Consider the following 56,280-nt stretch of genomic DNA (forward strand, 5'->3'; position numbering starts at 1 on the left):
CTACAAATGTCGAGCCAGGGGTAGCGACTGTCGCCTTCTCGTGCCGGTCTCGGACAAGAAAAAACCCCGGCAGAGAGGTAATTCCACGCCCAGAAGCCGGCGAAAGTCAGACGACGCGACCCGCGGCATTCGACATCTGTTCCCCAGAAACGCGATGCCGCCCCAAACCCGGGCATATCGTTTTTAGGCTGGCCGAGACCCCCTTCATCTCGCACAATCGCCCTGGACTACAAGGAAGTATCCCCAATGTCGCAAGTGAAACGCAGCACTCAACCCGTCGTGGGCGCACAGCCACACCTGGCCCGATCGCTGTCAAACCGACATATCCAGCTCATCGCCATTGGCGGCGCGATCGGAACAGGCCTGTTCATGGGCTCTGGGAAGACCATCTCACTTGCGGGGCCATCCGTGATCTTCGTGTACATGATCATCGGTTTCATGCTGTTCTTTGTGATGCGGGCCATGGGCGAACTGTTGCTGTCCAACCTCGAATACAAGTCGTTCAGCGACTTCGCCGGTGACTTGCTCGGGCCGTGGGCCGGATTCTTCACGAGCTGGACGTACTGGCTCTGCTGGATCGTCACGGCTACCGCTGAGCTGATCGCGATCGCGCTATACACGAGCTTTTGGTGGCCAGAGCTGCCGCTATGGATTCCGGCGCTCGTGGCCGTGCTGATTCTGCTGGGCCTCAACCTCGCCAGCGTCAAGGCGTTCGGTGAGACCGAATTCTGGTTCGCGCTGATCAAGATCATCGCCATTGTCACGCTTATTGTCGTGGGTCTCGTGATGGTGTTCACAAAGTTTCAGTCCCCCGGCGGCACCCCGGCGAGTTTCAGCAACCTGTGGAACGACGGCGGAATGTTTCCCACCGGTCCGATGGGGTTCATTGCCGGTTTCCAGATCGCCGTGTTCGCGTTCGTCGGGCTGGAGCTTGTGGGCACCACGGCCGCCGAAGCGCGGCACCCGGAGAAAAACCTGCCCAAGGCGATCAACTCCATCCCCATTCGCATCATGCTGTTCTACGTACTCGCACTGATCATGATCATGACGGTCACTCCGTGGCGTGAGGTCACCGTCGACACGAGCCCCTTCGTGGCGATGTTTGCCCTCGCGGGCCTCGGTGCGGCCGCGGCCGTGATCAACTTCGTCGTGCTCACCAGCGCGACGTCCTCGGCGAACTCGGGGCTGTATTCCACATCGAGAATGCTCTTCGGGCTGGCGGTCGAGGGCACGGCACCCGCACGCTTCGAACACCTGACCCGGCACAAGGTACCAGCCAGCGCGCTGGTGTTCTCGTGCAGCTTTCTGCTCATTTCTGCCGTGCTGTTGTATGCAAACCCATCAATCATCGCCGTCTTCACCGTCGTGACCACCATGTCGGCGGTGCTCTTCATCTTCGTGTGGACCATCATCCTGGTCAGCTACATCGTCTATCGCAAGCGCCGCCCGGCGCTGCACGCGGCCTCAAAGTTCAAGATGCCCGGCGGCGTGTACATGTGTTTCGTGGTGCTGTCGTTCTTCGGGTTTTTGATCTGGGCGCTCACCCAGAAGACCGACACCCTGCAGGCACTGCTCGTGACGCCACTGTGGTTCCTCGGCCTCACTGCGGCGTGGTTTATTATTCGGCGCCGCCCGGAACTGGCCGCGCATCAGGAACTGCACCGGGCGAACGTGCAGGCCGACAGGGTTGCCGCGCTCGCCTTTCGCCGCTGACGGCCAAGATAAACGTCGGTCGCACCGCTCAAGCCACCCGGCGGCGCGGCTGGCCGAGGCAGAATAGACGGATGAGCGATGCCGGCGATTTCGTGGACCGCACGTTGCAGTACGAAGCAACCTGGGAGCGGGCGGCTGAGGCGCAGGCCCGGTTTGGGAACGAGCTCGAGTTCTATGGCGCCTCGGTGGGCGCCGTGCGGGGAACCATCCGCGATTTGGCTCGCCGGTATACGAACATGAGCCACGACGAGGTGACCGCACTGAGCTCCGAGCTCTGGAATGTGCCGGTGTTCGAGCGGCGCCTCGCCGCAATCGTGCTGCTGCAATCGAACGTGAGCCGGCTCGACAACACCGACCTCACCCGCATCGAGGGGTTCCTGCGCGGCGCTGGGCTGCCAGAGCTCGTAGATCCACTCACGGTCGACGTTGTGCTGCCCCTGATGCAGGGACTGACCGGCGCGAATCGTGCCCGAGCGGATGCGTCCCTGCTTCGGTGGTCCGGCGACGACGACCCATGGCTGCGCCGCGCGGCCCATGCCGTCAACGCGAAAATCACTTGCGCGTAACTGCCAACATCACGGGGAACTCATCATCGGGAATGAGGTTTGCCGGGATCCGTGAGAAATTCTTGGAACAACAATGTCTGCATGATGCCAGGGGTTTTACTGAGGCGGGCGAATCGCGCTTAGCTGACGGGCACAGCGGGCGGCGTCTTTCGGGCGAGCACGAACGCGATATACCCGGCTACGATCTGCACCGCGCCGACGATGATCCACAACGTCGTCTGCGGTAGGGCCGCGTAGAGCAGGCCGAAGGCGAGCGGGCCGGCGCCGCTGCCGACATAGGTACCGATCTGCACGACGCCGGTCGCGCTCGGGGTGGCCGGACCCGCCACCCGGGACACCACGAAGTGCGTGAGCCCCGGCCAGCCCCAGCCGACACCGAGGGCCAGCAGCATGCCCGCCACGAACGTCCACTGGGTGTCCACCGCCATTAGCAATACTCCCGCACCGCCGATAAACATCATGGCGGCCACGGTGGCGAGCGCGAACGTGCTGTTGGCCCGGTCGGCGATTCGGCCGACGACAACGCGCACGACGACGCTGAGCAGCCCGGCGACGCTCAACAGAATCCCTGCCCCGGCCACCGGCAGCCCGCGCTCAATGCCCGTGATCACCGCATACGCAGTCACGGCACCGGTGGCAGCCGCCGAGAGCGTCGTGACGCTGGCCATCAGCAGCAGGTATTTCATCAGCGTCGGGGTCAGCGGAACATGGGATCCGCCGAGCCGGGGACGCGCGAGCTCCCCCCGTGGCACAGACCACCAGAACAGGCCCCCTACGGCGAGCGCGAACAGGCCGGCGAGGCCGAACCCCCAGTGCCAGCCCAAGGTGAGCGCGAGCGCCGGCACTGCCAGCCCGGCCAGGAACGCGGCAAACGGAATCGCCGACTGCTTGATGCCGAACGCGGTCGCGAGCATTCCCCGCCGCACCCGCAGGTTGATCAGCTGATTCGCGGCGGGATGGCTGATGCCGTTGCACACCCCGCCGACTGCGGCCCACACCAGCAGCCACGCCCACGACGGCACCAGAAAAGCTCCCCCGATCAGGCTCAGCGCGCCGACCGCCACCCCGAACAAGGTTGTGGAACGAATTCCCAACCAGGACACTACGCGCCCGGCGAGCACTGACATCATCGCGGCGGCGGCCCAGTAACTGGCCACGGCCGCGCCCAGCACCCACTGCGATGCGGGGACATCACCTTGAATCTGCACGAACAAAGCTCCGAGCAAGAACACCGGCAGGCCGCCCGTGATGGTTGAACCCATTGCGAGAACCACCGCGCGAGTGCCCGACTGGCGCCGGAGCATCACTTGCGCACGAGCGCCCGCATATTGGCGCTGCGAGAACGGATGCTCGTCCCCACTCGACTGTGCAGCGGGGTGCCATTCGCTGAATCGACCGCGTCGACGGGCACCACATCTAGCCACATGCTTCCATCGTAGGCCGGAGGACAGCATCGTCCGGGCCACATGACCGGCGAGGTCGGGGCATCCGATGAATGATCCATGCGCAGCCCTGGCACGGTGCGCGGGGCAGAATAAACGGATGAGCGACGCCGGCGACTTCGTGGATCGCACGCTGCCGTACGAGGCCACCTGGTCAAGAAGCATTAACGATTAGGGGGTCCGCACGAGCGCAGTGGCGCACTCGGCGGTCGGTATGCCCAGTTCCTGAGTTGCTCGCGCGTAGGCTGCGGGTATGCGCGCAATCATCGTGAACTCACCCGGCGGGCCAGAGGCCCTCACCCTGGCGACCCTGCCCGACCTGGAGGCCGGGGCCCACGACATTCGAGTGAAGGTCGCTGCGGCGGGGGTGAACCGGGCGGACGTTATGCAGCGACGGGGCCTATACCCGTCGCCCGCCGACGCACCACACTGGCCAGGGCTGGAGGTGTCTGGCGTAGTCACCGAGGTGGGCGACGACGTGACTCGTTTCGGCATCGGCGATCGCGTATGCGCCCTCCTCGCCGGCGGCGGCTACGCCACCGAAGCCGTGGTGCACGAAGACCTGGCGCTGCTCGTGCCACTATCGATGGACCTCATCGACGCCGCGGCTCTGCCGGAGGCCCTGGCTACCGTGTGGTCGAATGTGTTCATGGGCGCTGAGCTTCAGCCCGGAGAAACACTGCTTGTGCATGGCGGCGGAAGTGGAATCGGCACGACCGCTATTCAGCTCGCGCGACTGGCCGATGCCCGAGTGGCCGTGACGGCCGGATCAGCCGAGAAACTCGCCGTGTGTGAGGGCCTTGGGGCAGAAATTCTGATCAACTATCGCGAGCAGGACTTCGTCGCCGAAATCACCGCCGCCACCGACGGGCGGGGCGCCGACGTGATCCTTGACATCATGGGCGGCTCCTATGCGGCGCGCAACATCGAGGCGGTCGCGGTGAACGGGCGCATCATGGTGCTCGCGAACCAGAGTGGTGAACCGGCCACGTTCGACCCCTTTCGCCTCATGCAAAAGCGCGCCCGCTACTGGGGCACCACCCTGCGCGCCCGGTCGCACGCCGAAAAGGTCGCCATCATGCGTTCGCTCGAGTCGGCAGTCTGGCCGTGGATCGCTTCGGTCGAGTTTCGACCGGTGATCGACGAACGATTCTCGTTTGAGAGGGCAGCGGATGCGCACCGCCGGCTGGAAGCATCCACTCACGTCGGCAAGATCGTGCTGGTGCCCTGATCTGACCGTGTTTTTCACTCTACAGATGAGATTTCCTTCGTGAGACGCAGCGTGCCGCGAACGTAGTCTTAAGGCGAGGCTCATACCCGTGTCGCTTACGCGCCGACGTATGTCGGCTGCTCCAGGCACATGCGCGGAGCCTCATGCACTCCCGACCACAGCAGATTGGGGGGCAGGTTGTCCAATGGAGGAAAATCGTATGCGTAAAAGAAGACTGTCTCTTATCGCGGGCGCTGCGCTCGCCGGCCTCGCTTTGGCGGGCTGCTCACCGGCAGGCGGAAGCACCGACGACGGCAACGCCAATCAGGTCGAGGTCTTCACGTGGTGGGCCTCAGGATCGGAAAAGGTCGGGCTCGATGCCCTCGTCTCCGTTTTCGACGAACAGAACCCCGACGTGGACTTCACCAATGCTGCGGTGGCCGGCGGCGCTGGCTCGAACGCCAAGGCTGCCCTCGCGTCCCGACTCGAGGCGAACAACCCGCCCGACACGTTCCAAGCCCACGCAGGCGCTGAACTCACCGACTACATTGAGGCCGGCCAACTGCAGGATCTGAGCAGCTTCTACGAAGAGAATGGCCTCAACGAGGCCTTGCCGCCCACACTGCTCGACCAGCTCACCTCTGACGGCAAGATCTACTCGGTGCCGAGCAACATCCACCGCGCGAATGTCACCTGGGTGAACGTCGAGGTGCTTGAGAGCGCGGGCATCGACCCGAATGTCGCGCCAGCCGACATGGACGCCTGGATTGACGACCTCACCGAACTCAAGGACTCGGGCGTTGAAACGCCCCTGTCTCTGGGCACCGAGTGGACCCAGATGCAGCTGTTTGAAAACGTGCTCATCGCCGATCTCGGCGCCGAGGGGTACACCGGCCTGTGGGACGGCACCACTGCGTGGGATGGACCCGGCGTTGCAACAGCCGTCGACCACTACGATCAGTTGCTCGACTTCGTCAACAGTGACTATGCCGGACTCGATTGGGATGCCGCCACGCAGCTCGTGCTTGACGGTAACGCCGGCTACAACGTGATGGGCGACTGGGCCGAGGCTGCCTTCGTGCAGGCAGGTCAGACCTACGGCACCGAGTACACCACTTGGGCGACCCCGGGCACCGAGGGTGTCTTCGACTTCCTCGCCGACTCCTTCACCCTGCCAGTGGGCGCGCCACACGAGGCCGCCGCCATCGACTGGCTGACCACCGTCAGCTCCGCTGAGGGCCAGAAGGCGTTCAATATTGCCAAGGGTTCCATTCCGGCGAGAACGGATGCCGTCGTCTCCGATTACCCCGCCTACCAGCAGACCGCGCTGAAGTCCTTCGGCGAAGACACCGTCGTCAGCTCCCTCGCGCACGGTGCTGCAGCGGCGAGCTCCTGGTCGGCTGACCTCTCCTCAGCCATCGGCAAGTTCGGCGTCGACCGTGACGACGACGCTTTGATTGCTGCATTGGTCTCGGCTGCTTCGAGCGCACTGGGCTAATCTGCTCCACCTGCACGGGGAGGCGTCGCCCAGGCCTCACCTCCCCGTGCTCTAACGTTTTAACGCACGGAAAGGCGCATTGTGCGCAAGGGAGTACGCAACTGGGGACCCCCGCTTCTGCTGGTGTCCCCCACCATCCTCATCCTCGGCATCTTCGTGTACGGCCTCATCGCCGCCAACATTCAGGTGTCCACGACCAATCGACACAGCCTCTCGCCCCAATCCGAGTTCGTGGGACTCGAGAATTACCTCGCTCTTCTCAGCGAAGATCGTTTTCTGCACTCTTTGTTCAACCTCGTCGTGTTCACCGTCGTCTTCATCGCGGGCACGATGCTCTTCGGGTTCATCTGGGCCTGGATGCTCGACAAGGGCGTGAATGCCGAAGGCATGTTCCGCTCCGTCTTCCTCTTTCCGATGGCAATCTCGTTCGTCGCCTCCGGCGTCGTGTGGCGCTGGCTGCTCAACAGCGCGGAGGGCGATCGGGCGTCTGGTCTCAACCGCATTTTCGAGACCCTCGGGCTCGGCTTTCTGCAGAACGCCTGGTGGAACGAACCCATCTGGGGCATGGCGGCCATCGCCATGCCCGCCATCTGGCAGCTGTCCGGCTATGTCATGGCGCTATTCCTGGCTGGCTTCCGCGGTATCCCCCAGGAGTTGCGCGAGGCCGCGCGAATGGATGGCGCCTCTGAGTGGAAGCTCTACCGCTTCGTGGTGTTCCCGCAGCTGAGCCCGATCGCGCTGTCGGCGCTCATCATTGTGAGCCACATGTCACTCAAGGTCTTCGACCTGATCATGTCGGTCACCGGCTCGATCTACCAAACCGAGGTGCCCGCCACATACATGTGGGTCACGCTCACCTCGAACGACTACGCCAAGTCGGCCACGATCGCCACGATTTTGCTGCTGCTGGCGTCACTCTTCATCATTCCCTACCTCATTCAAACGTGGCGTTCAGAGAAGGCTGACCGATGACTATCACCGAAGAAGCGCCCCCGATCGCACCGCCCCGCGCTGAAACGGCCCCGCGCACGCCCAAGCCGGTGCATCGCGCCAGGATGGGTCGCACTCTCAAGTACGTGCTCCTGGTCATTTTCGTCTTCGTGGTACTCATCCCCGTCTACGTGCTCATCGTGACCAGTTTTAAACCACCCGCTGACGTCACGGCGTCCACGTCCTGGGGGCTGCCGGTGCGGTGGCCCTGGCAGAGCGCCACCCCGGGCGGACCGACCGGCTTCGACAATTGGACCGGGGCCTGGTCGGCCCTCGCCCCGTCGATCGGCCGCACGTTCCTCCTGGCCATTCCGGCAGCGCTAATATCATCGTTCGTCGGCGCAATGAACGGCTTCGTGCTGTCGCGCTGGCGGTTCCCGCACGCCGACATCGTCTTCACGTTCATCCTCTTCGGCATGTTCATTCCGTACCAGGCCATCATGACGCCGCTCGTGCAGATGAAGACGACCCTCGGCCTGCCGAGCGATATTTCGACTCTGCTCATGGTGCACGTCATCTACGGGCTGCCGATTTGCACGCTGATCTTTCGCAACTATTACGTGAGTATCCCCATGGAACTCATGGAGGCTTCGCGCATGGACGGCGCCGGAATGTTGCGCACCTTCGCCTCCATTGTGCTGCCCCTGTCGCTGCCGGGTTTCGTCGTCACGATCATTTGGCAGTTCACGAACGCGTGGAACGATTTCTTGTTCGCCATGTTCCTCTCGGACACCGGCGGCGGCCCGGTCTCCCTCGCGTTAAACAACCTCGCCCAGGGCGCACAACTGGCCAACTACGGCACGGCCATGGCCGGGGCGCTCATCGCATCATTGCCCACCCTGCTCGTGTACATCATCCTCGGCAAGTACTTCATTGGCGGGCTCATGAGCGGATCGGTCAAGTAAGCGCGCTCAGTCCCTCCTTTTTGGTGAGGCGTCAACCCTTGAGCGAGCGTTGTCGCCTGGCGACAACGCTCGCGGTGGCGAGCTAGGGAATCGCCACCGCAAGAGGTTGGGCCACCTGAACGCGGTCCCGCTCGCTGTGCTTGGCCTCGTAGTCGACGCCGTGCGTGCCGTTGCCGTCTGCGTCGTGACTCACACTGGTTCGGCAGGAACCAAAGGACAGGCGAAGCGGATGTCCCCCTCCGAGCGTTGCAATGACGGCCGCCGGGTAGCCGGAGTGCTCTGCGGGCCACACCCGCGTTCCATCGATGTCAACGGTGTACGGCAAACTCGAGTTGGGTTGTAGGCCATTAACCTGCACGAGGGCGTAATGGTGTGCATGCACGGCAAAGCTGCGCGCCGCCCACGACCGACCAGCGGCCGTCACCACAACCCGAGCGGCATCCCGAGTCTCGCACCAGATGCTCGCCGAGACATCGTCGACGTACCGCATCATCGGGCCGAGAATCAAGGGCGAACTCGTCATGAGTCAGTTGTACCGCTCCAAGCGCGGGTCGGCTATACCCTGGCGAGATACCGGCCCGTTTAGACTCGGCGACTGCCCCGCCTCGTTCTCGTTGAGCCGCTACGCCGCACGGTGCTCGCGACGCTCGACCTGCTCCCCGCCGACTGCGGTGACTGCGCCGAATGCACGCACCGTGCAGTGCCGACGGTGAACTTTCGGGCTGTCTCGGCGCCACTCCGGCGGCGAGTACGCTTAAACGGTGTTGTCTCGCGATCTAATTCGTCTATACCCCGAGCTCTACCATGTGGCCGCCGATGGAAGCTGGCCCGGTATCCAGAGGCACGGGCTGCTCAGCCCGGCCGGGCTCGTGACCCGGTGGGGCGTCAAACAGGGCGCCCCACAAGTTGCCATTCTCGGCAAGCGACGCGGCGAGTCGCGCGTGCTGGAACATGCCCAGTTCGGTACCGCGGTCATCCGTCATCAAAAGGCTATTCATGAGCCGTCGCTCGAAGACGCCCTCGAAGATATGACACTCACCGAGTGGTACGCGGCGCTGAACGACCGCGTGTTCTTTCACCTGCAGCCACGGCTGCTGAACGACCTGCTAAATGCCCGGTCATATCGCGACGATGCCCACACGGTGATCACCGTGAACACCAAGAGCCTGGTGGCCGCCCACGAAGACGAAATCGAGCTGAGCGCGATCAACTCCGGCTTCGCGCAGCGGCACAGCAAGGAGCCGCGCGGGCGGAACACCTTCGAATCGATCGAGGACTACCGGCACCCCACCCGTTCGCACGCGGTCACCAAGGGACAGGACATCGCCGAACTCGCCATCCCGCGCGGGGTGCGCGACCTGCGCGACCACGTCGTACGCGTCGAGCGGATGCGCGAGGGCACGGTACTCGAGCGCCTCGCCTGACCCGTTGGCTCAGCGCGCGGTGAGGTACTCAACGGCAGCGACGATGAGGGGCGAGGTCAGGGCGGCAAGTACAGTCGTGCCCGCGACGGCAGCGAGTACCGTGAACGTCGTACGCCGGATTCGGGCGGCCGCGACCTGCTGTTCGAGCGCCGTGAACCGCGCGTGCAGATGCGCCGGCGCGAGCGGGGCGGTAGCTGCGCGCCAGGTTGCCGGGGCGTCGATGAGCGCGGTGACCGCAGCCTGCTGCTCGGGGCTGAACGTTCGCGGGCGCGCCACGAGCCACCGGCGCAGTCGAGGTGAATCAATGACCGTGACGGCATTGGGTTTGCGGTTTAGCAGAATTTTGTGCGGGTTGACCAGCACAATCAGGGGTTCAACCACGGCTGCTGCTGGCATCACCGCCGCCAGCAACGCGGTGATCTGGGCCGATTCAAACCGAGCATCCCGCAGATACGGCATGGCGTGGTCGCCGATCGGAATCGAGCGCGGCGACCCGAGCAGGTCGCGGTCCCAGTGGGTTTTCGCGTTGATCGAGAAGATCCCTCCGGGACCCACAACGAGGTGGTCAACCCAGAACGCCGTATTGCGAATGGGCAGGGAATGATAGACGCTGTAGCCATCGGGCAGGCGGGTGAGAATGTCGCCGACAATCATCTCGGCCTGCGCAGCGCGCAGCCAGCTCAGCTCATTCGCGCCGAGCGGCGCGGCACCCAGGGTGCGTGCGAGCCGGGAACGCAACGGCCGGTTTTCGTGCTGGCGCAGCAGTTCCTCGACGACGGATTGACCGGCAAACCGACCGGGGGCGATGGATATCGGGGGCATGCCGGTCACCACGGAGGCGACAGGCTCGTGATCACGGGCCTGTATTCCAGCACCAAGAGTTGTCCTAGCCACGTTCACTTGCCTCACCACGGGTTCGTACCCCGCATTATCCCGTCGCCGACGCCTGCCGATTCCGTGTTAACAATCGACCGCGCTGCAGCTTTAGTTAGCAAATCGTAAGTAATACTCATTCACGCTCCGAGGACGCACGAGACTGGCGCGGAGCATCCGCTGCCAATCTAGAGCGGCGACCCTGCCGGGGCCTCCCCCACTAAGTAGGGCAACGTCAGCTAGCCTGAAACCACCCCACCGATTGGATTCACTCGTGAAGCACCTGACTTTCAACGTTTGCGCGATCGCGGGACTCGCCTTCAGCGGCCTGGCCGTGCTTCTGCTGCTGGCCAACCTGCTCTCGGGTAACCAGTTCGTCGACGTGATCCTGCCGGCTGCCGTGGTCTCGCTCGTCGTCGGTGGCGCGTTTTCGGTGCGCGCCCGACTGCTTTCAGGCAAGGGTCACGGCCCGGCCAAGCGTTAACAGGTCACGCCGCCAGCTGCGCCCGCAACGCTTCGACGACGAGGGCATGATCGTCGAGCTGCGGCAGTCCGGAGACGCCGACGACGCCCACCATCGATCCGCGTACGAACAACGGAAACGCTCCGCCGTGCGCCGCGAAACGCGTGGGGTCGAGGCGGGCATCAACATCGAAGTCGACGCCGCGGCTGCGACATTCCGTGCCGACGGCGAGCGAGGAATGCCCGTAGCGGCGCACGACGGCGAACTTGCGCTCCAGCCACCCGTCATTATCAGCGGATGCTCCCGCCAGGCCGGTATGGAACACCCGCTGGTCACCCAGCACGATCGAGATCGCTACCGGCAACGCCCGGGCGGCGGCGATTGTGCGGAGCCTGGTGCCGAGGGCCCAGGCATCGTCGTGGCTGAACGCGTCGAATTGCAGGGTACGTTCCTGTTCAAGCAGAGTCTGCAGCTGGGCGAGGGCGTCGGTGTGCATCGAGGGTCCAATCCTGGGGCGTCGTTGCCGTGCCACCGAAGTCGCTTGGGTGGCTAGTCCCCTACGCTACCGGGCCGGGGCAGGATTGTCGGACGACTACCCCAAGTGAGCGGGTTGTCGATCACGGCGGCGAGTTCCATGCGTTCGATCGGGCGCAACACCTGCGGGCGCGCTACCAGCCAGTCGCCGAGCGCGGCCGCGCCGACTACCGGCACGAGCGTTGTTTTGCCCGACACCCCACCCGAGCGGCCGGTGACCCCCAGCAATCGAGCACCCAGAAGCACGAGCGCCGGCTGCACCGCGGTGCGCAGCGGCAGCCGCCCGCGAATCAGCATGGTGAGCTGATTCGCGCCGGCCGCGGCGACCGCGAGATTCGGCGAGCGCTGCCCGGCGACGAACACGCGTTGGCGATGCACCCAGGCGATCTGGCCGTCGCAGAGCTGCGCGTGCAGGGCGAGAACCCCGCCAGGGCCGACCAGCAGACGCATCGCGCTCGGCCCAGCACCGCCGAGTGTGGGCAATGTGAATGCGGCCCAGTGTTGCGGCAACGTCGCGAGCAGCGTGTCGACGGCGCATTCACTGCGCGCGCGGGCCAGCGCCAGGTCGGTCGGCGTAGCCGCAGTGCGGTGCGCACGGCCGAGTAGCCAGGTCGGGCCGGTTGAGGGTCGAGGCGCTCCGGTGCGATTCGATTCGGGTAGTTCCGGAGGCGTCGTCAGACACCGCCGCGTGGAGAGTATATGAGTCATCGTGCTCCTCGCCGGGTTTTATATCTTGCCAGTGCCGACCCGGTCGCAGGACCCCCAGAATGGGTGACTTTTTACCAAGCGTGTGCCGCCACGTTTCACGGCAACCGGGTAGCACCACGTATATTCGAGGGGTCGTGCCGTGCGGCCAGAAGGAGCGCCATGACCGTCCGACGCAAGACCCGATCGTTTCTGTTGATTGGGCTGATCGTAGGCGTGCTCGGGGCGATCCTGATAGGAACGTCGGTGGCGCAGTCATCCGTTTCGTCGAATCTGGCCGAACCGACGAGCGGCGCAACGCCGACGACGACCGTCGAACCCACGCCAGCGCCAGCGCCGACGGCAACAACCACGCCGACGATCGATACGGCGGCCCTCGCCGTGCTGGCGACTCTGCCAGTGAAGGGACGCGCGCCCCAGACCGGCTACGACCGGGAGGGAAGCTTCGGATCGGCCTGGCTAGACGTTGACGAAAACGGATGCGACACCCGCAACGATATCCTCGCCCGCGACCTGACCATGCTCGTGGTAGACCCTGCCTGTGAGGTGCAGAGCGGCACCCTCCTCGGCCCGTACACCGGCCTAGCGATCGACTTCGTGCGCGGCCAGACGACATCGTCGCTCGTGCAGATCGACCACATCGTCGCTCTCTCGAACGCTTGGCAGACCGGCGCGCAGCAGCTGTCGGAGCAGCAGCGGGTGGCGCTGGCCAACGATCCGCTGAACCTGCTCGCCGTCGACGGCGTCACTAATTCGCGCAAGGGGGATGGCGATTCGGCAACCTGGTTACCGCCGCTGAAAAGCTATCGATGTGCCTATGTGGCCAGGCAGATTTCAGTGAAGGCGACGTACGCGCTGTGGGTAACGACGGCCGAGCACGAGGCCATGACACGCATCCTGTCGGACTGCCCCGACGAGCTCGCGACTGCCACCGACCCTGTCATCGCGCCGGCGCCGGAGTCGGCGCTGGTCGCCGACACCCCGAGCGACGTCTACTTTCAGAATTGCACCGCGGCCAGGGATGCCGGCGCGTCCCCGGTGCGTGCCGGCGAACCCGGGTACGGGCGCCACCTGGACCGCGACGGCGACGGTACCGGCTGCGAATAGACCCGAGCAGAAGCCGCTCGGCGCCACACAGCCGCACAGCCACACAGCCGCGTAGCCACACAGCCACGTAGCCACACAGCCACACAGTGCCGCGCGACTTCTGCAGGGCTCGGCAATGTGGTTTGGTCCGGTATGGCTACAGTCCGCTCACGATCTGCGGAAGCAGCAGCAGCAGTACGTGCAGGGCACCGAGTGTGCTGAGAACTATTCCGAGCATCATCCATCGAAAACGGGTCTGCCTGGCACGGGTCACTTCTGACTCCAGCTCGTCGAAGCGCTGCAGAATCTTGGCCGGCTCCAATGCTAGGAGTGCCTGCCAGAGTGCGGGGTTCTCGACGAATCGGGTAATTTCCAACCGGTCGAGGGCAGTCAGCGCAGGGGGAAGCCCCTGCAACCAGGCACACAGGTCGGCGGCTTCGACGATTTTTACCCGCGACGGCTGCGTCTTTACGGTCACACGCTTGGTATCGACGAGTACGACGACGCCCCGTACCGTCGCTGCGCGCGGCATCCGCTCGGAAAGCAGAGTGGTCAGGCTGACCGCTTCATACTCGGCCTCCCTTATATAGGGAATCTTTCGGGCGCCGACGAGCACACTGCGTCCGGCGACCAAAACAGATTTGCGCGCCTGGCGGTCGGAATGAAGGGCAAATACGCCGCCAGGTCCGATCACGAGGTGGTCGACGTCGGCGCCACTGTCGCCCACCGGCAGGGAGTGAAAGACGATCCATTCCCGAGGCAGCTCGGCCAGCGCAAGCCCCACGGCGATTTCTGCGCGGGCAGCGTCGAAGCAGCGCACGCTGTCGGCGCCGAGCGGCGATCGACCGAACAGGCGCTCCAGCAGCCCGCGGGGGGCGATCAGGCGTTGCTCCAGCAGGAGCACTTCTATGATCGACTGCGCGGGGCACCGCAGTCGCATTATGGGCGCATCGATTGTCACGGTTCTCCTGTTCGGGTGCTTGAATCTAGCCCCCTGCAGCCAGCCGGAGCAGCCCCCAATGGGGAGGTTGCGCGAGGGTCAGGTGCCTGATTCATCGTATTCAGCGGGCTTCGTCCACCCCAATACGGGGGAAGCATCGGCCCGGTTGGCATATCACCCCACGGATTGTGCAACGATAAAATGGCCCGGTTGTTCGACAGCAACCCCACGGCACGACCAGCAAGGTATGTTGCCGTTGGTCGTAAAAATGTCCGGGGGAAGTCCATGATCGATAATGATCTGTCGCGCGCTGTCACAAACACTCAGGCTGCAGCCACGGCCGCAGTGGCGGCATTCAATGCGAGCACGTCACGGGAATTTTCGGAGGGCCAGCAATCCTCGTTCACGACGAACGCCCGAGCGACCGCTGCTGCTTCGGCGACGTCTTACGCCACCCAGCAAGGAGTCAGCGAGCAGCGTCACATCAACTATCGGCTCTGGGTACAGTCGTTCGATGGTCAGAAGTACTGCGATTGGGCCCCGCGAGCCTCCCTGCTGAGCCAAGCCATCGCCGCTCGCAATGAAGCAATCGTCGCCGCCTGGCGGTTCGATGCCAGCCAAATCATCTCGTCGGCACATCGCGAAGCCTTCACCACTAGTCAGTTGGGCACGACTGCGTCTCGATCACAGCGTTCACGATCCATTCGTCGAGGCGGTATCGCTCTCATTTTGCTGTCCCCGGTAGTCTGGGTCTTCGCTTACTTTTTTGTGCTGGTCACCGGCGGTGAAGTCAGCATGCAGGCGATCCTTCCCATCGCCTGGCTGCTGCTCGGCACCGGAGTGGTCTTCGCCGGGGTGCGCATGGCTCGCCCGCTGCCCGATGACGGCTCAGACGCAACAACAGCATCCGTCACGCGCATAGCCCTGCTCGGGTTCGATCCGCTCAGCGAGCCGGCCCGACTTCCGCGGACGTGGACCGAGGATTCCAAGCTGGGCGAGCGCCTCGACCAATTCATGCGCGACGCGTACACGAATTTTCCGACGCCGAGCGAGCTTCCGGTCCTGCGCATCCCGAACGTGCGTTCTGGGCGCACCGAGGCATCCATTCAGGTGCGGGCCGTGCTCGAACAGTTTGCTGCAACGGATGCGTTGAATCGCGTCTGAGCGCGGGTTGCCAGTGTTGTGATGATCTACCCGGGAATTTACTGAGGCTTGTACCGGCACATTAGGGGCGTACATTTCTTCGCTTATGCTGAACCCAGCAACTTGGGCACGGCCGTTCGGTCTCTGGCTTCTGGGGGCACCGACGTAAGGCACTGCACCATGAACAAGAAGAATATCCTCATCGCTACCGCCGCAGGCGTAGTTCTCGCTCTCGCTGGCGCTGGCATTGCCCTCGCCGTGAGTGACAACGACAATGACGGCCCACTCACCGGCGAAACCCTCGACCGTGCGAGCAACGCAGCCGTGGCCGAGGTCGGCCCCGGTACCGTGACCAAGGCCGAACGCAATGACGACGGCGGAAGCGCCTATGACCTTGAGGTGCGTCTCGACGACGGCACGACCGTCGACGTTGAGCTCAACGATGCATTCGACGTGGTGTGGGTTAGCGAATTCGACACTGACGACTCCAACAATTCCAGCAACAGCGGCAATTCATCCGCGCCGAGCGTCACCCCCAGCGCCCAAGCCGACTCGAGTGCCGTCGACCAGGCCGCCAGCGAGCGTGCCAGCGCGGAGGCCGCAGCCCTCGCTGCGATCGGCAGCGGTCGGGTGACCGACTTCGACCGGGACACCGACTGGGACCACCTCTACGAGGTTGAGATCACCCTCGATGACGGCAGCGACCGCGACGTCGACCTCGACGCCAACTTCGTCGTCGTCAGCATCGACGACGTGCAGCAGTAAGTCCCGTTTTCGCGTGAGGCGTTGAGCGAATTCGCTCAACGCCTCACGCGTTTAACGTTGTTAGCGCTCGACCAGAATGCCGTCTTCGTCGCAGTAGACGGTGCGCCCGGGAGTGAAGACGACGCCAGCGATCTCAACGACGGTATCCGCTGTGCCGGCCCCGGTCTTGGAACTCTTGCGCGGGTTGCTGCCGAGGGCTTTCACCCCAAGGTCAAGGGCGCCGATCGCGATGCGGTCACGCACAGCACCGTTGATGATCGCGCCGGACCAGCCGTTCGCTATGGCGAGGTCGGCGATCATGTCGCCCATCAGTGCCGAGTTGAGTGAGCCGCCGCCGTCGATGACGAGCACTGCCCCATGACCCGGCGTGGACAGGATCGACTTGAGCAGCGCGTTATCTTCAAAGCAGGTGACGGTGCGGATCGGGCCGCTGAACTGGGCTCGTCCGCCGATCGTCTGAAACTGCAGGGGTACGGATTGCAGCTCGTCGCCACGCTCGTCGTACAGCTCAGCGGTCAATACGGTCATTGTTCCTCCAGGATTTCGTTGCCTCCAGAGTAGGCCCCGCCACGCTGCACTGGATCGGACTGCCGCCGACCTTCCAAAAAGTGCCTCTCGTTGCTCGAATGCGTCTTCGCATGAAAATCCCAATACATCGGAGAATATTTCGACTTTTATCTTTGATATTGGTACACTTATTCTATGAGCCAAAGCGGCGACACTCCCCAGCAGCACGGTGTGAGTGATCGTTTTCTGGCGATGCTGACCGATAGCGAGTTCGAACGGTGGGCGTTCTCCGACGAAGACCACGTGTGGATTGATGCCTTCCGGGAGGAATGTCGCACGGCCTGGGAGGCTGAAGAAGCAGCCGACGCAGAAGAAGCTAACGCACGAACGGCCGCTGGTCAGGGTCAGCTGTTCGTTGACGGCCCGACCATCCCGGCCGGCCTCGATCTTTCCGAGGTATTCGCCGCGGTACCGCCCGAGCACCTGTTCGACGAGGACTTCCGCGAGGAGTTCCTCTATACCGACTACCTCGCGGCCAATTTCCTCCCGGCCGATTACCTCGCGGCCGATTATCTCCAGACCGACGGCAGCCCCGCCGCCGAGGACCCGGCTGCGGGCTTGAGCCCGTTTCAGCGGCGCCAGGCGCAGTTCGTCGACCGCGTCCTCTACTTCGAAAAGATCATTGCCTGGGCGCAGGCCAGCAAAGCCGAAGCCCTCACCGAGGCCTGGGATTACACCACCAACACCGCCGAGACCGGCCGCCCGCAGGCCGGACCCAACCACGAGCACGACTGGGACGCCACCTTCGCCGCCCAACAAGGGCTGGTCGCGGAGATGGCGTGTGCGCTGCGCATCCCCGCCGGAACCGCCTCCGGCCTCCTGCACGAGAGTCGAGTGCTGGTCGAATCCCGCCCCCGCACCCTCGACGCTCTTCGCACCGGGCAGATCTCCCTCCGGCACGCCCGCCAACTACTCGACCAACTCGACTCCGTCCCCCAGCCCGCGCAGACCGACCTGGAAGCAGTGCTGCTGCCGCACGCTCGCCAGCTCACTGCGGCGCAGTTCGACGGCAAAGCCCGCAAACTGCGGGAACGGTTCCACCCCGACAGCATCACCGTTCGCCGGACGAAATGCCTAGCCGACCGCAACGTCATGTTCTACCCGGATAAAGACGGCATGGCCACGCTCTGGTTGCGTGCCGCCGGCGAGGACCTGCAGGGTATCTACACCCGCGTCACCGACACCGCCCTCAGCCTGCAAGGCCCCGATGAACCCCGCACCCTCAGCCAGTTGCGAGCGGATGTCGCCGTCGACCTCCTCCAGCAGGGCGTCACCGGCAGCGGACTTGGTGCCGGACTCACCGCGAACGTCAACGTGACCGTGCCGGTGCTCACCCTGATGGGTCACAGTGACGAACCCGGCGAGCTGGAAGGGTACGGGCCGATCGACCCGGAGACCGCCCGCAAGCTGGCCGGCACCGCGACCAGTTTTCTGCGCATCCTCACCCACCCGCACACCGGCATCGTCCTCGACGTCAGCAGCACACCGTTCCGGGTACCGACGGCCTTGAAGAAATACCTCCGGCTACGGGATGGAACCTGCCGGTTCCCCGGCTGCAACCGCTCCGCCGGCCACAGCGACCTCGACCACACCGTCGATAAACAATTCGGTGGACCGACCACCGCGACCAACCTGCATTTTCTCTGCCCGGCCAACCACAACCTGAAGCACTTCAGCGACTGGAAAGCAATCCCCGATCCCGACGGCACCCTCCACTGGATTAGCCCCGCCGGCAAACACTACGCCACCGACCCCGTCACGCGCATCAGCCCCCACCTGCAACAAACCGAAACGCCACCGCGGGCGCCAGTCCCGCCCACCCCACCAGACGAACCCCTGAACAACCCGTGTAACACCGCCTGGAACACCGCCTGGAACACCGACGACCCCAACCCGCAACCGTTCTAACCTGCTACTCCTTGCGGTCGAGCATCAGCGTCGGCGTCGGTCGGCGTCGGTCGGCGAAAGTCGGCGAAAGTCGCGCGTGAGCACGATCAGCGTGAGCACGATCAGAGAGACGAATCCGGCCGCGAGCCAGCTCAGGCTGACCACGAGGGCCCGCGGCGACAAGCTCGTCCACGGTTAGAACGTGAGCACGACGCCCAACTCGAGACTCGCGCTGCGGCACCACTCGGCGCACAATGGTGGAGTGATTCGCAAACGAGTGCTCGCCCGCGGTGAGGTGCAGGGCGTGGGATTTCGGTTTCACGCTCGAGCCGAGGCCCAGCAGCTTGGGCTCGGCGGTTACGCTCGCAATCGGCCGGACGGGTCGGTGGAACTCGAAATCGAGGGGCGGGAGGCATCCGTTTCGCGCATGTTGCACTGGCTTGAATGTGGACCGCGCTACGCCGTCGTGACCGCGCTTGAGGTGAGTGACGTTGCCGCGATCGGCGAAAATGACTTTCAGATCACCGACTAAGGTCGGGGGCCGTCCGGGGCTGGCGTAGCGTTGCATCATGACCGCGCGCGACAGCCCCGCCTGGGGACGGGAATGACGACGCGCACTGCGTTTGCTGTGGCGCGCCTCGGCCTGGCGGCGGCCGGATTATGCGGTCTCATCGGGTATTTCTATTACACTCTCGGCGTGGCATCGTTTGCGATGGCGAATTTCTTCAGCTACTTCACCGTGCAGAGCGCCATCGCCTCCGTCGCGGTGATCCTGACGGCAGCTATCGTCGCCCTGCGGCGACCGATCGACCCGGCCTGGCTCGACATGTTGCGTGCCATGGTGACGACCTACATTCTGGTGTCGGGCGTGGTCTACGGCATTATCGTCTGGCAGTCCTCGAGCGCCAATTACTCAATCGAGGTGCCATGGTCGAGCCAGCTACTGCACTTCATCATCCCGGCCTGCGCTCTGATCGATTGGATGATCGACCCGTTCAAGGCACACCTGCCGTGGAAATACCTGGGCTGGGCCATCGTTTTTCCAGTGTTCTGGCTGGTCTTCACGCTCATTCGGGGACCGATCGTCGGCTGGTACCCGTACTTTTTTCTCGACGCCCGGCAGGTCAGCGGCCCCGGAGAGACGGTGTTCTATTGCCTGATCATCGTTGCCATAATTACCGGCATCGCGGCGCTGCTCACCGGAATCACCCGCCTCAAGCGGATGCCCAAACACCTGCTGCCGCCGTGGCAACCGCGCTCTGAACCCTAGCCGGCGTCTGCAACAGCGAGGAACGGCTCGAGCGCGGCCAATGCCGCGGACAGGAATTCGTCATCCTGGAGCTCGGACAGCCGGGCCGCGTTTTCGGCAGCGATCATGCCCATGAGAATGGGTTCCCCGGTGAGTGGCATCATGTTTACCCACACTGGAAAGTCGGCGTCTTCGCCGACGATGGTCCACAGTCGGGCGGCAGTGTCCCAGAACGGCTCGTCGAACTGCAACCAGATTTTGTCGACCACCCCCATGCCGAGGGCAGCAATCGCCCCGCGATGCGTAAACGGCAGTGCCGGCGAAAATTCGATCGCCGCATTCTTGAGCACACCGAGTGGCACCGTGACGATGACGCGATCCGCCGAGAGCGACTCCCCGGTGCCGAGACGCAAACTCACACCCCGGTCGTCGTGGGCCACACGGTTGACCACACTGGAGAGCAACACCTCGAGGCCTTCAGCGTCGCTGGTGAGCAGGGTCGAGTACCCGCCGATCACGATGTGATCGTCGTCAGTACTCGCGATGTCGGTCGTATACCAGGCCGATTGCTGGCTCGGGGTAGCCCCGGATTCGATCTTGAGTTTCGTGGCGATTTCGTACTCGAGCCAATCAGCATCCGAGAGGCCTTCGGCGTTCGGGGTCTTCGACAGGCTGGCTTCGCCCGAATCAATCAGGGCGCGTTCGACCGAGACATCCTGCTGCTGATTTGCCGCCCAGCCGAGGGCACCGGCGACGGCCTGGGGCCCGAGCGGCGATACCTCGACGACAGCCCCGGCCCGGGTGCGGACCTCCGGCGTGCGCGGGAACGGCAAGAGCCGCACCCCGAGGGCGGTCAGTTCGTCGTCCAGAAAATTCTCCGCAGTGCCGTGTACGAACGAGGGGCCCCGTTCGATCGGGAACGGCCAGTCGCCGCTGACGGTGTCGATACGACCGCCGATACGGTCGCGCGCCTCGATGACGACCACGTTGAAGCCGTCGTCGACGAGTTGGCGAGCCGCCGTGATACCGGCGATTCCAGCACCAACGATGGTGATGCGTTCCCCCGGAGCCGCGACGTCCTGCACCTGGCTGGCCGCCAGCAGGCCGGAGGCGCGCGCGCCCTGCACGGTTCCGGGCTCGTCGGCCGCGGTGGCTTCACCGGCGAAGAACACGCGGGCATCGACGGCCTGAGCGAGAGCCGCCCGATGCTCGGGAGTGGCTCCCACGGCGGCATAGCTGAAGGATCCGCGGGAGAAAGGGTCGGTCGACCAGTTGGTGCGGGAGACCGCGAGCGGCTGGGGCACCAGCGACGGTGTCAGCGTGGATGGTGCAACGGATGGCGACGGCACCGGCTGCGGCGTCACGCACGCTGCGAGCGCCAAGACTGAAAAACCCGACGCCGTGCCGAGCAGAAAAGTGCGCCGCTTCATAATCTGCCCCGCCCAGAACGGCTAATCAGTCGGGCACCAGTCATGACACCAAACTACCGCAGACCGCCACCGCGACGAAGTTATTGACATTTGCGACTCAAGGTAGTTAGTTAGTTACATGACCAACTAACCAGTGAACCGGCTGGTGGTCAGGGGGGCAGCATCCACTCAATGAAAGCAGGCAGTCCTTGATCGAAGCGGGCAAGCCGATCTTCGTGCAGATCGCCGAGCAGATCGAGAACGACATCATCGATGGAATCATCGAAGAAGAAACACCTGTGCCATCGACCAACGAATTCGCGGCTTTCCACCGTATTAACCCGGCCACCGCCGGCAAAGGCGTCAACCGCCTGGTGGAAGACGGCATTCTCTACAAGAGGCGAGGAATAGGAATGTTTGTAGCAACGGGAGCCCGGCAGCGACTCGTCGGAGTTCGCACCGAGCAGTTTCGGGCCAACTTCGTCGGTCCGCTGCTGAGCGAGGCCGCCAAGCTCGGCATCACCCCCGAGCAGGTAGCCGGAATGATCAGCGAATCCGAGAGAAAGGGCAGCAATTCATGACTGACACCGCCGTACGCGTCTCCGGCCTCACCAAGAAGTTTGGCGCCTTCACCGCCATCGACGATGTGAGTTTCACGGTCGAACGCAACAAGATCTACGGCCTGCTCGGCCGCAACGGCGCCGGCAAAACCACCCTGATGCAGCTTCTCACCGGGCAGCAGTTCGCCACGAGCGGCACCCTCGAAGTATTCGGTGCCTCCCCCGTCGAAAATGCGCGGGTGTTGCAGTCCCTGTGCTTCATCAAAGAGAGCCAGAAGTATCCGGACAGCTTCCGGCCGGAACACGTGTTGACGAGCGCGCCGTGGTTCTTCGCCAACTGGGACGCCGCCTTGGCGGCCCGCCTGGTCGACGACTTTCGCTTGCCGCTGATGCGCCCGATCAAGAAGCTCTCCCGCGGGCAGCTCTCAGCCATCGGCGTGATCGTGGGGCTCGCTTCGCGCGCCCCACTCACCTTCTTTGATGAGCCCTACCTCGGGCTCGATGCGGTCGCACGGCAGATCTTTTACGATCGCCTGCTCGAGGACTACGTCGAGCATCCGCGCACCATTATTCTGTCGACGCACCTCATCGATGAGGTCAGCAACCTGCTCGAGCATGTTCTCGTCATCGACGAAGGCCGCATTCTCATGGACCAGGACGCCGAGCTGCTGCGCGGCTCCGCGAGTACCGTCGTGGGCAAGAGAACGGATGTCGATGCTTTCGTCGCCGGCCGCGACATCATTTCTCGAGATGGTATCGGCGGGCTGGCTTCGGTGACCGTCACGGGCCTCAGCCAGGCCGAACGCGCCGCCGCCCGCGCCGCCGGGCTCGAACTCTCCCCCGTATCGCTGCAACAGCTGATAGTGCAGCGCACAACGAGTATCACCCAAGAAGCCGAGACCAAAACCGACGCCTGGAGTGCACGCGCATGACTGCCACCCATTTCTTGACCGGCACCGCGCCATCCGTGCACCCTCGAAGCGCCCCGGAGCGCATCTGGAATGTGGTGCGGCTACACCTGGTCGACCGCCGCACCTACATCGGCATTCCCTGGCTGATCGTCGGTATGGCCTTCGTGGTCACCATTTTCATCGCGCAGATCGTCGGTTTTACGACCGGCGGCCTCGGCACCCCCGACGCGATCGAGGGCCAGCGGTACAGCTGGGCCGCACTGTCGCCGCAGTGGTATCTGGTGATCGTGGGCGTGCAGGCGATCTCGTTCGGGTTTCCGCTCGCCCTTGGATTCGGCGTGACCCGCCGGGACTTCTACCTCGGCACCGCGCTACTGTTCGTGCTGATCTCGGCCGGCAACGCACTGGCCTTCGCCGTGCTGACGCAGCTCGAACAGGTGACGGAAGGCTGGTGGATTGACACCTACATGTTTAACGCGCTCTGGCTCGGGCTCGATGGGTTCTGGGTCGACCTGTTCTCATTCTTCGTCATGCAACTGCTCGTGTTCTTCATCGGCGCGTCGATTGCGACCATCTACATGCGCTGGCGCATGCCCGGCATGCTCGTGTTCTGGAGCGCGCTGGCCGTCGGCCTGGTCGGCACCGTCACGATCATCACATTCACGAGCAACTGGCCGGCGGTCGGCCAGTGGTATGGCGCGCAAGGCATCGCGGGGATCTTCGCCTGGCTGCTGGTCCCGGCCGCTGTCGCCGGCTTCGGCGGTTTCCTGGCCCTGCGCCGGGCCACCCCCAAGAACTAGCGGTCACGACGTTCCTCGGCCACGGAGTTTCCGCCATCGACGACGAGCACCTGCCCGGTGACATAGGCCGCTCCGGGCGAGGCGAGAAACGCGATGACGGATGCGACCTCTCCCGGCGTACCGCTACGACCAGCCGGTACGAGCGCACCTTCCAGGGCCTCGCTCGTAAGTTGGGATCCCGTCGCGATCCAGCCGGGGGCAACGGCGTTGGAGGTGATGCCCAACTCAGCCTCATCGACGGCGAGGGCCCGGGTCAGCCCGACCAAGCCGGCCTTGGCCGCGGCGTAGGCAACGTCACCGCGGCTCGCCATAATCGTTCCGCTCACGCTCGATACCGTCACGATGCGGCCCCAACCGGCCGCGCGCATGAAACCGATCACGACGCGCGTGGCGTGAAAGGCCGTGGACAGGTTGACGGCCAGGCCCCGATCCCATTCGGCAGGGCTGGTGAGAATGTCGCCGTGACCCATCTCGGCGTCGCCGACGGCGACCATGCCGGCGTTGTTCACGAGAATTGTCGGCTCGTGCCCGCCCTCGGCGAGCGCTGCGTCCAGCCCCGCAGCGCCCACGGCCGAGTCGAGGATGCAGATGATTCCGACGGCGTCGAGGCCGTCGGCGGTGAGTTCCCGCGCGCGGTCGAATACCCGCGCCGTCGTTCCGGTGAGAATCACCCGGGCGCCGAGTTCACCGAGCATCCGTGCTGCAGCGAAGCCGATGCCGGTGGCGCTGCCCGCCCCGGTGACGAGTGCGGTGCGCCCGCCAAGGTCGAAGGCGGCCGGGAGCGGGCGTGCAGGAGTCATGCCGTCAGGTTAGCGCCCCGCGCCCCGCGCATAACTCCTGCAATTTGTGGCCGGTGCCAAGCGGATGCGCAAAATTGCGGCCGACTTTTCTTCCGCGCCCGCAGATTGCAGGAGTTATGACCGGTGGCCGGTCGCGACGGGTGGCTGATTCAGGAAATCCGACCGGTCGACGTCGGGATTATCCGTGTTTTCGGGGTCGCGGGCGACCGATCGACCCTGATTTTTGATTTCGCCACTGCGGCCGGCCGCGCTGGTGGCTCGGCGGGCAGCTACACGAGCTCCGGCACGGTCAGAAAGCCATCGACGAGGAGGTCGCGCACCTTCGGCAGCAGTTCGGCGACCAGCGCCTGCTCGTCAGCGCCCAGCAGCTGGGCGAGAGCGCCGATGATGGCGCCGACGGCGAGGTCGCCATCGCAGGCGCCGACCAGCCCGGCCAGGGCCGTGTCGAGCGGCACCGAACGGCCGAATCCGCTGCCCTGGTGCAGGGTCATGAGCGTCGGATCCTGCTGACCGGGCCAGTAGTGGCGTTCCTCGGTGACGTCGGAGGCCACGGTGAGCTGCGTGCGCAACAGGCGCGCGTCATCCGCGTGCACCTGCCAGTCGTGGGCGGCGAGGCACTCGGCGAGGTGCGCGCCGAGGCCAGCCGGGTTGTGGCCGAGGGCGTCGGGCATCCGTTCGAGGCGACGCAGCACGGGGGCGGCAGGTTTCGCGTGCGGCAGCCGCAGCAGCAGGTAGCCGAAGCCGACCCGGCGCACGCCGCGCGCGTCGAAGTCATTCAGCCAGGCGTCGTACAGCCGGTCGAAGTTGGAGCCGGGCCGGGTGCCGCCGTCGCGAATCCAGGTTTCGGCATATTCGCCCGGCGACTGTACTTCGCGTTCGATGATCCACGCGTCGAGCAAAGACTCGCCAGCCGCCGGCGTGAGCCAGTGCTCGAGCCGCTCGAACGCATCCGTGTCGCCGTGGTACTCCCAGTTGCCGAGCAACTGCGCAACGCCGCCGGGCGTGAGATGGTTGGCGGCCCCGCGCACGACGGCCTCGACCAGAGCGTCGCCGACCATTCCACCGTCGCGATAATCGTAGCTCGGCACGCCCTCGGCCCGAGGCGTGATCACAAACGGCGGATTCGAGATGATGTGATCAAACCGCTCCCCCGCCACCGGCTCGAACAGGCTGCCAAACCGAAACTCGATATTCTCGATCTCGTTGAGCTTCGCGTTCAGCGCCGCGAGTTCGAGCGCCCGCACCGAGATATCGGTCGCGACGACATGCTCGGCGTGCCGGGAGGCGTGCATGGCCTGGATTCCGCAGCCGGTGCCGATATCGAGCACGCGCTCCACCTCGCGCGGCATCATGAGTCCGCTCAGGGTGAGGGACGCCCCGCCGATGCCGAGAACATGGGTTTCGCCGAGCGCATGCCCAAGCGCCAGCTCCCCCAGATCGCTCACGATCCACCAGCTGTCGGCGCCATGGGCGTCGATGAAGCTGTACGGGCGCAGGTCGACGAGCGGGCGCATACCCGAGTCGTCGTCGGCCACAAGACCGAGCTCGAGAGCGCCGGCCGCCCCGAGCGCCGGCAGCGCGGCGTCTAGCTCAGCGCGCGACACCGGGTCACCGAGCAGAAACAGCCGGGCCATGGTCGCTGCGGGCTCGTTTCGGCCGAGTTTGACAGCGAGAGCGGCGAGCGCCCGCCGAGCAGGAACCCGCTGGTTGCGGTGCAGCGCGGCATCCGCTTCGATCCCCCACAAACCGGTCAGGCCGGGAACCGAGAAGTGGGCGGCAGCGAGGTCGGTGCGCAGGCGGGGAATGAGAGTTGCAGAAGTCACCCGTCTATTCAACTCGATGCGCGGCCGGTGCCCGCACCAGTCATAGCCACCGCATGGTGAACGCCCGGGCGACGATCTGGTTGGCCGGCGGCAGTGTGAGCGAGCGCACGAGGGCGTTGCGGGCCCGGAGCCGCACACCGTGGGCGGGGCGGCCCATACTCATGTTGAATCCGGCCTGCAGGGCAGCGCGACGCCCGGCACTGCGACGGCTGCGGTCGTAATGCGCCAGAACGGATGCCGCTGCCGCCGGCTCGAGCAACGCCCGCTGCAGCGCCGGCCCGAGAGCAACGGCGTCGAGCCAACCGAGATTCATGCCCTGCCCGCCGATCGGACTGATCTCGTGCGCCGCGTCGCCAACCAGCACAATGCGGCCCACAGCGGGCGGGCCGGATATCGGCCCGCCCGGAACGTGCACCGGCTGCGATTGCATGCGCCGCGCCAGTCTTTGCTGCACGGCAAACGCGCTGGCCGCCCCGAGCGGTTCGGGCAGTCTCACCCCCGTTCGATGACGGATGAGCGCGGCCAGGTCGGCGCTGTCGGCATCCGTTGCGAGAAAATCGGTCATTGCCACCCATCGCCGACGACCACCGGGCAGCGGAAACGACTCGACCACGCCGCCACGCTCGAAATAGAGCACCGCGCCGGCATTGGCCAGGGCAGTACCGATCGAGGCAGTACCGATTGATGCCGTACCGATGGATGCCGTACCGATGGATGCCGTACCCATTGATGCAGGGTCGAGCGATGCCGGGTCGAGCGATGCCGGGTCAAGCGATGCCGGGTCAAGCGCTGCCGGGTCGACAAAGTCGCCCATGAGATAGGTTTCGCTCTGTCCGAGCTGCCGCCAGTCGATGCCCGCCGCCTCCCTCACCCGGCTCCGGGCGCCGTCCGCCCCGATCACAAAGCGGGCCTCGATCGTGCCGGAATCGGTCGACACCACGACCGCGTCACCGCGGTCGCGCACCCCCGTCATCGTCACGCCGCTGCGATACCGTCCGGGTCGGAGCGTCTCGAACCGCGCGCGCAAGAGGGACTCCGTCTCGTACTGCGGCAGGGCGACCACGAACGGATATCCCGGTGCTGCCCGCTCAAATGACAGTTGCCCGAGCCGATGGCCGTCGGAGCGCACCTCCCCCTCGCGAATGCGCACGGCTCGATCGAGGAGGGCGTCGGCAACGCCGATTGCTGCGAGTGCCCGCAGCGACGGCGGGTGAATGCCAATCGCCCGCGAGCGGAGCGACGGCTGTGAACGCTGCTCGAGCACCTCGACGTCGAGCCCGCCGACGGCGAGCACGCAGGCGAGCATCGTGCCCACCGGCCCTCCGCCGACGATGACAATGTCACGCATCCGGCGCAGGAGCTGCCAGCTGCCTCGGAGCCTCCCAGCGCAGCTCCAACCGCGAGGGGAGGCCGCGCAATACGGTCCAGTTGGCCGGCACAACCGCCCGCAGTTCTTCGGCGGTGTAGCTACGTTGAATCGAGGTGAGCCCGTCGGGGCGGATATAGGAGTGCCGAAAGAATGGCGAGGTCGCCGCCGCAAACCCGAGATAGGCGAAATTCGACCGCTTGAGGTCGGCGTGCAGTACCCGGCGACGGGCGAGCGCCTCCGAGTCCACGAGCAACCCTTTCAGCTCGTCGACGCTCAAGTGGTGCAGCACGTGATTGGAGACCACGAAGTCGAAGCGTTCGCCTTTCGCCACGAGGTCAGAGCTGAGCGCCTGCTGAAATGACAGCCCGACGATTTTAGGCTGGCTGGTCGCGAACACGTGCGCGCGGGCATCCGGATCGATGCCGGTCACCGTGAGTCGCAGACCGTCGCGCACGGCCCAGCGAGCCAGCGCCCGCGAGACGTCGCCGCCCCCGGAGCCGACGTCGAGCAGGGTCATCTCGGTCGTCGTCGACAAAGCGGGGCGGATACTGCGGCGATAGATCCCCCACCAGCCAGACACGACCGCGTTAACCACGCGAAAATCCTGATAGGTGCGGGTGAGCATGGCCGGGTCGCACAGCGGAGAGTCCATGAGTTCCACGGCCCTGTGCGCTCGCACGCGGAGCGAGGGAAGTGCCATTCAGCCCTCGATCACAGTCATCAGTCCGGACTCGACGGTAAGGCCGGGGCCGAACGCCATGGAACAGACCCGTTCGCCATCGGCGGTGGCAGCGTCGTCGAGAATGTACTTCATCACGAACAAAATGGTCGCGCTGCTCATATTGCCGTTGGTGCGCAGAGTTTCCCGCGATGGATTTAGCTGGTCGGTGCGCAGTCCGAGCTTGGCTTCGGTCTTGTCGAGAATGCTTCGACCGCCGGGGTGGATCGCCCAGTGCTCGATCACCGAGCTGAGCGACGCCGGCGGCGCGAGGGTGAGAACCCGGGCGCCCACACTGCCTCCGACAGCGCTCGTGTCCTCGGAGAGCGGGGCGGCAAGTTGCGCGGTGATCGACGCATCGCGGGCGAACAGCGGGGCAAGGGCCCCCTCGATGTGCTCGTCGATGATGTGCGGCACATAGGTGCTCAAAATCATCTCGAAGCCCTCATCGCCGATCTTCCACGCCATGTCGCCTTCGCCGACCGGGGTGATCACCGTTTCAAACAGGTCGAGGCCGAGGGCCTTCTCGCCGGGCAGCGGGGCCCTGGCGCTGACGATTCCGGCGGCGGCGCCATCAGAGAACAGCGACGAGGCAACGATGGTGTCCGGGTCGCTCGAGGTGCGCAGGTGCAGCGAGCACAGTTCCGCGCTGACCACGAGCACGACCGCGTTCGGGTCGGCCTCGACGAACTGCTTCGCGGTGCGCAGGGCCGGCATCGCCGCGTAACATCCCATGAATCCAAGGTGGTAACGCTGGGTACTGGCTTTCAGCCCGAGCTCCCGCACCAGCATGTAGTCGGGGCCGGGCGCGTAAAACCCGGTGCAGGAGACGGTGACGACGTGGGTCACATCTTCGGGACGGATATCGGGGCAGGCGGCAAGCGCCCGGCTGCCAGCCTCAACGAAGAGTTTGGTGGCCTCGGTGATGTAGAGCTCATTGCGCACTTTGGTGCTCGGCACCAATAGCAGCTGCTGCCGCGCATCGAAGAACTGTGCTTCGGTTGCGTCGTTGTCGAGGGTGAGTTCGGCGATGACGGTATGTCGGGTCTCGATGCCCGACACGTTGAAACTCGTGCTGACCAGCCGTTGGGCTAGTCGGCTCAGCCCCGGCTGGGCGGCGAAGATGTCGCGCACCTGTTCTTGAATCAGAATCGTCGGGGGAACTACGGTCTGGAGCGCTCTTAGCGTGACGGCCATGAGTCAGTGTCGCACGTGGCTTTGATTGAGTACACCCCTCTGCGCCGAATCTAGGGCAGGCGGGCGAACAGCCGGGTTCCGCTAAGAGCGAGCAGCAGACCGGCGGTCACGATGGCCGCAACTCCGCCGAGGTAGGCGATGACCGTTCCGAGCGTGCCGACGCGCTCGAACAGGCTGCTATCCAGGACGAGAGTTGCGATGAGGGCCACGGCAGAGAGCGCACCACAACCGATCGACACCCACCGAACAACGCGAATCGTCGAGTGGCGCAGTCCGGTGAATGCCCGGCGCCGGTCCGTCGCGGCCGGGGTCGGGGTATCCGCTCGGCTCACGATGCCCGGGCGCGGCCAGGCCAGCACCGCCCCGGCGAGGCACCCCCACACGGCGACCCAGAGCAGGGCTGCGATGACGTCACTCGGCCGATGCCACTGGTTGGCGAGCGTTGCCACACCGGCCAGCACGGCGAAAGCTGTACCCCAGCCGGCGACCATCGGGCGCAGGCGCGGGCTCGCGACCAGAAATACCACGAGAGCGGATGCCGCCGCCACCGTCGTATGCCCTGACGGGAATGAGTTTCCGGCATACCCCTCGACCGCGAGGTCGGGGCGGGCCAGAATGCCGTATTTCAGCAGTTGGGCCGAGGCCGTCGCCGCCGCGGCTGCGCCAAGCGCAACGATGAGGGTGCGCCAGTTGCGGCGCACCCCCGCGATGACCGCGGTCAAAACCACCCCGAATACCACGGCGATATCCGGCACGGAGTCGAGCACTCGGCCGGTGAACGGCGTAATGCTGTGACGACCGAATTCGGCGCCGTCATAGGCGAGCTGGTCGGCCTCCTGGCCGGCGTGGCTGCGCACGAAGAAAAGATAGAGGCCAAGGAAAGCCAGCGCGGTCACCGACGCCCCGACAAGGTACACCAGAGGCCCCTGTCTGAGGGAGCTTCGAGGAGACCGATTGCGCACATTCAAGCATGCCACGTGTTTCGGCAAGCACGGTGTCTGCGCGTACCTGCTACGTGGCGGCGAGTACGACCTTACCGCGCAGGTGCCCTGCCATGAGGTACCGGTAGGCGTCCTGCACCTGCTCGAGCGGAAAGATCCGGTCGATGGGCAGCACGATCTCTCCGGCCGCAATCAGCCCGGCCAGCGAGTCGAGATCGTCGATGCTTGCGGCTTGACCGCCCACCTCGGAGATTCCGAGATCCGCACGATGGCCGCGCGCGGCGATCGTGTTGATGCGGGTGCCGGGAACGCCGAGTTCGAGGGCCGCGTCGATCGTGGGGGCGCCGTTGTAGTCGAGGGCAGCCGTCACCGTCAGGCCGGCCGCCAGTACCCGGTCGACCAGGCCGTCGCCGTAGGCGATGGGAATGACACCGAGCCCGCGCAGAAATTCGTGATTGACCGGGCTCGCAGTGCCCACAACGGTCGCCCCGGTGCGGACGGCAAGCTGGCAGGCGAGGATGCCGACACCACCGGCGGCAGCACCGATCAGCACGGTGTCATCGACGGTCAGGCCGAGGGACGCAACGCTAGCCCAGGCGGCCCGTCCCGCAATGTCGAGACCCCCGGCCTGTTCAAAGGTGAGGGCGTCCGGCTTCTTGAGAATTCGCGTCGCGTCAACGACGACGAAGTCTGCCTGGGCGTGCATCCGCTTGCCGCCGAACACGGCGTCACCGATGTGAAAACCCGAGACACCATCGCCCACCTCGTCGATGACACCGGAGAAATCGTTGCCGTTGCCGCAGGGCGGAACCGCCTCGTACCGTAATGCAGCCGGGCCGCCGTGAAAGATCTTGTAGTCGACGGGATTCAGGCCGGCGACGTGCACGCGCACCCGCACCTCACCACGCCCAGCCTGTGGTTGCTCATCGCGCACGATGCTCAACACTTCAGGTCCACCAAATTCGTCAATGCGTACGTAGCGCGCCATACCGCCAGCCTAGGGCCACCCGCCGATGCCCGATTGATGCGTGGCGTACACCCGTTGTTCAAGAACTTCTGATCGAATAGGAAGAAGAATCGTGACGGTGTGCCAGCGAGAGTACGCCCGCGACAAACGAATGGACGCTCTGTGAGCATTCGAACGGCTGAATACCCCCGGCCGGACCACTTCCTGTTGCACCTGAGTGACACCCACCTGCTGGCGGGGGGCTCGAAGCTCTACGGCAGCGTCAACGCTGAAAATCATCTGGCCGATCTCTTCGCCGAGGTCGAGGCCTCCGGCGTCCGGCCCCAGGCCATCGTCTTCACCGGCGATCTCGCCGACAAGGGCGAACCGGGAGCCTACGAACTGCTGCGCGAGATCGTCGAGCCGGCCGCGGCACGCCTCGGCGCCCGCGTGATCTGGGTGATGGGCAACCACGACAACCGCTCGGCGTTTCGCGCTGAGCTGCTCGACCAGGTTCCCAGCGAGGCGCCGGTTGACCGATCGTATGACCTCAACGGTTTACGGGTGATCACCCTCGACACCTCTGTGCCCGGCCACCACTACGGCGCGGTATCCGATGAGCAGCTGCTCTGGCTAGCTGAGGAACTGCGCGTACCAGCTCCCGACGGTACGATTCTCGCCATGCATCACCCGCCGATCCCGACCGTGCTCGACCTCGCGGCCGTTGTCGAGTTGCGCGACCAGGATCGCCTGGCCACCGTGCTTCGCGGCTCGGACGTGCGCAGCATCATCGCGGGACACCTGCACTATTCCTCGATGGCGACGTTTGCCGGCATCCCCGTATCCGTGTCGTCAGCGACCTGTTACACGCAGGACCTCAACGTTCCCGTCGGTGGCACCCTCGGTCGCGACGGCGCCCGAGCCTTTAATCTCGTGCACGTCTACCCGGGTACTGTGCTGCACTCGGTCGTGCCGCTCGGTCAGTTTCGCACGCTTGAACACGTGGATGCCGCCGAAAGCGCCAGGCGACTGCGCGCTTCCGGCGTCGAGATCACGCCGTCGGAGACTCTGCCTGCATTGCGCGAGCCACCAATGACCCGGCCGATCCCGGTTCTGCACTAGAGGCCACACTGGCCCGTTCCCACGGTGCCACAATCGGAAAGTACAGCTCGAGAAATTCGGTGACCGCGGCGCGACGCACCTCGGTAGAGATTTCCGGGTGACTGCCGTCGTTCAGGCAGAACATGTCCTGGTCGCGATGCTTGCGCAGATGATTCATTTGTCGCAGGGCGATGCGCAGTGTCGTCTCGATATAGAGCGAGCGCACCTGCGTCTGCGCAACCGCGCGACCGGTCATCAAGGCGTAGTAGTGATACAACGAGTTGGTGACCGAGATGTCGGTCGCCGAACGGAACCGGCTGGCGGCTGTGCGACTGAAGTCCTCGGGAAACTCCTGTTCCAGTTCAATCAGCACGCTCTTGCGCATGGGCGCCGGCGTGTGTTCCAGGTGCCGCGTGGTCACCTTGCCGAAGCGCCCGCGCAACAGCGCCCGATTCACCCGAGCGGCATTCTCGAACCCGCTGCGGGTCGGATCGTTCTCGCCCAGCCCGATACGAGTGGCCGCCTCCACGAACTTGGTCACCCCGCCCGGCGAGAAGAACAGCTCCGGGCCGACCGGGCGACCGAAGAACATGTCGTCGTTCGAATACAGAAAGTGCTCGGCCAGGCCCGGAATGTGATGAAGTTGGCTTTCCACGGCGTGCGAATTATGAATGGGCAGCACGCTCGTGTCAACGAAGAAGTCTTCACTGCGCATGATCGTGACGCGTGGGTGCTCGGCCAGCCACTCGGGCGCGGGTGAATCGGTCGCGATGAAGATACGTCGAATCCACGGGGCGAACATATAGACGCTCCGCAGCGCATACTTGAGCTCATCGATCTGACGAAAACGGGCGTCGGAATCGTCACCTTCGCCGACTACGTAAGCCTTCATCCGCTTGGCACGTTCCCGCTGAAATTCATCGCTCGATCCGTCGACCCAGCTGAACACAAGGTCAATGTCAAAGGAAACGTCGCTCGCCAGGTCGTCGAACATGTTCTGCAGGGTCAGCCAGGTGCGCCCATACATGTCGATGGTCGTTTCACGTGCTTCAGAGCGCGGAAGCCGGGTGCGCATGAGGGCGTTTTCGACGGGGGCGATGATTTCGTCTTCGCCGAAGCGCCACATTTCCAGCTGGAATGCCGTCTGGGCGCCATAGCGCAGTCGGCCGATCGGTTCGATGCGGGGCCGGTAGACGCGAAACACGGAGGACTTGCGCAGCGTCGTGAGAGCGCCGTCGGCGAGCAGAAATTGCTGGCTGACAGCGCCATCGAGCGGCTTGGCGTAGAAGGGTTCGTTGGCGAACGCCCGGCTCAAGACCCTGGTGATTTCCTTGCGCCGCTTGCGGTCGACGGCGATGACCGGCCGCTTGTGGTCGCCGCGCACGAGCAGAAAGTCGATGCCGGCAGCGGTGAGGGCGTCATAGACGGCTACGAGGTCCTTCACCATGGACTCGTGCGGCGTGTAGTGGCCGTTGATGAGGGCGATCTCGCCCTTGCGCACGACGAGATCGTCACGGTCGAAGCGACGGGTGCGGGCATCCGGTGTGATCAACACCAACTCGGGCTCGCTGCTGAGGGACAGGGTCGGGATCAGCCCGGTGTTGGTGGGGGGTTCCGGGTCGCTCGAGTCGAAGCCGACGGTGTCCGGGCGAAACGCGTCGGTGTCAAAGATGTCACCGACGAGAGTATCGGCGTGGCCGTGGTTGGAAGTCTCCGGTCGTGCCTCCGGAATGTCGCGTGTCGCCATGGTCCTCCTTGAGAAAAGTGGTGCACTCGATCGTGGTCCAGCCAGGGCTGACACCGCGGAGTGCGTCGAAATTACCGGCGTGAATGATTCAGAGTGTTTCGCAGCGACGACCTGCTCGAGAAGCGACGAGGTTCTCGATGAGCGACTGGCGTTTGGTGAAACGCGGTGGCATTTGTCTTAAGTGTACGTCTCGAAGTCGTTAATTTGCTGCGGCGACCGGGCGACCGGGTCGCGCCATCAACGGATGCTGCGGCATCCGTTTAACCGGTCTAACCGTGTCAGAGTGCGGATTTCGGGAACCACGAGGGATCCTTTCGGCAGGCCCCGGGGTGTGGGGCGAAGGTGATATCCCGATGTTAGTGCTTGTGCGGTCGAACGGTTTGTCGCTCCTCAGCGCCAATTTGGCCAAGGAGTACGGCGGTGGCGTCGAACGGCGGCAGTTTTGCTGGGTCGGTGACCGGCAGTTGGCAGACGAAGTCGCGGCAGAGGTACGCGGTGGGCTGGCCGCTCGGCGCCGTACGGGCCGCGAAAAGGTCGAATCCGGCGGCGCTGAATGCCCGCGCCTGAGATTCTGAAACGGATGCGACCACTCCCGCCAGGTGGCGACGAGCGAGGTCCTGCAGGGTGACGGGGTACGGGGAAGCGGGCGCGCGGTCGTTCCTGCCCGGCTGGTCCGGCGAGACAATGACGAGTTGCTCAATCGGAGCGTTGACTTCGTCGAACAGCCGCAGCACGGCGCCATAGGCGAGCGGTCTGGCGGGAGCCAGGTCGGCGACGAGGCCGAGGCTGGCCTGCGCGGCCCGTCGGTAGCGGTCGTCGCCGGTGAGGCGGTGCACAAGCAGTGCGGCGTCAGCACTGGCGGAAAGTCCAGAGGGGTAGGCACCCTCGGAGGGATCTATAGTGCTGACCAGACCCTGCCGACTGAGCACCGGATCTGCGCCGTGCGGCGGGCGGAAAATTGGAGTGTCGGTGGCTGCCGGTAGCGTGCTGTCGAGCAGGTGACGAGCCCGAGTGGCGTAGGTCACGTCACCGGTGACCAGTGCGAGTTCGAGGAGTCCACGCGAGTACATGCCATAGTCCTCCAGGGTGGCTTTCGCGGTCGAGGTGCGCCCATCAACCGAGGCTCGTACGAGGGTGCCGTCGGCCCGCTCGTGGTGCGCGTGCAGGTAGTCGGCTGCCCGGCGGGCCGCGGCTACGAGGTCGGGCTGGTCGAAGGCGAAGCCGGCTCGGGCCAGCGCTTGGATGGCCAGACTGTTCCAGCCCGTCAGCACCTTCTCATCGAGGGCCGGCGGGGTCTGCTTCGAGCGCTCGCTCTGTTCGAGGGCGTAGTAGCCACCCTCGACTCGTCGGCCATCGACGGTGCTCTCTGAGTCCTGCGCACTCGCAAACCCGCCTCCCGGAAGCTGCATCACATCGCAGAGAAAACGTGCGATTTTCTCGGCGACCTGACGGGCCCAAGGCTGGCCGCTGAGCATCCACGCACGGGTGTACAGGCTGAGCAGCTGAGCGTTGTCGTAGAGCATCCGTTCGTAGTGCGGGTCGCTCCAATCTCGATTGACCGCGTAGCGAAAGAAACCGCCCTCGATCGGGTCGCGCAGCGGTGACGCGCCCATAATTTTGAGGGTGCGCAGGGCGAGCGAGGGGCCGTCGCCGTCGAGCGCGTTGCCGTGCCCGAGCAGAAACGAGAGCGCAGGGGCAACCGGAAACTTCGGCGCACCGCCGAAGCCACCGAACCGGGGGTCTTCGTATCCGACCAGTTCGGCGACGGCCCGGTCGAGCGCTTCGCTGCCCGGCTGCCCGCCTGCTGCGGAGCGAGCGGCGCCGGAGGCGAGCTCCCGCGCCGAGTCGGCGAGCAGCTCGGCCACCCTGCCGGCGCCGGCCGTCACTTCGGCGCGGCGGGTCTGCCAGGCCTCCGCCACCGCCGTCAGTACCGCGCGAAAGGACGGATGCGCCGCGATAGCCACCGGCGGAAAGTACGTTCCAGCGTGAAAGGCCTGGCCATCGGGGGTGACGAACACGTTCAGCGGCCAGCCGAGCCCCTCGACGAACGCGCTTGCCGCGGCCAGGTAGCTCGCGTCGACGTCGGGGTGCTCCTCCCGGTCAACCTTGATGCTCACGAAGTGGGCGTTGAGGTACTCGGCGATCGCCGGATCGCTGAAGCTCTCCCTCGCCATGACGTGGCACCAGTGGCAGGTGGAATAGCCAATCGAGACCAGCACCGGCACGTCCCGCTCCCGCGCTTCAATAAACGCGTCTTCACCCCAGCCAAACCAGTCCACTGGGTTGTCGGCGTGGCTGCGCAGGTAGGGGCTGATGGCATCGGCGAGGCGGTTGGGCATGCTCCATTCTGCTCCCGGTTGCAGTTTCGGGCGAGCGAAACGAAAAGCTAGGCGGCCCCGAGCAGGGCGTTCCGCCGACGCTGCACCCGCACCCACACCACGAAGCCCACGAGGGTGAAGGCACCATAGAACAGGTAGAGAACGGCGGAGGCGTAGTAGCCGGCGCTGATTAGCAGCGGCACGCCTACGATGTCGACCGCCACCCAGATGAGCCAGAATTCGGTCCAGCCTTTGGCCATGCCGTAGGTCGCGAGCAACGAGCCGGTGAAGATCCAGGCATCCGCCCAGACCGGTTCGAACGAGCCCAGGGCACGAAAAATGGGGGTGAGCACGAGGGTGCCGGCAACCAGGCCCAGGCCCAGCAGGATGCGGGTACGGTTGGCCGCCCAGCGCGGGGCCACGGCAACATGCACGGCCGAGTTGCGGCTGCGCTGCCACTGTACCCACCCGAAGATCGACACGACGATGAACATGATCTGACGACCTGCCTGACCGAGCAGGTTGACCGGGTTGGGCGTGCCGAACACGGCCCCGAGGAACACCGTGAACAGCAACGCATTGCCGATGATCCCCACTGGCCACGCCCAGATTTTGCGGCGCATGCCGCCGACCGCACTGGCAATACCGAAGGCATTGCCGACGATCTCGCGCCAGAGAATGGTCTGGCTACCGATCTGCAACTGGGCGTCGAACAGCCATTCAATCGGATTCATGGAGATCTTTCTGCAGGACAACGTGCTCGGTGACGCACAACGCATCCCAATCTACGCCGCTGAGTGGGGAGGTGACGCGTGATGACACCCATGGCCCCACTCATCAGGGAATGCTGCGGACTAGTTCACCTCGTTGGGGTGCGCGGATACACGGCCGGCACGCTCGAGCGCGGAGATCATGGTGACCTCGGTGCGAGTCAGTTCGAAGTCGAAGACGTCGAAGTTCTCGGTCATGCGTGCGAGACGGTTCGACTTGGGGAACAGGATGTTGCCCATCTGCAGGTGCCAGCGGATGACGATCTGCGCGGGCGACTTTTCGTGCGCCTCGGCGGCATCCGCTATCACCTGCTCGTCGAACAGGGGGTATTTACCCTGGCCGAGCGGGCCCCAGGCCTCGATGTTGATACCGTTTTCGCGAGCGAAAGCGGTGACTTCAAGCTGCTGGTGCGCCGGGTGCAGCTCGATCTGGTTGATGGCCGGCACGATAGCCGTCTCGTGCAGCAGGCGGTCAAGGTGGGGTACCAGAAAATTGGAGACGCCGATGGAGCGGGCCCGGCCGGACTCCTGAATCTTCTCGAGAGCTCTCCAGCTCTCGACGAATTTGTCGTTGGCCGGAGCCGGCCAGTGGATCAGGTAGAGGTCCACGTAGTCGAGGCCCAGCTTCTCGAGACTTTCCTCGAACGCGTCGAAAGCCGACTGGGTGCCCTGACGGTCGTTCCAGAGCTTGGTGGTGATGTACAGCTCGGAGCGGGCGATGCCGGAGGAAGCGAGGGCCTTGCCCACGCCCTCCTCGTTGCCGTAGATGGCGGCGGTGTCGATGTGGCGGTAACCGACCGACAGCGCGTCCGCCACGATGCGGGTGGTTTCGTCGGGTTCGACCTTGAACACTCCGAAACCGAGCTGCGGAATCGTGTGGCCGTCGTTGAGGGTGATGGTGGGAACAGATTTCGTCATCCCATCAGCCTATTGGCTGCTGTTCAGCATCCACCCCGCTGAACACCCAATGTTCACTGACCGCGAAAGCGTTGATATGACCGACGTAATATTAAGTCTTCATGGAAACGCTGAATATCACCTTCCCGCCCGAACTGCCCGTCAGCCAGCGTCGGGACGACATTGCCCGCGCGATTGCCGACAACCAGGTCGTGATCGTCGCCGGGTCGACCGGGTCGGGTAAGACCACCCAGTTGCCCAAGATCTGCCTCGAACTCGGCCGCAAAAACATCGGCCACACCCAGCCGCGCCGACTCGCCGCGCGCACCATCGCCGAACGCATCGCCGAGGAGCTCGGGCAGGAAGTCGGTCAGCTGGTCGGCTACCAGGTGCGATTCACCGACAAGGTCGGCGCGGACACCCGCATCAAGTTGATGACCGACGGCATCCTCTTGAATGAGATTCACCGTGATCGTATGCTGCGCAAGTACGACACGATCATCATCGATGAGGCGCACGAGCGCAGCCTCAATATTGACTTCCTGCTCGGCTACCTGCGGCAGTTGCTGCCCCAGCGCCCCGATCTCAAGCTCATCATCACCTCGGCCACCATCGACCCGGCCAGTTTCGCAAAGCATTTCGCGGCTGCGGACGGCACCCCGGCGCCGGTCGTCGAGGTGTCCGGCCGCACCTTTCCGGTGGAGATTCGCTACCGGCCGCTCGTCGCGGAGCCTGGAATCGACGATGACGACGATGACGACGATACAACGGATGCCGCTCCCCCGGTCGACCGCGACTATATCGAGGGCATCACCGCCGCCCTCGATGAGCTCGAACGGGAGTCCAACGGCGACGTGCTCGTCTTTCTCTCCGGCGAGACCGAGATTCGCGATGCCGCCGACGCGCTGCAGGGCAAGTACGCCTCCTCGGCCAGCCGCAACCCCACCGAGGTGCTGCCGCTCTACGGCCGACTGTCGTCGGCCGACCAGCACCGGGTGTTCCAGCCGTCGACCGTGGCCGGGGTGAAACGGCGCATCGTGCTCGCGACCAACGTGGCCGAGACCAGCCTGACCGTGCCGGGCATCCGCTATGTCATCGACGCCGGAACCGCGCGCATCAGCCGGTACAGCGTGCGCTCCAAGGTGCAACGACTGCCGATCGAAGCGATCTCGCAGGCCTCCGGCAACCAGCGCAGCGGTCGCAGCGGCCGCACGAGCGATGGCATCGCGATTCGGTTGTATTCCGAAGAAGACTATATGCGCCGTCCGGAATATACTGAACCGGAGATTCTGCGCACCAATCTCGCCGCCGTCATTCTGCAGATGATCTCGCTCGGCCTCGGCGACATCGCCTCGTTCCCCTTCTTGACCCCGCCGGATTCCCGCAACATCAAGGACGGCCTCGACCTGCTCGCCGAGCTCGGCGCCATCGAGGCCGAGGGGGCCGGGCGCACCAAGAGCGGTCGCGGCGCCGCCCGGGCCACCAGCAGCGAAGCGGATGCCTCCGCCCCGGCCACCGCACCGGCGACCCCCGCGTCCCCGGCGACCCCGCGCCTCACTCGCATCGGCCAGCAGCTCGCGCAGCTGCCGATCGACCCGCGCTTTGGCCGCATGGTGATCGAGTCGAAGACGCAGGGCACCAGCCGGGAAGTCATGGCGATCGTGGCCGGACTGACCATTCAGGACCCGCGGGAGCGCCCGCTCGAGCGTCGCGCCCAGGCCGACCAGTTTCATGCCCGGTTTGCCGACCCGACGAGCGACTTCCTCAGCCTGCTCAACCTCTGGAACTACCTCGAGAAGCAGCAGTCCGAGCTGGGTTCGAGTGCCTTTCGACGCCTGTGCAAGAACGAATACCTCAACTACCTGCGAGTGCGCGAGTGGCAGGACGTGCTGCGGCAGTTGCGCCAGCTGGCCAAGCCGCTCGGCCTGCATCTCGGTGAGCCGAGCACGAACCCCGACGGCGTGCACCGATCGTTGCTGGCCGGGCTCCTCTCCCATATCGGCCTGAAAGACGTCGCCAAGAAGGACTACGTCGGTGCTCGTCAGCAACGCTTCGTACTCTTTCCCGGGTCGACGCTGGCGAAGAAGCAGCCGAGCGCGGTCATGAGCGCCGAACTGGTCGAGACCAGCCGGCTGTTTGCCCGCATGAACGCGGTCGTCGACCCGGCCTGGGCCGAACCCCTCGCCGGCAACCTGTGCAAGCGCAGCTATTCTGAACCGCACTGGGAGATGAAGCAGGGCGCCGCCGTGGTCTACGAACGTGTGACGCTGTACGGCGTGCCTATCGTGGCCCGCCGCCGGGTGCAGTTCTCCCGGATCGACCCGGCCTACGCCCGGGAGCTGTTCATTCGCCACGCACTGGTGGAGGGCGAGTGGGACCGTGCGTCGGGGCCGCAAACGTCGGCAGCAGAGAAGGAAGCCGATCGCGGCGGGCGGGGACCGTCCCGCAACGAACGTGTCAACATCTCGGTCGACGGCGGCACGGCTTCGGGCGGGCGCGGTTCCGGCCGCGGCGCACCGATGGTTGGCAGCAGCGCGAGCCGCGGCGGCCGGCCCGGCCAGACCGGCGACCCCGGAATGTGGGCATTTGAGCGGGCCAACGCCAGGCTGCGGGAGGAACTGGCCGAGCTGGAGGAGCGCACCCGGCGCCGGGACATCCTCTTCGATGACGAGGCCGTCTTCGACTTCTACCAGCGCCGCATTCCGGCCGACGTGTCGTCGACCAAGAGCTTCGAGGGTTGGTGGCGCACCGCCAGGTTCGACACCCCCGACCTGCTCACCATGACCGCCGACGCGCTCGTGGCCGAGGACTCCCCCGAGATCGATGAGGGGCTCTTTCCGCCAAGCTGGCAGCAGGGCGACCAACGTTTGACCCTCGGTTACCGGTTCGAACCCGGCGAAGAAGATGACGGCGTGACCGTACGCATCCCGCTCGCGCTGCTTGCCCGTCTCTCGCCGAACGGTTTCGACTGGCAGGTGCCCGGCCTCCGGGCCGAATTGGTGACCGCCATGATCAAGTCGCTGCCGAAGAGCATCCGCCGCAATGTCGTTCCCGCCGCCGACTGGGCCACTCGACTACTGAGCGAACTGCCCGGCGAGCCCGGCATCGTCATGGCGTTGCCGACGCCCATTCCCGACGCGTCGTTCGCCGAGACGCTCGCGGCGTTGATCCAGAAGCTGACCTACGTGCCGGTGAGCGCGCGCGACTTCGAGCTCGGCCGGATTCCCGCACACCTGCGCATGACGTTTGTCGTCACCGACGAGCGCGGACGCACCGTCGCCGCCGACAAGAACCTCAGCGACCTTCAGCGCCGGCTCGGCACCCGGGTGCGCGAGAGCGTTGCGAAGGCAACGAGCGCTGCGGCGCCGAGCAACGCGATCGAACGCGGCGGCCTCACCACCTGGGACCTCGGCGAGCTCCCCCGCTTCCTCGACACCAAACAGTGCGACAACACGATTCGCGGGTATCCGACGCTGGTCGATGATGGGGCATCCGTTTCTATTCGCATGATGAGCACCGAGCTGGAGCAGGCCCGCGCGCTGCCCCGCGGGGTGCGCCGGCTGCTGCTGCTCGCGACGCCGTCACCGGCCGCGTATGTGCAGCAGCATTTGACCGCCGCCGAAAAGCTGAGCCTTGCGACCAGCCCGTACAAGACCACGCAGGCCCTGTTCGAGGATTGTCTTGCCGCAGCGGTCGACGACGTGCTTTTTAGGGTGCGTCCGGGTGGCCAGGTGTTCATGAAGGCGGAGTTCGACACCATTCGCGATCGAGTATCGGGGGTGGTGATGGACTCCATGTTCGAAACGGTGGGTCTGGTCGCCCGTATTCTCACCGCTCAACGCCTGGCTGATAGGGCACTCAAGGCTGCAACCAGCATGGCGCTGCTGCCGGGAATCAGCGACGCGCGCCAACAGCTCACCGCATTGGTCTATCCCGGTTTCGTCAGCGAAACCGGTCTCGCCCAGTTGCGCCATCTGCCGCGCTATCTCGGTGGTATCAGTGCCCGGGTGCCCAAACTCGTCGACAACCCGAGCCGCGACCGGGTCTGGATGAACGAGACCCAGGCCGCGACCACTCGGTTCGAGAACGCCGGCGGTACCATGCCGCTTAAGGCGGATGCTGACGTCTCCGTTCTGCGCGCCCGCTGGATGATCGAGGAACTGCGGATCAGTCTGTTCGCGCAGGAACTCAAAGCGGCGGAGTCTGTCTCACTGCAACGCATCCAAAAGGTGCTCGCCGGATAACGGGCCTCTGCTGCCACGGGTTGCCGCCGGGCCCACCTTACGGAACCGGGCCACGATAGATCATGGGCCCCCTTTCCGGGCCCGGGCCCGGAAAGGGGTGAGTGGGGCTAGAGCACCTTGGAGAGGAAGGCCTGGGTGCGGTGGTGCTGGGGGTTGGCGAGCACCTCGGTGGGTACACCGCTCTCGACGACGACACCGCCGTCCATGAAGACCAGCGAATCGGCGACTTCCCGGGCGAAACCCATCTCATGGGTGACCACGATCATGGTCATGCCGTCGCGGGCCAGGACCTGCATGACGTCGAGCACCTCGCCGACCAGCTCGGGGTCGAGCGCGCTGGTGGGTTCGTCGAACAGCATGAGCTTGGGCTCCATGGCGAGGGCACGGGCGATCGCGACCCGCTGCTGCTGTCCGCCGGAGAGGTGCGCGGGGTAGTAGTCGGCTCGTTCGGCGAGACCGACCCGGGCCAGGAGGGCGCGGGCGTTGGCCTCGACCCCGGCCTTCGACAGGCCCTTGACCCGGATGGGCGCTTCCATCACGTTCTGCAAAGCGGTCATGTGTGGAAACAGGTTGAAGCGCTGAAACACCATGCCGATGTCGCGGCGCTGCCGCGCCGCCTCCTTGGGGCGCATCTCGTAGAGCTTGTGGTTGGCCTCGCGGTAGCCGATGAGTTCGCCATCCACGCTCAGGCGTCCGGACGAGACGACCTCGAGATGGTTGATGCAGCGCAGAAAGGTGGACTTGCCCGAGCCGCTTGGCCCGACCAGGCACATGACCTCGCCGCGCTTGACCTCGAGCGAGATGCTCTTGAGCACCTCATTGGAGCCGAAACTCTTGGAGACGCGGTCGGCGACCACCATGGGGGTGTCTAGCATCAGCGGTCTTCCTTGTGCGGGTCGGTGGAGGGCAGCACAACGGTGGGTTGACCACTGCCGACGACCGGGGTGACCCCGGTCATGGTGCCCGTGATCGACGCGGTCGCGTCATCCGCTTTCTTGTCTGGACGGCGGTCGCCAATGCCGCGGGCGAACCGCTTCTCGAGAAAGTACTGGCCGACCATGAGGATGGAAGTGAAGAACAGGTACCAGATCGACGCGACGATGAGCATCGGCACTGTTTCGAAAGTCACGGCGGCGATGTCGCGGGAGCGCGTGTACAGCTCGAGGGTGAAGGGAATGGCCGTCACGAGCGAGGTCGTCTTGAGCATCGAGATGACCTCGTTGCCGGCCGGCGGAATGATCACCCGCATCGACTGGGGAACGATCACGCGCACCATGGTCTGGAACCAGCTCATACCGAGCGCGGTCGCCGCTTCTTCCTGCCCGCTGTCGACCGAGAGCAGGCCGGCGCGCACGATCTCGGCCATGTAGGCGGCCTCGTTGAGGGCCAGTCCCACGATCGCGAGAATGAACGCGCTCAGCGCGACCCTGGTCGGAAAAGACACCCACGGTTCGGTGAAGGGCAACCCGATGTCGATGGTCTGGTAGATCGTGCCGATCAGGCCCCAGAATGCGAGTTGAACGTACACCGGGGTACCACGGAAGATCCACAGGTAGACCCAGGCGATACTGCTGACGACCGTGTTGGGTGAGAGCCGCATGATGGCGAGGGTCACCCCGAGAATGATCGCGATGACCATGGAGTAGACCGTGAGCTGCAGGGTGATGAACGCCGCCTGCGAGATGCGCTGGTCGAACAGGTACTTGCCGACCGCCGGCCAGTTGTAGGCCGGGCGCATCGCCGCATCGGCGATGAACAGCGCCACGATGAGCAGCAACACGACCGCGAAGGTATTGCGCCACGGGTGGCGCAGGCGAATGGCCTTGATACCGGGCTCTGTCTTGACGCCGGTCGCCGTCGTGTTCGTCATGATGTGGGTCGCTTACTCTTTCTAGCCGTTGGCGGCGACGTTGATGGTGATGGTGTCGATGCCACCATCGGTGACACCCCACGCGTCGAGGATCTTGCCGTAGGAACCGTCATCGACCATGGACTGCAGGGCGGCCTGCACGGCCGCCGTCAGCTCGGATCCCTTGTCGACGGTGATGCCGTACGGCGCCGTGTCGAAGCTCTCTCCGGCGGGCTGCAGCTCGCCGTCGGCCTTGGAGATGGCGTAGAGGGTGACGGGCGAGTCGGCGCTGAGCGCATCGGCCTTGCCGAGCACGACCGCGTTGGTCGCTTCGTCCTGCGAACCGTAGGGCAGCACGTCGATGGGCTCCTTGCCGGCCGCGACGCAGGCCGCGTTCTTGGCGGGCAACTCATCGGTCTCTTCAACCGTGTTGTCCTGCACGGCGACGGTCAGGCCGCAGGCATTGTCGGGGTCGACGGTGCTGCCAACGGGCGCGGCCCAGAGGATTCCGGCGTTGTAGTAGTTGACGAAGTCAACCTGCTTCTCGCGCTCGAGGTTATCGGTGAAGGAGGATTCACCGATATCGACGGTGCCACCGGTGATGCTTGGAATGATGGTGTCGAACGATGCGATCTTGTACTTCGTGGTGAGGCCGAGCTTGGCGGCGATACCGTTGGCGAGCTCGATACCCCAGCCGATCGGTGCCCCCGACTCGTCCTTGAACTCGTTCGGCGGGTAGGCCGCGTCGGTTCCGACGACGAGCACACCCGCGCTTGCAATGTCCGCGGGGAGCAGCGCGACCGCCGCGGGATCCGCTTCGATGGTGCTCGCGGCATCCGGCGATGTCGTTGCGGTCGGAGTGGAGTTGTCGACACAGCCGGTCAGCAGCAAGACGGCGGCGGCAGCGAATGCCGGAATAACATAGCGTGCGCGCATGGCACTTCCTTCTCTAGATGGTCGAAAATGCGCGGGTTCGACGATGAGCCCACACGCGGGTAAGACCTAACGAGCCTAGTGCAAGCGCGGGGCGGCAAATTCGAGCGCTAACCCCACAGGGAAATTTTGACGAGCGGATGCCGCGGATCTATCGTCGAGAGGTGTCTACCGAAACCCCGAATATTTTGTACACGTCACCGACCGACCCGCTCGCGGCCCCGATGGTGGCTGAACTCTCGCGGGAGTACGACGAGCGTTACGGCCTCAACGACGGAATTCCGTCCTCGATCGAGCTCAGCCGGTATCCGGCCCGGCGCTTTCAACCGATCGACGGTGGCACGTTTCTCCTGCTGGTGGAGAACGGCAGCGCTGTTGCCGGCGGAGCGTTCATGCGGGCCGAGAATGCTGGTGCCGTCGAGATCAAGCGAGTTTGGACCCACTCGGCGCACCGAAGGCGCGGCCTCGCCCGCCAAGTGATGGCCGAGCTGGAGGCCGAAGCTGCCCGGCGGGGCATCCGTTCTATTGTGCTGACCACGGGGGCGCGCCAGCCGGAGGCGGTGGCGCTGTATCTCACGCTCGGTTATGAGCCGCAGTTCGACCTTGACGCCGACCGGGAGTCGATCGGATATCTGGAGTTTCGCAAGCGGCTCGATGCTGGCGTCGCCAAACGCGGTTCTGTCGAGCCGTAGACCGGTCGGCTAAACAGGGCGCTGATCGGTGAAGAGACACCGGGATGCCGCAGCGAGTTGGCGCTGCGGCATCCGCTTTTTAAAAGGGCCTTACTTGACCGCGGCCGCGATCAGCGCAACGTAGTCCTCGAGGCCCCAGGACAGTGAGAGTCCGGTGGGCGGGGAGACCGAGCTGATGAAGGCCGCGCCGACCGGGGACGCGACCGTGCCGGCCTGTACCTGCGGCATGGCCTGGGCGTAGCTCGCGGTAAGGAATGCGTCGGACTCTTCCTGGGTGGAACCGAAGTTCACCAGCAGGTCGCTGTCGAGCTGGTCGAGTTGCTCGTAGCTGAGCGTGTAGTAGAAACTCGCCTCGTCGGTCGCGAGTTCGTCAACGGCGGGCGCGCTGACGAAGCCGAGGTCGAGGGTGAAGTCGACGCGCGGGTCGTCTTTCTTGTAGACGTAAAAGCTGCCGGCGCTGTCGCTCGTCAGGGCGATGGTTTTACCGGCGAATTCGGGGTGCGCGGCGGCCTGGTCGGCGATTTCGGTGTCGATCGAGGTAAGCAGCGCGCTCGCCTCGTCGGTCTTGCCGAGTGCGGTTCCGGTGATCTCGATCAGATCGCGCCACGGGGTGGCCCAGGCGTCGCCCGGGTAGGCGACGACGGGAGCAATCTTGCTCAGCAGGTCGTACTCCGGTTCGGTGATACCGGAGTAGGCGGCCAGAATCACGTCGGGGGCGGCCGCAGCGATGTCTTCGTAGGGCGGCTCCTGGGTGTCTGGCAATATGACCGGCATCTCTTCGCCTTCCAGTGCCTCGCTGATCCACGGCAGCACGCCGTTCTGGTCGCCGCCGTAGCTATGGAAGGGGATGGCCACTGGAATCACGCCGAGCGCGATCGCGTCGTCGGCGCTGCCCCAGCCCCAGGCCACGACGCGGGTCGGCTGCTGGTCGATTGTGGTTTCGCCGAAGGCATGCTCGATGGTGACGGGAAAGCTGCCGGATGCCGCGGCATCGGCAGCCGGAGCAGTCGCGTCATCGGCGGCGGCCGTGCAACCGCTGAGGCCGAGGGCGAGGATGCTCGCGGCAGCAGCGAGCGCGAGGGTAAGGCGTCGGGACACGTGGTTCTCCAGTCGTCGGTCGCAGGCGACCTGACAGCCCTGCGTTATAAGGGTAGCCTACCCTAATTCAGGATCATTTCGTCTTCGATTCACGGCCTCGGTGTGCACCGTCGGCACCCGCCCGTGGAACCGGCCGATCGGCACCACCATCGGGGCGCCGCAGACCGGGTCGGGAACGATGCGCGCCTCGAGGTCGAAGGCGTGCTGCACGATCTCGGTCGTGAGCGTCTCGGCCGGCGTGCCGTTGGCGACGATGCGCCCGGCGCACATGACGATGAGGTGGTCGGCGTAGCGGGCCGCGAGGTTGAGATCGTGCAGCACCATCACGACGGTGGTGCCGCGCACACGGTTGCGCTCGAGCAGCAGGTCGAGCACCTCGATCTGGTGGGTCACGTCGAGAAAAGTGGTCGGTTCGTCGAGCAGCAGAATTTCGGGATCCTGGGCGAGCGCCATGGCAATCCAGACGCGCTGGCGCTGCCCGCCGGAGAGGTCTTCGAGGCGGCGCCGAGCGAGCTCGTGGGTGTTGGTGGCGGTCATCGCTGCGGCGACGATCTCGTCGTCGGTGCTCGACCACTGCCGAAACCAGCCCTGGTGCGGGTAGCGGCCACGCCCGATGAGGTCAGCCACTGTGATGCCATCCGGGGCTACGGGCTGCTGCGGCAGGAGCCCGACGATGGTCGCGACCGTCTTGCCGGGCAGGGCGGCGATGTTGCGGCCGCCGAGGGTGACCTGGCCGGCATCCGGTTTAATCAGACGCGAGAGCCCCTTGAGCAGGGTGGACTTGCCCGAAGCGTTGGCACCGACGATGACGGTGATGGCCCCGGGAATGACCTCGAGGTCGAGGTTCTCAATGATGGTTGTCTGGTCGTAGCCGAGGCTGATTCCCTCGGCGCGCAGCAGGTGGGGCATCAGGCGCCCTTTCCGGTTTTGTTGCTGGTGGCGAGCAGCCAGAGCAGGTAGGGGGCGCCGATCGCGCCCGTGATGATTCCGGCGGGCAGTTCGAGTTGCCCGGGGAGCAGGTGTTGGGCGGTGAAGTCGGCCACGGTCGTGATGAGCGCACCGACGAGGGCCGCGGGAAGGAGGGCGAGTCCGCCGGTGCCGACAATTCGCCGGGCGATCGGCGCCGCCACGAAGGCCACGAAGGCGAGCGGACCGACGGCAGCGGTCGCCGTCGCGGCGAGCGCAACAGCGATCACGAGCAGTATGAGCCGGGTGCGTTCAGCGCCGACACCGAGGCTCGTCGCGAGATCATCGCCGAGTTGCAGGGCGCGTAGGCGGCTGCTCAGCGCGCGAATGACGGGCAGCAGCACCAGCAGCACGACCGCGACGACCGCAATATCCTGCCAGCGGGCGCCGCTCACGCTGCCGACCAGCCACAGCAGGGCGCCCTGCGCGTCGTTGAGATTGGCGCGGGAGAGCAGGTAGCCGAGCAGGCCCTGCACCATGAACGCGATCCCCACGCCGATCAGTACGAAGCGATAACCGACCACGCCGCCGCGGCGTGCCAGCAGGTAGATGGCGCAGGCGACGATGATGGCCCCGGCGAACGCGGCGAGGGAGGTGGCGACGGCACCGAATCCGAGGATGAGCATACCGAAGACGGCGGCGGCGCTCGCTCCCCCGGTCACCCCGATGATGTCGGGGCTCGCGAGCGGATTGCGCAGCACGGTCTGGAACAGCGCTCCCGACAGCGCGAACGCCACTCCCACGAGCAGGGCGAGGGTCAGCCGCGGCAGCCGCAGCGAGAGCACGATGAAGTTCTCGCTCTGCGTGCCCTGCCCGGTGAGGGTGCCAAGCAGGTCGGGCACGCTGAGCGAGTACGCGCCGACGGCAAGGTTGAACGCGGCGACGATCACGAGGGCGCCGACCAGCACGAGCATGACGCTCCGGTTGCGCCTACTGCGGCCGGCGCGCGCGGCGGCCAATGAGGGGACGGTGCGAGGGGCGGCATCCGCTTTCTGCGCGCTGAGCTTCACAGGCCGGCCAGTTTCACGCGGCGCACGAGGGCGATGAGCACCGGAGCTCCGAGGAACGCCACGACGAGGCCCGCCTCGATCTCGCCGGGCTGCGCAATGAGGCGACCGAGCACATCAGCCGCGATGAGCAGGGTGGGGCCAAAGAGGGCGGAGAAGGCGATGATGAGGCGATAGTCGGGACCGGTGATCCAGCGGGCCACGTGCGGTACGGCCAGGCCGACGAACACGATCGGGCCGGCCATCGCCGTCGCCGAGCCACAGAGCAGCACGATTGCAACAGCGCAGACGATGCGGGCGACCACGAGGTTCTGACCGAGCCCCCTGGCGAGGTCGTCGCCGAGGGCGAGGGCATTGAGCATGCGGGCCGCCATGATGGCGAGAACCGCGCCGACCAGGATGAAGGGGGCGAGTGGCAGGGCGGCGTCGAGGCCGCGAGCCACCAAGGATCCGGCCGCCCAGAACCGGTAGCGGTCGAAGGTTTCGGTGTCGGCGAGCAGCACGATGGTGATGAGCGAGGTGAACGCGGCGGTGAGCGCGGTTCCGGCGAGCGCGAGCTTGACCGGGGTGGCGCCTTCCCGACCGAGCGAACCGATCAGGTATACGATCGTCGCGGCGACGGCAGCTCCGATAAAGGCAAACCAGACGTAGCCGAGCGAGGATGTCACACCGAACCAGGCGATTCCGGCGACGACGAACAGTGAGGCCCCGGCATTGACGCCGAGCAGACCGGGGTCGGCGAGCGGGTTGCGGGTGACGCCCTGCATCAGGGCGCCGGCCAGGCCGAGGGCGAGGCCGGCGAGGAGGCCGACGACGGTGCGCGGCACTCGCAGGTCGAGGATGACGGTGTGGTCCGTCACGGTGTCGTCGGGGCTGAGCAATGCCTCGACAACGGTGCCGAGGGCGATCTCCCGGGTGCCGACCAGCAGCGAGGCGGCGATGCTCAGGCCGAGCAGCACCAACGCGAGAGCGAAGCCGATGACGACGCGACGCGGACGGGTGCGGGTGGGCGTGGGGCGTTCGTGGATCAGGGTCATTGAGCTTCGGACCGGCCGAGCCGCCAGTAGCCCATGAAGGCCACCCTGGAACGGTCGATGCCGGTCTCGCTCACCAGAAAACGTCGAAGCAGTTTGATCATGCAGGATTCGCCCGCGAGCCAGGCGTAGAAGCCGGTGCCGGCTTCGTCGTTCGGCGATTCCCAGAGCAGATCGCAGTCCACGTCGACCTCGGCGAACGGCTCCGGGTGTGCGGCGACCGCCAGATGGACGAGCGCGCCGTTGTCGGCGACCCAGTCCCGCACGGCTTCGTCCAGGCGTTCTCCGTGCGGCGCTGCGTCGCGGGCCAGCCACGTGATCTCGCAACCGTTCGGCAGCACGAGGGCCAGAGCATCCGCTTCGGTGGGCACTTCGATGAAGGCGCGGGCACGGCGGCCAGCGGGCAGGCTCTCGAGGATGCTGCCGATAGCGGGGGCGGCGGTTTCATCACCGGCCAGCAGCAGGTCGGTCGCGTGGGCGGGGTGCCAGTCGAGGCCGATCGCACGACCAGGGCTGCGTTGGTCGGGGCCGACGATGACAACGTCACTGCCGATGGACACCGCCTGCAGCCAGCGCGCGGCCGGACCGAGGGTGTCGTGGCCGGTGTGGGTCACGAAATCCACATCGATCTCGCGTTGATCGGGGCGCACTGCTCGAATTGTGTAGGTGCGAAACGGGTTGCGGTCGGCGTCGGGCAGCGCGCGCCAGCGGTCGTACCATGTGCCGCCGATACCGGGGCGGTCGTCATCAGCGCCGATATCGGAAAGCCCGCAGCCGGGCAGTGGCAGCACGATCTTGACGCGCTGATCGAGCCCGGCAGTGCCGAAAATATCGAATTGCTCACCGAAGAACGTCAGCCGGGTGAAATGATCACTCAGCGACCGAATGCCGACCACGGTGGCCCGATAAGGACGGTAGGCCGGGCGGTCAGTGACCGCAGCAGCACCCAGGCTGGTCCGAATCGGTAAGGTAAGCATAACCTTAGTATGGCATGCCTGTCCTCACAACGGGCGGTGCGGTCGAGATCGTCAGGCCCACACGGGTCACGTCGGGTGCCCCAGATTTCAACGCGCGCGACCTTAGACTGAAATCATTGTGAAAAGTTACTGGACCCTCCTGCGTACACCCGGCGTGTCCCGCCTGATTGGCGCGCAGCTGACGGCCCGTTTTCCGTTCGGCATGCTCTCGCTCGCCTTTCTCATTCACATCGAACAGATCTTTGATTCCTATGGCGCTGCCGGGCTCGTTCTCGGCGCAATGAGCATCGGCCAGGCCATCGCGGGTCCCCTCACCAGTCGCCTGATGGGACGGCTCGGCATGCGCCCGGTGATCATCGCGACCATGTTCATCTGCGCGGTGTCGATCATCGTCATGGCGCTGGTTCCGCTGTCGGTACCGAGCCTCATGCTCATCGGATTCGTGGCCGGCCTGTCGACGCCGCCGATCCAGCCAGCCGTGCGCACCATCTATCCCAAGATCGTCAACTCCCGCCAACTCACCCCGCTGTTTTCGCTCGACGCTTCGGCGCAGGAGATCATCTGGGTACTCGGCCCCGTCATCGCGACCTTCGTGGCGCTGCAGGTGTCGACGACGGCAGGCATCCTGCTCGCCGCATTTTTTCTGGTCGCCGGGGGAATCTGGTTCGTCTCCCTGCCGGAGGTGGGGCGGGTGCGCATCCCGCGCAGCCGCCGCAAGCTCGGTGTGGTGCTGAAGAAGCCTGAAGTGCTGCTCAGCACCGTCGTCGGGTTCACCCTCGTAGCCGCCTGCGCCGCCGTCGAGGCCGGAGTGGTCGCCGTGTTCGGGCACGGCAGCGCCGACGCCGGCTGGGTGCTGGGCATCTTCGCCATCGGCTCCCTGATCGGCGGGCTCGCACTCGGCCACGCCCCGATCGGACCGTGGGCACTCGCCGCCCGCATGCTGATCGTCACGATCGGACTCGCCCTGGCAAGCCTCTGGCTCACCTTCTGGTGGCTGTCCCTGGCCTTGCTCGTGGCGGGGGTCGGCATCGCTCCCGCCTTCGCAGTCTTGTTCGGCATCGTCTCGGCGAGCGTGAAGTTCAGCGACACCGCCGAGGCCTATGGCTGGGTCGGTACCGGCCAGCTGATCGGGGCCGCCCTGGGCTCTGCCATTGCCGGGTTCTCGATCGACCAGTCCGGGCCGGTCTCGGCGATCTATGTCGCCGCGGGCTTCGCCGCCCTCGGCTGCATCATTCCCGCGCTCGGTCGTCGCTGGCACCCCGACCTCCGTGGCCGGGACATCAGCCCCATTCCCGACACCGAGCCCATCCAGGTGCAGGTCTCCTAGCTGCCCACTTTTCTCCTCCCCTTGAGCCGTGAGTTTCGTTGACTCCAGTTCGCCGAACCGTGAGTTTCGGACCGATTTGAACGATTCAGCGGCCCTACACTCACGGGTCGACGTGCGAAACTCACGGTTCGGCGACGCGGAGGGTGATACTCACCTGACCGGTCAGAGTTAGATGGAGGAATGATCTCCCTCACGCTCAACGATGGCCACGTAATTCCCCAGCTCGGTCTCGGGGTGTACAAGGTAGCGGATGACCTCGCTGCCGAGACCGTGCAGGTCGCGCTCGACGCCGGGTACCGTCACGTCGACACCGCCGCGCTTTACGAGAACGAGGTCGGCGTCGGGCAGGGACTCACGCGTTCCGGCGTGCCCCGGGAAGACGTGTTTGTGACGACCAAGGTCTGGAATGACCGCCACGGCTACGCCGAAACGTTGAAAGCCTTCGATGAGAGCCTCGCCAAGCTGGGCCTGGACTACGTCGACCTGTACCTGATCCATTGGCCGGCCCCGAAGCAGAACCGCTATGTCGACACCTATCGCGCCCTCGAAGCGATCCGCGCCACGGGCCGGGCTCGCTCGATCGGCGTTTCCAATTTTCACCCGCACCACCTCGACCGGCTCCTGGCCGAGACCGAGGTCGTGCCCGTGCTCAACCAGGTGGAGTTGCACCCGTGGTTGCCGCAAAGCGAGGTGCGCGGGTATGACGCGGCCCACGGCATCCGTACCGAAGCGTGGTCACCCCTGGCCCGCGGGCGCGCAATCGGCAACCCGACCCTCGACGCGATCGGCGCCCGGCACGGCAAATCGGCGGCGCAGATCGTGATCGCCTGGCACCTGTCGCTCGGCAACATTGTCATTCCCAAGTCGGTCACACCGGCGCGTATTCGAGCCAATATCGACGTGTTCGACATTGTGCTCGACCCGCAGGATCTTGCGGCGATTGCGGCACTCGACAGCGGCGAGCGCACCGGCAAAGACCCCGACGACCTCGACTGAACCCTACAGCGGCACGAGCGCGTCTGGCCCGAGGGGGTCTGGCACATCCTCCGGGTTGGGCAGCGAACTGACAAAGCGGTAGAACACGATGCCGAGCCCGGTCGCGACCACGCCGCCCATGGTGAAGGGCAACGCGAGATCGATGCGGCCGACCAACCCACCGAGCACACTACCCACCGGCATCGCACCCCAGAGCAGGGTACGCCAGGTGCCGTGCACCCGCCCGAGCAAATGGCCAGGAATGATGCTCTGCCGCAGCGACATCACCAGGATATTCCAGACCGTGACGGCGCCGCTGCTCACCGCGAAGAACACGACGGTGACCCAGAGGTTCGGCCACAGTCCGACCGCGAGAAATGACAGGCCACTCAATACGATCATGAGCGCCATGGTTGGCCCCGCGTTCAACCGGTTCTTCAGAGGTGCAGTGAAAACGGATGCGACGATACCGCCGACCGCCCCGCTCAGCATGAACAGGCCGAACCAGAGCTCTGGAACCCCAAGCGGTCCCAGCACGAACAACACAAAGCTCGCCGTCGCGAACGAGAACGCGAGGCCGACCACGGTGCTGAGCAGCCAGAGCGTCACGAGCATGCGGCTCTTCACGATGAACCGGTAGCCATCGACGAACTGGCGGTACCAGGCCGATTCGGGCTTGGCCCCGATCAGTACGTGCTGGCGCCCCGACGCGATTTTCGGCAGTAGCAAGGCCAGCACGACGGCCACGAGAAAAGCGAGCGCGTTCACCCCGAGCGGGATGATGACCGACACCGCGAATAACAAGGACGTGAACGGTCCGGCCAGAAAATTCTGCACGACCAGCTCGCCAGCCTCGATGCGGGAGTTGGCGCGCGGCAGGTCGCTGCGTCCGACGATGCTCGGCACCACCGCTCTGGTGGCCCCGTCGTAGACCGTCTCGAAGGCGCCATAAATGAAGATCACGACATAAAGCCAGACGATGCTGAGGGTGCCGGTAATCGAAAGCAGACACAGGGTGACGGCCAGCAGCATCCGTACCGTATTGGCCATCCCGAGCGCGATGCGGCGGTCGATGCGGTCGACCAGGATTCCGGCAGAAATGGCGCAGAGGAGCCAGGGCAGCATCGCCATGGCAGCGATTCCGCTGATCAGCAAGGGATCGTTGGTCAGCCGGGCGGCTAACAGTGGCAGCGCCGTGCGGGCGATTCCGTCGCCGAGGTTGCTCGCCAGGCTCGCGGTGAACAGGTTGGTGAAAGCCGGTCCCAGGCTGCCCGACGACCGCCGACGCATCACCAGCGCGGGTGGATCTGCTCGCGCAGGAGCCGGTCGTAGATGTCCTGCACGCCCTCGTTGAAGGTGATGCCGAGCGGCTCAGCCAGGCCGGCCGCGGCATTGCCCTGCGCTTGTGCGACCGAGCGGGCTCCCGGGATGACGGCGCTCACGCCGTCGATCTGGGCGACCCAGGCCAGTGCGGCCTGGGCCGGCGTGAGGCCGGCCGGAGCCAGGGCTGCGAATTCGGTGGCCGCCTGCAAGCCGACCTCGAAGTCCACGCCGGAGAAGGTCTCACCGACGTCAAAATGGCTGCCATCACGGTTGAAGTTGCGGTGGTCGCTTTCGGCGAAGACGGTCTCGTGAGAATATTTGCCGGTAAGCAGCCCGCTGGCCAGCGGAACCCTGGCGATGATACCGACTCCGGCGGCGCGCGCAGCCGGCAGCACCTGATCGAGCGGCTTGAGCCGAAAGGCGTTCAAAATAATTTGCACCGTGGCGACACCAGGGTGGCTGATCGCGGCGAGGGCCTGGTCGCAGGTCTCCACGCTCACACCGTAGTTCTTCATGACGCCCTCGCCGACGAGGGTGTCGAGCGCGTCGTACACCTCGCCGGAGTCGAACACCGCGCTCGGCGGGCAGTGCAGCTGCACGAGGTCGAGGGTGTCCATGCCGAGGTTTGCCCGGGACCGGTCGGTCCATTCCCGAAAATTGGCGAGCACGAAGTTCTCGGGAACTTGTTCGACGCGGCGGCCCATCTTGGTGGCGACGGTGACGTCGGCACCAAGCGCGTCATGGGCCAGAAACTGCCCGATCAGCCGCTCGCTGCGGCCGTCACCGTAGACATCCGCCGTGTCGAAAAAGGTGACACCGGCATCAGCGGATGCCGCCAGCACTGCGGTCGCGTCGGCGTCGGACACGGCGCCCCAGTCGCCCCCGAGCTGCCAGGTGCCCAGGCCGATCACGGAAACAGTGCGGTCAGTTCGTCCGAGGGTGCGTTTTTGCATGTCCCCAGCTTAGGCACCCGACGGGCCTTGTTTTGTGACGGCGGCGAAGCTACGGGCGCCACCCTCGCGAACGCAGTGCCGCATCAACGGCATCACGCACCCATTCCTTCGACGACCCCTTCCGCACAGTGATCACCAGCCAGCCCGCCTCACGCAGATCGTGCAGGCGTTCGGCGTCGCGGTTGTACTGCACGTCGTCGGTACGGTGCTGCTCCCCGTCGTATTCCACCAGAACCTTATAGCGAAAGTAGACGAGGTCGCCGCGCACGCGTCGCTTGCCGCGCGGCAGTGGAATGTCCATGTTTGTTTCCGGTTCGGGAAACCCGCACATCAGTAGAAACAGGCGTAGGAACGTTTCCCGCCGGGATTCAACGCGAGGCCGAATCAGTGCCTCAGCCGCGCGCAATCGCAGGGCGCCCCGATGCCCCGCATACTGCACAACCCGCGCGGCAATCTCCACGGCCGTCGCGAGTCCAAGCTCAGGCCGCAGTAGATGATCTCCAGCGGCCACCAGATCGTCTAATTCGAGAACGGATGCCAGCTGACACCATGCCGAAATCGGCGCGAGCACCGGCATCCCGGCAACGCGGCTCACTCCAGAAGGATTCGCCACATGATGTCCAATGACCCCCGCT

At 65.2% G+C, this 56,280-nt stretch carries 54 protein-coding genes (1 of these 54 only partly in view); 22 read left to right on the forward strand and 32 right to left on the reverse strand.

Translation table 11 applies throughout. The annotated features are described in order from the left end of the window. Positions 1-246: 246 nt before the first annotated feature. Positions 247-1,713: a D-serine/D-alanine/glycine transporter gene (cycA, locus tag E3T51_RS00570; RefSeq protein ID WP_134526120.1), complete on the forward strand. Its 1,467-nt coding sequence runs from the start codon at positions 247-249 to the stop codon at positions 1,711-1,713. Positions 1,714-1,784: 71 nt separating this feature from the next. After that, complete coding sequence (locus E3T51_RS00575; protein ID WP_134526123.1) at positions 1,785-2,279, forward strand: DNA alkylation repair protein; 495 nt, start codon at positions 1,785-1,787, stop codon at positions 2,277-2,279. 119 nt (positions 2,280-2,398) lie between these two features. Here the strand turns inward: E3T51_RS00575 and E3T51_RS00580 are convergent, their stop codons facing one another. Both E3T51_RS00580 and E3T51_RS17300 read right to left on the reverse strand, forming a co-directional pair. Beyond that, positions 2,399-3,541, reverse strand: a complete 1,143-nt coding sequence (locus E3T51_RS00580; protein WP_166806329.1) for an MFS transporter — start codon at positions 3,539-3,541, stop codon at positions 2,399-2,401. Positions 3,542-3,582: 41 nt separating this feature from the next. After that, on the reverse strand, positions 3,583-3,705 hold the full coding sequence (locus tag E3T51_RS17300) for a hypothetical protein (protein ID WP_255453203.1): 123 nt from the start codon (positions 3,703-3,705) through the stop codon (positions 3,583-3,585). 269 nt (positions 3,706-3,974) lie between these two features. Here E3T51_RS17300 and E3T51_RS00585 point away from each other — a divergent pair, with 269 nt between their 5' ends. The 4 genes from E3T51_RS00585 (at position 3,975) to E3T51_RS00600 (ending at position 8,324) form a co-directional block, all read left to right on the forward strand. Beyond that, a complete protein-coding gene (locus tag E3T51_RS00585; RefSeq protein WP_134526129.1) occupies positions 3,975-4,952 on the forward strand; it encodes an NAD(P)H-quinone oxidoreductase in 978 nt (325 codons plus the stop codon). A 199-nt stretch (positions 4,953-5,151) separates the two neighbouring features. Further along, the gene (locus E3T51_RS00590) at positions 5,152-6,429 is read left to right on the forward strand and encodes an ABC transporter substrate-binding protein (protein ID WP_134526131.1); all 1,278 of its coding nucleotides are present in this window, start codon (positions 5,152-5,154) and stop codon (positions 6,427-6,429) included. Between the two features lie 81 nt (positions 6,430-6,510). After that, positions 6,511-7,401, forward strand: coding sequence for a carbohydrate ABC transporter permease (locus E3T51_RS00595; RefSeq protein ID WP_104191120.1), 891 nt, complete (start codon positions 6,511-6,513; stop codon positions 7,399-7,401). Continuing rightward, the gene (locus E3T51_RS00600) at positions 7,398-8,324 is read left to right on the forward strand and encodes a carbohydrate ABC transporter permease (protein WP_134526134.1); all 927 of its coding nucleotides are present in this window, start codon (positions 7,398-7,400) and stop codon (positions 8,322-8,324) included. The genes E3T51_RS00595 and E3T51_RS00600 overlap by 4 nt, the downstream gene beginning before the upstream one ends. 82 nt (positions 8,325-8,406) lie before the next feature. Here the strand turns inward: E3T51_RS00600 and E3T51_RS00605 are convergent, their stop codons facing one another. Continuing rightward, positions 8,407-8,847: a DUF7800 domain-containing protein gene (locus tag E3T51_RS00605; protein ID WP_134526137.1), complete on the reverse strand. Its 441-nt coding sequence runs from the start codon at positions 8,845-8,847 to the stop codon at positions 8,407-8,409. A 238-nt stretch (positions 8,848-9,085) separates the two neighbouring features. Between E3T51_RS00605 and E3T51_RS00610 the strand changes: the two genes are divergently transcribed. After that, a complete protein-coding gene (locus E3T51_RS00610; protein WP_134526140.1) occupies positions 9,086-9,748 on the forward strand; it encodes a DUF7002 family protein in 663 nt (220 codons plus the stop codon). Positions 9,749-9,757: 9 nt separating this feature from the next. Here E3T51_RS00610 and E3T51_RS00615 read toward each other — a convergent pair whose 3' ends face one another. Continuing rightward, positions 9,758-10,570 carry a nuclease-related domain-containing protein gene (locus E3T51_RS00615; RefSeq protein WP_134526143.1) on the reverse strand — a complete coding sequence of 271 codons (813 nt, stop codon included), beginning with the start codon at positions 10,568-10,570 and terminating at the stop codon, positions 9,758-9,760. A 325-nt stretch (positions 10,571-10,895) separates the two neighbouring features. Between E3T51_RS00615 and E3T51_RS00620 the strand changes: the two genes are divergently transcribed. Continuing rightward, positions 10,896-11,105 carry a hypothetical protein gene (locus E3T51_RS00620; RefSeq protein WP_134526146.1) on the forward strand — a complete coding sequence of 70 codons (210 nt, stop codon included), beginning with the start codon at positions 10,896-10,898 and terminating at the stop codon, positions 11,103-11,105. Between the two features lie 4 nt (positions 11,106-11,109). Here E3T51_RS00620 and E3T51_RS00625 read toward each other — a convergent pair whose 3' ends face one another. Further along, positions 11,110-11,580: a heme-degrading domain-containing protein gene (locus tag E3T51_RS00625; protein WP_134526149.1), complete on the reverse strand. Its 471-nt coding sequence runs from the start codon at positions 11,578-11,580 to the stop codon at positions 11,110-11,112. Positions 11,581-11,633: 53 nt separating this feature from the next. After that, positions 11,634-12,326 carry a hypothetical protein gene (locus E3T51_RS00630; protein ID WP_134526152.1) on the reverse strand — a complete coding sequence of 231 codons (693 nt, stop codon included), beginning with the start codon at positions 12,324-12,326 and terminating at the stop codon, positions 11,634-11,636. Between the two features lie 159 nt (positions 12,327-12,485). On the opposite strand from E3T51_RS00630, the gene E3T51_RS00635 reads away from it, so the two are divergent. Then, complete coding sequence (locus E3T51_RS00635; protein ID WP_134526156.1) at positions 12,486-13,430, forward strand: GmrSD restriction endonuclease domain-containing protein; 945 nt, start codon at positions 12,486-12,488, stop codon at positions 13,428-13,430. Between the two features lie 136 nt (positions 13,431-13,566). Here E3T51_RS00635 and E3T51_RS00640 read toward each other — a convergent pair whose 3' ends face one another. Next, positions 13,567-14,370: a nuclease-related domain-containing protein gene (locus tag E3T51_RS00640; protein WP_134526159.1), complete on the reverse strand. Its 804-nt coding sequence runs from the start codon at positions 14,368-14,370 to the stop codon at positions 13,567-13,569. A gap of 264 nt (positions 14,371-14,634) precedes the next feature. On the opposite strand from E3T51_RS00640, the gene E3T51_RS00645 reads away from it, so the two are divergent. Both E3T51_RS00645 and E3T51_RS00650 read left to right on the forward strand, forming a co-directional pair. Next, positions 14,635-15,513 carry an RNA-binding protein gene (locus E3T51_RS00645; protein ID WP_134526162.1) on the forward strand — a complete coding sequence of 293 codons (879 nt, stop codon included), beginning with the start codon at positions 14,635-14,637 and terminating at the stop codon, positions 15,511-15,513. A gap of 159 nt (positions 15,514-15,672) precedes the next feature. Further along, the gene (locus tag E3T51_RS00650; RefSeq protein ID WP_134526165.1) at positions 15,673-16,257 is read left to right on the forward strand and encodes a PepSY domain-containing protein; all 585 of its coding nucleotides are present in this window, start codon (positions 15,673-15,675) and stop codon (positions 16,255-16,257) included. Positions 16,258-16,317: 60 nt separating this feature from the next. Here the strand turns inward: E3T51_RS00650 and rraA are convergent, their stop codons facing one another. Beyond that, on the reverse strand, positions 16,318-16,785 hold the full coding sequence (gene rraA / locus E3T51_RS00655) for a ribonuclease E activity regulator RraA (RefSeq protein WP_134526168.1): 468 nt from the start codon (positions 16,783-16,785) through the stop codon (positions 16,318-16,320). Positions 16,786-16,959: 174 nt separating this feature from the next. Between rraA and E3T51_RS00660 the strand changes: the two genes are divergently transcribed. Beyond that, entirely contained in the window at positions 16,960-18,732 is a 1,773-nt protein-coding gene (locus E3T51_RS00660; RefSeq protein ID WP_134526171.1) for an HNH endonuclease signature motif containing protein, read from the forward strand. Positions 18,733-18,756: 24 nt separating this feature from the next. Here E3T51_RS00660 and E3T51_RS16635 read toward each other — a convergent pair whose 3' ends face one another. Further along, positions 18,757-18,894 carry a hypothetical protein gene (locus E3T51_RS16635; RefSeq protein ID WP_166806330.1) on the reverse strand — a complete coding sequence of 46 codons (138 nt, stop codon included), beginning with the start codon at positions 18,892-18,894 and terminating at the stop codon, positions 18,757-18,759. 19 nt (positions 18,895-18,913) lie between these two features. Between E3T51_RS16635 and E3T51_RS00665 the strand changes: the two genes are divergently transcribed. Then, positions 18,914-19,243, forward strand: a complete 330-nt coding sequence (locus E3T51_RS00665) for an acylphosphatase (protein ID WP_241989089.1) — start codon at positions 18,914-18,916, stop codon at positions 19,241-19,243. Positions 19,244-19,315: 72 nt separating this feature from the next. After that, the gene (locus E3T51_RS00670) at positions 19,316-19,981 is read left to right on the forward strand and encodes a Pr6Pr family membrane protein (RefSeq protein WP_134526174.1); all 666 of its coding nucleotides are present in this window, start codon (positions 19,316-19,318) and stop codon (positions 19,979-19,981) included. Here E3T51_RS00670 and E3T51_RS00675 read toward each other — a convergent pair. Further along, positions 19,978-21,390, reverse strand: coding sequence for a flavin monoamine oxidase family protein (locus E3T51_RS00675; protein ID WP_134526177.1), 1,413 nt, complete (start codon positions 21,388-21,390; stop codon positions 19,978-19,980). The genes E3T51_RS00670 and E3T51_RS00675 overlap by 4 nt on opposite strands. 188 nt (positions 21,391-21,578) lie before the next feature. On the opposite strand from E3T51_RS00675, the gene E3T51_RS00680 reads away from it, so the two are divergent. Genes E3T51_RS00680 through E3T51_RS00690 form a run of 3 tightly spaced genes read left to right on the forward strand, consistent with a single transcriptional unit; the run spans position 21,579 to position 23,640 of the window. Further along, positions 21,579-21,950 (forward strand): GntR family transcriptional regulator, encoded by a 372-nt coding sequence (locus E3T51_RS00680; RefSeq protein WP_134526179.1) that lies wholly within the window; start codon positions 21,579-21,581, stop codon positions 21,948-21,950. Then, positions 21,947-22,861, forward strand: a complete 915-nt coding sequence (locus E3T51_RS00685; protein ID WP_134526182.1) for an ABC transporter ATP-binding protein — start codon at positions 21,947-21,949, stop codon at positions 22,859-22,861. Before E3T51_RS00680 ends, E3T51_RS00685 begins: the two co-directional genes overlap by 4 nt. Then, the gene (locus tag E3T51_RS00690) at positions 22,858-23,640 is read left to right on the forward strand and encodes a hypothetical protein (protein ID WP_134526185.1); all 783 of its coding nucleotides are present in this window, start codon (positions 22,858-22,860) and stop codon (positions 23,638-23,640) included. The genes E3T51_RS00685 and E3T51_RS00690 overlap by 4 nt, the downstream gene beginning before the upstream one ends. Here the strand turns inward: E3T51_RS00690 and E3T51_RS00695 are convergent. From E3T51_RS00695 to E3T51_RS00725, 7 genes are all read right to left on the reverse strand, one after another. Next, positions 23,637-24,440: an SDR family oxidoreductase gene (locus E3T51_RS00695; protein ID WP_134526188.1), complete on the reverse strand. Its 804-nt coding sequence runs from the start codon at positions 24,438-24,440 to the stop codon at positions 23,637-23,639. The genes E3T51_RS00690 and E3T51_RS00695 overlap by 4 nt on opposite strands. Before the next feature lie 269 nt (positions 24,441-24,709). After that, positions 24,710-26,263: a DUF7059 domain-containing protein gene (locus E3T51_RS00700; protein WP_134526191.1), complete on the reverse strand. Its 1,554-nt coding sequence runs from the start codon at positions 26,261-26,263 to the stop codon at positions 24,710-24,712. 40 nt (positions 26,264-26,303) lie between these two features. Continuing rightward, entirely contained in the window at positions 26,304-27,611 is a 1,308-nt protein-coding gene (locus tag E3T51_RS00705) for an FAD-dependent oxidoreductase (RefSeq protein WP_134526194.1), read from the reverse strand. Continuing rightward, the gene (locus E3T51_RS00710; RefSeq protein ID WP_134526197.1) at positions 27,604-28,332 is read right to left on the reverse strand and encodes a class I SAM-dependent methyltransferase; all 729 of its coding nucleotides are present in this window, start codon (positions 28,330-28,332) and stop codon (positions 27,604-27,606) included. The genes E3T51_RS00705 and E3T51_RS00710 overlap by 8 nt, the downstream gene beginning before the upstream one ends. Continuing rightward, on the reverse strand, positions 28,333-29,547 hold the full coding sequence (locus E3T51_RS00715) for a type III polyketide synthase (RefSeq protein ID WP_134526200.1): 1,215 nt from the start codon (positions 29,545-29,547) through the stop codon (positions 28,333-28,335). A 50-nt stretch (positions 29,548-29,597) separates the two neighbouring features. Continuing rightward, entirely contained in the window at positions 29,598-30,443 is an 846-nt protein-coding gene (locus tag E3T51_RS00720; RefSeq protein WP_241989090.1) for a phosphatase PAP2 family protein, read from the reverse strand. Positions 30,444-30,558: 115 nt separating this feature from the next. Beyond that, positions 30,559-31,476: an NADP-dependent oxidoreductase gene (locus E3T51_RS00725; RefSeq protein ID WP_134526206.1), complete on the reverse strand. Its 918-nt coding sequence runs from the start codon at positions 31,474-31,476 to the stop codon at positions 30,559-30,561. Between the two features lie 141 nt (positions 31,477-31,617). On the opposite strand from E3T51_RS00725, the gene E3T51_RS00730 reads away from it, so the two are divergent. Continuing rightward, positions 31,618-32,556: a phosphodiesterase gene (locus tag E3T51_RS00730; RefSeq protein WP_134526209.1), complete on the forward strand. Its 939-nt coding sequence runs from the start codon at positions 31,618-31,620 to the stop codon at positions 32,554-32,556. Here the strand turns inward: E3T51_RS00730 and E3T51_RS00735 are convergent. From E3T51_RS00735 to E3T51_RS00750, 4 genes are all read right to left on the reverse strand, one after another. Further along, a complete protein-coding gene (locus E3T51_RS00735; RefSeq protein WP_134526212.1) occupies positions 32,486-34,282 on the reverse strand; it encodes a stealth family protein in 1,797 nt (598 codons plus the stop codon). The genes E3T51_RS00730 and E3T51_RS00735 overlap by 71 nt on opposite strands. Positions 34,283-34,638: 356 nt before the next feature. Further along, positions 34,639-36,621, reverse strand: a complete 1,983-nt coding sequence (locus E3T51_RS00740) for a thioredoxin domain-containing protein (RefSeq protein ID WP_134526215.1) — start codon at positions 36,619-36,621, stop codon at positions 34,639-34,641. Positions 36,622-36,668: 47 nt separating this feature from the next. Beyond that, entirely contained in the window at positions 36,669-37,334 is a 666-nt protein-coding gene (gene pnuC / locus E3T51_RS00745) for a nicotinamide riboside transporter PnuC (protein WP_134526218.1), read from the reverse strand. A 120-nt stretch (positions 37,335-37,454) separates the two neighbouring features. Continuing rightward, positions 37,455-38,288: an aldo/keto reductase gene (locus tag E3T51_RS00750; protein WP_134526221.1), complete on the reverse strand. Its 834-nt coding sequence runs from the start codon at positions 38,286-38,288 to the stop codon at positions 37,455-37,457. A gap of 101 nt (positions 38,289-38,389) precedes the next feature. Here E3T51_RS00750 and E3T51_RS16995 point away from each other — a divergent pair, with 101 nt between their 5' ends. After that, on the forward strand, positions 38,390-42,511 hold the full coding sequence (locus tag E3T51_RS16995) for a DUF3418 domain-containing protein (RefSeq protein ID WP_134526224.1): 4,122 nt from the start codon (positions 38,390-38,392) through the stop codon (positions 42,509-42,511). A 107-nt stretch (positions 42,512-42,618) separates the two neighbouring features. Here E3T51_RS16995 and E3T51_RS00760 read toward each other — a convergent pair whose 3' ends face one another. Genes E3T51_RS00760 through E3T51_RS00770 form a run of 3 tightly spaced genes read right to left on the reverse strand, consistent with a single transcriptional unit; the run spans position 42,619 to position 45,296 of the window. After that, positions 42,619-43,386 carry an amino acid ABC transporter ATP-binding protein gene (locus E3T51_RS00760; protein ID WP_134526227.1) on the reverse strand — a complete coding sequence of 256 codons (768 nt, stop codon included), beginning with the start codon at positions 43,384-43,386 and terminating at the stop codon, positions 42,619-42,621. After that, positions 43,386-44,381 carry an amino acid ABC transporter permease gene (locus E3T51_RS00765; RefSeq protein ID WP_134526230.1) on the reverse strand — a complete coding sequence of 332 codons (996 nt, stop codon included), beginning with the start codon at positions 44,379-44,381 and terminating at the stop codon, positions 43,386-43,388. Before E3T51_RS00765 ends, E3T51_RS00760 begins: the two co-directional genes overlap by 1 nt. 21 nt (positions 44,382-44,402) lie before the next feature. Next, positions 44,403-45,296: an ABC transporter substrate-binding protein gene (locus E3T51_RS00770; protein ID WP_134526233.1), complete on the reverse strand. Its 894-nt coding sequence runs from the start codon at positions 45,294-45,296 to the stop codon at positions 44,403-44,405. Positions 45,297-45,457: 161 nt separating this feature from the next. Here E3T51_RS00770 and E3T51_RS00775 point away from each other — a divergent pair, with 161 nt between their 5' ends. Next, complete coding sequence (locus tag E3T51_RS00775; RefSeq protein ID WP_241989091.1) at positions 45,458-45,985, forward strand: GNAT family N-acetyltransferase; 528 nt, start codon at positions 45,458-45,460, stop codon at positions 45,983-45,985. A 90-nt stretch (positions 45,986-46,075) separates the two neighbouring features. Here the strand turns inward: E3T51_RS00775 and E3T51_RS00780 are convergent, their stop codons facing one another. From E3T51_RS00780 to E3T51_RS00800, 5 genes are read right to left on the reverse strand one after another with little or no spacing between them, the layout of a single operon-like run. Beyond that, positions 46,076-47,083 carry an iron-siderophore ABC transporter substrate-binding protein gene (locus E3T51_RS00780; RefSeq protein WP_134526239.1) on the reverse strand — a complete coding sequence of 336 codons (1,008 nt, stop codon included), beginning with the start codon at positions 47,081-47,083 and terminating at the stop codon, positions 46,076-46,078. Positions 47,084-47,140: 57 nt separating this feature from the next. After that, positions 47,141-47,992, reverse strand: a complete 852-nt coding sequence (locus E3T51_RS00785; RefSeq protein WP_134526241.1) for an ABC transporter ATP-binding protein — start codon at positions 47,990-47,992, stop codon at positions 47,141-47,143. Continuing rightward, a complete protein-coding gene (locus tag E3T51_RS00790) occupies positions 47,992-49,059 on the reverse strand; it encodes a FecCD family ABC transporter permease (protein WP_241989092.1) in 1,068 nt (355 codons plus the stop codon). Before E3T51_RS00790 ends, E3T51_RS00785 begins: the two co-directional genes overlap by 1 nt. Further along, entirely contained in the window at positions 49,056-50,093 is a 1,038-nt protein-coding gene (locus tag E3T51_RS00795; protein ID WP_134526244.1) for a FecCD family ABC transporter permease, read from the reverse strand. The genes E3T51_RS00790 and E3T51_RS00795 overlap by 4 nt, the downstream gene beginning before the upstream one ends. Next, positions 50,090-51,067, reverse strand: a complete 978-nt coding sequence (locus tag E3T51_RS00800; protein WP_134526247.1) for a siderophore-interacting protein — start codon at positions 51,065-51,067, stop codon at positions 50,090-50,092. Before E3T51_RS00800 ends, E3T51_RS00795 begins: the two co-directional genes overlap by 4 nt. A 118-nt stretch (positions 51,068-51,185) precedes the next feature. On the opposite strand from E3T51_RS00800, the gene E3T51_RS00805 reads away from it, so the two are divergent. Both E3T51_RS00805 and E3T51_RS00810 read left to right on the forward strand, forming a co-directional pair. After that, positions 51,186-52,394 (forward strand): MFS transporter, encoded by a 1,209-nt coding sequence (locus tag E3T51_RS00805; protein WP_134526249.1) that lies wholly within the window; start codon positions 51,186-51,188, stop codon positions 52,392-52,394. Between the two features lie 180 nt (positions 52,395-52,574). After that, positions 52,575-53,390, forward strand: coding sequence for an aldo/keto reductase (locus E3T51_RS00810; RefSeq protein WP_134526252.1), 816 nt, complete (start codon positions 52,575-52,577; stop codon positions 53,388-53,390). A gap of 3 nt (positions 53,391-53,393) precedes the next feature. Here the strand turns inward: E3T51_RS00810 and E3T51_RS00815 are convergent, their stop codons facing one another. The 3 genes in view from E3T51_RS00815 to E3T51_RS00825 are tightly spaced (at most 49 nt apart) and all read right to left on the reverse strand, a layout consistent with a single transcriptional unit that may run on beyond the window. Beyond that, the gene (locus E3T51_RS00815) at positions 53,394-54,659 is read right to left on the reverse strand and encodes an MFS transporter (RefSeq protein WP_134526255.1); all 1,266 of its coding nucleotides are present in this window, start codon (positions 54,657-54,659) and stop codon (positions 53,394-53,396) included. After that, positions 54,659-55,645, reverse strand: coding sequence for an aldo/keto reductase (locus E3T51_RS00820; protein ID WP_134526258.1), 987 nt, complete (start codon positions 55,643-55,645; stop codon positions 54,659-54,661). Before E3T51_RS00820 ends, E3T51_RS00815 begins: the two co-directional genes overlap by 1 nt. 49 nt (positions 55,646-55,694) lie before the next feature. Further along, positions 55,695-56,280, reverse strand: partial view of a hypothetical protein gene (locus tag E3T51_RS00825; protein WP_134526260.1) — the 3' portion only. It continues 317 nt past the right edge of the window; 586 of the gene's 903 nt are visible here — the last part of the coding sequence; the start codon falls outside the window, past its right edge — the gene reads right to left on this strand; the stop codon is at positions 55,695-55,697.

Source organism: Cryobacterium serini, from assembly GCF_004404025.1.
Classification (GTDB): domain Bacteria; phylum Actinomycetota; class Actinomycetes; order Actinomycetales; family Microbacteriaceae; genus Cryobacterium; species Cryobacterium serini.

Bases quoted from the DNA above. Each gene is read 5' to 3' on its own strand.
- cycA (WP_134526120.1), top strand. From the start codon at position 247: ATGTCGCAAGTGAAACGCAGCACTCAACCCGTCGTGGGCGCACAGCCA.
- E3T51_RS00575 (WP_134526123.1), top strand. From the start codon at position 1,785: ATGAGCGATGCCGGCGATTTCGTGGACCGCACGTTGCAGTACGAAGCA.
- E3T51_RS00580 (WP_166806329.1), bottom strand. From the start codon at position 3,541: ATGGGTTCAACCATCACGGGCGGCCTGCCGGTGTTCTTGCTCGGAGCT.
- E3T51_RS17300 (WP_255453203.1), bottom strand. From the start codon at position 3,705: ATGTGGCTAGATGTGGTGCCCGTCGACGCGGTCGATTCAGCGAATGGC.
- E3T51_RS00585 (WP_134526129.1), top strand. From the start codon at position 3,975: ATGCGCGCAATCATCGTGAACTCACCCGGCGGGCCAGAGGCCCTCACC.
- E3T51_RS00590 (WP_134526131.1), top strand. From the start codon at position 5,152: ATGCGTAAAAGAAGACTGTCTCTTATCGCGGGCGCTGCGCTCGCCGGC.
- E3T51_RS00600 (WP_134526134.1), top strand. From the start codon at position 7,398: ATGACTATCACCGAAGAAGCGCCCCCGATCGCACCGCCCCGCGCTGAA.
- E3T51_RS00605 (WP_134526137.1), bottom strand. From the start codon at position 8,847: ATGACGAGTTCGCCCTTGATTCTCGGCCCGATGATGCGGTACGTCGAC.
- E3T51_RS00615 (WP_134526143.1), bottom strand. From the start codon at position 10,570: ATGCCCCCGATATCCATCGCCCCCGGTCGGTTTGCCGGTCAATCCGTC.
- E3T51_RS00625 (WP_134526149.1), bottom strand. From the start codon at position 11,580: ATGCACACCGACGCCCTCGCCCAGCTGCAGACTCTGCTTGAACAGGAA.
- E3T51_RS00630 (WP_134526152.1), bottom strand. From the start codon at position 12,326: ATGACTCATATACTCTCCACGCGGCGGTGTCTGACGACGCCTCCGGAA.
- E3T51_RS00635 (WP_134526156.1), top strand. From the start codon at position 12,486: ATGACCGTCCGACGCAAGACCCGATCGTTTCTGTTGATTGGGCTGATC.
- E3T51_RS00645 (WP_134526162.1), top strand. From the start codon at position 14,635: ATGATCGATAATGATCTGTCGCGCGCTGTCACAAACACTCAGGCTGCA.
- E3T51_RS00650 (WP_134526165.1), top strand. From the start codon at position 15,673: ATGAACAAGAAGAATATCCTCATCGCTACCGCCGCAGGCGTAGTTCTC.
- rraA (WP_134526168.1), bottom strand. From the start codon at position 16,785: ATGACCGTATTGACCGCTGAGCTGTACGACGAGCGTGGCGACGAGCTG.
- E3T51_RS00660 (WP_134526171.1), top strand. From the start codon at position 16,960: ATGAGCCAAAGCGGCGACACTCCCCAGCAGCACGGTGTGAGTGATCGT.
- E3T51_RS00670 (WP_134526174.1), top strand. From the start codon at position 19,316: ATGACGACGCGCACTGCGTTTGCTGTGGCGCGCCTCGGCCTGGCGGCG.
- E3T51_RS00675 (WP_134526177.1), bottom strand. From the start codon at position 21,390: ATGAAGCGGCGCACTTTTCTGCTCGGCACGGCGTCGGGTTTTTCAGTC.
- E3T51_RS00685 (WP_134526182.1), top strand. From the start codon at position 21,947: ATGACTGACACCGCCGTACGCGTCTCCGGCCTCACCAAGAAGTTTGGC.
- E3T51_RS00690 (WP_134526185.1), top strand. From the start codon at position 22,858: ATGACTGCCACCCATTTCTTGACCGGCACCGCGCCATCCGTGCACCCT.
- E3T51_RS00695 (WP_134526188.1), bottom strand. From the start codon at position 24,440: ATGACTCCTGCACGCCCGCTCCCGGCCGCCTTCGACCTTGGCGGGCGC.
- E3T51_RS00705 (WP_134526194.1), bottom strand. From the start codon at position 27,611: ATGCGTGACATTGTCATCGTCGGCGGAGGGCCGGTGGGCACGATGCTC.
- E3T51_RS00710 (WP_134526197.1), bottom strand. From the start codon at position 28,332: ATGGCACTTCCCTCGCTCCGCGTGCGAGCGCACAGGGCCGTGGAACTC.
- E3T51_RS00715 (WP_134526200.1), bottom strand. From the start codon at position 29,547: ATGGCCGTCACGCTAAGAGCGCTCCAGACCGTAGTTCCCCCGACGATT.
- E3T51_RS00725 (WP_134526206.1), bottom strand. From the start codon at position 31,476: ATGGCGCGCTACGTACGCATTGACGAATTTGGTGGACCTGAAGTGTTG.
- E3T51_RS00735 (WP_134526212.1), bottom strand. From the start codon at position 34,282: ATGGCGACACGCGACATTCCGGAGGCACGACCGGAGACTTCCAACCAC.
- E3T51_RS00740 (WP_134526215.1), bottom strand. From the start codon at position 36,621: ATGCCCAACCGCCTCGCCGATGCCATCAGCCCCTACCTGCGCAGCCAC.
- pnuC (WP_134526218.1), bottom strand. From the start codon at position 37,334: ATGAATCCGATTGAATGGCTGTTCGACGCCCAGTTGCAGATCGGTAGC.
- E3T51_RS00750 (WP_134526221.1), bottom strand. From the start codon at position 38,288: ATGACGAAATCTGTTCCCACCATCACCCTCAACGACGGCCACACGATT.
- E3T51_RS16995 (WP_134526224.1), top strand. From the start codon at position 38,390: ATGGAAACGCTGAATATCACCTTCCCGCCCGAACTGCCCGTCAGCCAG.
- E3T51_RS00760 (WP_134526227.1), bottom strand. From the start codon at position 43,386: ATGCTAGACACCCCCATGGTGGTCGCCGACCGCGTCTCCAAGAGTTTC.
- E3T51_RS00765 (WP_134526230.1), bottom strand. From the start codon at position 44,381: ATGACGAACACGACGGCGACCGGCGTCAAGACAGAGCCCGGTATCAAG.
- E3T51_RS00770 (WP_134526233.1), bottom strand. From the start codon at position 45,296: ATGCGCGCACGCTATGTTATTCCGGCATTCGCTGCCGCCGCCGTCTTG.
- E3T51_RS00785 (WP_134526241.1), bottom strand. From the start codon at position 47,992: ATGCCCCACCTGCTGCGCGCCGAGGGAATCAGCCTCGGCTACGACCAG.
- E3T51_RS00795 (WP_134526244.1), bottom strand. From the start codon at position 50,093: ATGACCCTGATCCACGAACGCCCCACGCCCACCCGCACCCGTCCGCGT.
- E3T51_RS00800 (WP_134526247.1), bottom strand. From the start codon at position 51,067: ATGCTTACCTTACCGATTCGGACCAGCCTGGGTGCTGCTGCGGTCACT.
- E3T51_RS00810 (WP_134526252.1), top strand. From the start codon at position 52,575: ATGATCTCCCTCACGCTCAACGATGGCCACGTAATTCCCCAGCTCGGT.
- E3T51_RS00815 (WP_134526255.1), bottom strand. From the start codon at position 54,659: ATGCGTCGGCGGTCGTCGGGCAGCCTGGGACCGGCTTTCACCAACCTG.
- E3T51_RS00820 (WP_134526258.1), bottom strand. From the start codon at position 55,645: ATGCAAAAACGCACCCTCGGACGAACTGACCGCACTGTTTCCGTGATC.